Origin of the sequence: Myxococcus xanthus (assembly GCF_013116825.1) — a bacterium.
Classification (GTDB): domain Bacteria; phylum Myxococcota; class Myxococcia; order Myxococcales; family Myxococcaceae; genus Myxococcus; species Myxococcus xanthus_B.
The window spans coordinates 1-51213 of the sequence record NZ_JABFNS010000056.1 but is presented as its reverse complement, the minus strand read 5'-3'; the positions used below and the strand labels follow the sequence as shown (position 1 = coordinate 51213).

Genomic DNA, 51213 nt, shown 5'->3' with positions numbered 1-51213 from the left:
CACCGGTACCACGCGGGGGGGCGGCGCGGGTGGAGGTGGAGACGGCGGAGGCACGGCCCTGGCGAGCAGCGCGGTGGGCAGCGGCTCCGGCTCGGGCTGGGGCCAGAACTCCACTGCGCCCAGTGCCACGGCGAGCACGCCCGCACCCGTCAGAATCAAACGGTAACGAATCCGCATGGCCCCCTCCCCGCCCCGGCGCTCAGAAGCGCACCCGCCAGTCACCGTCCTGGCGCTCCACCCGTAGCAACCACGGTGCCGGACGCTCGCGCCCACCATGGGCCACCCGGGCCCGCACGAGGACGGCCTCGGCGTCGCGCCCGTCCACCGTCGATTCGACAATCCCCACCAGCGTGAGGCCATGCCCCCGCAGCTCCCGCACCGTCTCCACACACGGTCGCGCGCTTCCCCCCGTGACCAGCAGCGGCGCCAGGACCTCGCAGTCGCCCGCGGGCAGCGCCGAGAAGAAGTGGCGGACCACCGCCTCCGCGTCCCGCGTCTTCGACGCGTCGGAGGAGCACCCGAACGCGGCCAGCATCAGCCACCCCCACCACGTCACTGGCGCGGACCGTCGTGACATGGCTCAGTAGCAGTTGGGGGCGAACAGCTCGTCATCCACGGCGGCGGAGAATTGGTCATTGCACCAGCCGCTCACCAGGATGTGGCCATTGCGCACGCAGCTGTCGTGGTTGGTGGCGTCCACCGTGTACTGGGTGTCCCCGCCGCACGTGCTGCCGCAGCGCCCGAAGCAGTTGCCCACCACCTTCGGCCGGTACCAGTGGTTGGGCGAACCGCAGTGCCAGGTATCGCCGGCCAGAAAGAACTCGTCCCCGTTGCAGGAGTAGTGGTCGCCGAGCTGGGCCAGTTGCTGGTTGCCGGGCCAGTCGAAGCCGCCCCTGTCACAGTCATGCGTCGCGTGGGCGTACCAGTTGTAGCGCCCCTCGCAGCTGCCCGAGTTGCGCCCGTTGCACTGCGCATAGCTGCACAACATCGTGTAGCCGCGCCCCTTCTCGCCCATCACCGCGCGCCGCAGCTCCATGGTGTCCGGGTACTGGGACCACATGCTCACCGCGCGGCGCAGGTACATGGCCGCGGGGGGCGCCGCGTCTCCGGAGGGAAGCGCCGCATCGAGCTCGCGATAGAGGGCGGTGAGCAGCGCGCGGTCCGCGACGCCCATCTGCGCGTCCATGGCATTCGCCTCCGCGAAGCCATCCAGCGTGGAGACGCCGCGGGCCGGCTCCATCAACCCGGTGAGCGTCAACCCGCGCAGCCGGACCTCCAGCCGGTACACCCCTGGCTCCACCTCGCGAGAGGAGAACGTCACCGCCTCGTCCTCATGGACGAAGGTGCCCCGGGCGTCTGCTGACGTGGCGGAGAGCGACAGCCCCGCCTGCCGTGAGCGGAGCTCGTCGCCCGTCTTCGCGGCGCCGCCACAGGCACACGCCGCCAGCACCACAATCCACCACAGGTTCGTGCGCATCCTCGGATTCCTCCGGCCAGGAGCAGGCCCCAGTCCGCCGTCCCGCTCACGTCAGGGGAGCACGGCCCAGCGACTCGGAATGCTCGCACCGGACGGATTCATGGATAGCGCCCGGCGGTCTCAGACGTCTGTCCGCGCGAAGACAGGCAGCGGGCCGGCGGCGCGCGTCAGGCCGAAGTCTCCCTCGGGCAGGGACTCATGGCCGCCAATCACCAGCAGCCCGCCAGGAACCAGCCGCGCCACCAGCCGTGACAGGACCTCGCGTTGAAGCGGCGGCGCGAAGTAGGTGAAGGCGACGTTGCGGCACAGCACCAGATGGAAGGGCCCGTCGGGCATCTGGGAGCGCAAGTCCTGCTGGAGGAATTCCACCGACCGCCGGTACTCCGGCGCAAGGCATGGTTCGTCGCCGGGCCCCGGAAAGGCATGCTCCGCCCAGGCGCGCGGCAGCTCACGCAAGGCCCCGCGCGGATAACAGCCCCGCGCCGCCCGCGCGAGCAACCCCGCGTCCGCATCGGTGGCCACCAACGCCAGGCGCGCTCCCGGGAATCGGGGCTCGAGCCCCAATTGGAAGAGCACCGACAGCGTGTAGGGCTCCTCGCCGGAAGCACAGCCCGCGCTCCACGCCCGCAACGTGGCCTCGCCCCGGGAGCGCAGGGACTCCAGCCGCGCGGGGAGCAAGTCCTGGCGCAGCACCTCGAAGACGCACGCGTCCCGGTAGAAGCGGGAGATGGTGACGCGGCACAGCGCGTCGAGCACGTCCCACTCCGAGGGCTCCGCCTCCAGCCGGGCGCGGTAGGCCCCCGCGTCTGGCAGGCCCAGCGCCTTCAGCCTGCGGCCGATGCGCTTGCACACCTGCCCCCGGACGCGCCGGAAGCCCTCCCAGCGAAGGCGCAGGCGGGGCGCGGCCCACTGCAACAGCTCCACGCATTCACGGTCCGTCATCGGGTCGGCCTCCCCCTGGATGTCGGCACGGCCGCCGCGTCCGGGCAAGGGAAGGCCGCTTGCACCGGGCGGAGGCAGGCGGGATGTGGCATGACGCTCCGGCATTGTCCTTGGACCCCGGAGGAACCCACCCTTGAAGAGACTGAGCGCCCTCACCCTCTCCGCGGCATTGGCGTCAGCCGGCTGCACGCACACCCCCGCCGCGGCCCCTGAGCCCACCGCGCAGCAGGCCCCGGCCCCCGCCGCGCCCAAGCCCGTGCCGCCTCCCGAAGGCGCCAGCGTCCTCTCCGGCACCCTGGCCGACTTCACCGCCGCGTGTGACGCGGACCTCGAGCGCACCCGCGCGCAGGTGTCCGCCATCAAGGCGCTGGACGCGCGCAAGGACGGACAGGCCGTGCTCGCCGCCTATGACGAGGCCCTGGGCGCGCTGCTCGCCGCGGCCAACCGCTCCAGCCTCGCGCGCGAGGTGCACCCGGAGGCGGCCTTCCGCGACGCCGCGCGCGAGTGCGAGCAGCGGGTGGACTCCGCCAACGTGGCGCTGTCCCAGGACCGAGGCGTCTATGACGTGCTGGCCGCGGTGGACCTGTCCAGCGCGGACGCGGCGACCCGGTACTGGATGGACCGCGCGCTGCTCGACTTCCGCCGCGCCGGCGTGGACCGCGACGACGCCACCCGCGCCAAGGTGAAGTCGCTCAACGAGGAGCTGCTCAAGCTGGGGCAGCAGTTCAGCAAGAACATCGCCGAGGACGTCCGCAAGGCGACCTTCAAGCCCGCCGAGCTGGACGGCCTGCCGGAGGACTACCGCAAGGCGCACCCGCCGGGCGCGGACGGGCTGGTGGTCATCACCACCAACTACCCGGACTACTTCCCCTTCATGACGTACGCGAAGAACGCGAAGGCGCGCGAGAAGCTGTGGCGCACCTACCGCCAGCGCGCGTACCCGGCCAACCAGGACGTGCTGGCGCAGCTCATCGCCAAGCGCCACGAGCTGGCCACGCTGCTGGGCTACGCGAGCTGGGCCGCGTACACCACCGAGACGAAGATGACGCGCACGCAGCAGGCGGCCGCGGACTTCATCGACCGGCTGGGCGTGGCCACCGAGGCCCGCGCGAAGCAGGAGTACGCGCAGCTCCTGGCGCGCAAGCAGCAGGACGTCAAGGGCGCCAAGGTGCTGGAGCCCTGGGACCAGGACTTCTACGAGGACCGGCTGCGCGCGGAGCGCTTCAGCTTCGACTCGCAGGCGGTCCGGCCCTACTTCGAGTACGGCCGGGTGAAGGCGGGGGTGATGGACATCACCTCGCGCATCTGGGGCATCACCTACAAGCCGGTGAAGGACGCCCGGGTGTGGCAGCAGGAGGTGGAGACCTACGACGTGTTCGACGGCGACACGCTGCTGGGCCGCATCTACCTGGACATGCACCCGCGTGACGACAAGTACAAGCACGCGGCGCAGTTCGACCTCGTCGCGGGTCAGGCCGGCAAGCGCTACCCGGAGGCCTCGCTGGTGTGCAACTTCGCGCGCCCCGGCGAGCTGATGACACACGACGAGGTGGAGACCTTCTTCCACGAGTTCGGCCACCTGCTGCACGCCATCTTCGGCGGTCACCAGAAGTGGGCGGGCATCGCGGGCACCCGCGTGGAGTGGGACTTCGTGGAGACGCCGTCCATGCTGCTCCAGCAGTGGGCGGGCAACCCGGAGGTGCTGAAGGAGTTCGCGAAGCACCACGAGACGAACCAGCCCATCCCCGCGGAGATGGTGGAGAAGCTCCGCGCGTCGAAGGAGTTCGGCCAGGGCCTGTGGGCGCGGCGGCAGCTGTTCCTGTCCGCGGTGAGCCTGGACTACTACTCGCGAGAGCCGGGCTTCGACACGACCGAGGCCCTGGTTGCCCTGCAGACCCGGCTCAGCCCCTTCAAGCATGAGCACCGTGACGGCACGCACTTCGAGGTGGCCTTCGGGCACCTGGATGGCTACTCGGCGGCCTACTACACGTACCTCTGGTCCTCCGTCATCGCGAAGGACCTGGAGACCGAGTTCCAGAAGAAGGGCTTCCTCGACCGGGAGACGGCGATGAAGTACCGCCGCACCGTGCTGGAGCCCGGCGGCGCCAAGCCCGCCGCCGAGCTGGTGAAGGACTTCCTCGGGCGCGAGTACGGCTTCGACGCGTACCGCGCGTACCTCGACGCGAAGTAAGAAGCCCCGCGGCACCCACGCGAACGCAGCTTGCATGCCCCAGGCTGCGTTCGTCCGCGGTTCCCTCCCCGGGAACTGCGCTACCCACTCGCGCCCATCTCTTCCCAGCGCGCTTCCGGGTAGCCAACGCCGTCCTGCCCCCTGAAACAACGGAGAGGTCCACCAGGCTACGCGCCTGGGTGGAGAGCGCATTGCTACGGCTTCAGCTGTCCCGGCTTCGGATGGGGCAGTGTGGAGGGGGGTAGCCGACGTGACACCCATGCATCGACGAAGAGGGGGCTGGCTCTTCCTTGCGGGCGCAAGTCTCGCCCTGCTGGTGACCAGCTGCACGGATGACGGACCAGTGGCCCGGGTCAAACCCGACGAGGAGGTGCCAGGAGAACCTGGTCCACCGGGGCAGCCCCCGGTGGCAGGCGAGTGCGAGAGCGCGCCCCGGAATCCGAGGCGCGTCACGCTCCACCGTCTCAACCGCGCGGAATACAACGCCACCGTGAGGGACCTGCTGGGAGACACCACCCAGCCAGCCCAGGACTTCCCTATCGACGACCACGGCTACGGCTTCGACAACATCGCCGACGTGCTCTCGCTGTCGCCGCTGTTGATGGAGAAGTACTCCTCCGCGGCGGAGCGGCTGGTGAATGACGCGTGGACGCGCGGCGTCTTCAATTCCTGCGCGCTGGACCCGCTCAACCCCGCGCCGTGCGCGCACGAAATCCTCTCCAACTTCGCCCGCCGCGCCTGGCGTCGGCCGGTGCAGCAGGCAGAGGTCGACAAGCTGATGACCTTCGTCACCCTGGCGAGCCAGCACGCGGATCCACCCGAGGTGGGCGTGAAGCTGGCCCTGCGCTCGGTGCTCGTCTCTCCGCACTTCCTCTTCCGGGTGGAGAAGAACGCGCCGCCAGGGAGCACCGAACCGTACACGCTCGACAACTTCGAGCTGGCCAGCAGGCTCTCCTACTTCCTGTGGAGCAGCATGCCGGACGACGCGCTGTTCGCCGCCGCCGAAGCGGGGAAGCTGAGCGACCCCGCGGAGGTGGAGGCCCAGGTGCGGCGCATGCTCGCGGACCCGAAGGCACGCGCGCTGGTGGAGAACTTCGCCGGCCAGTGGCTCTTCACCCGCGCGCTGGGCACCGCCGTGCCGGACGGCACGCTCTATGGCGCGTTCAACGAGGAGCTGCGCGCCGCCATGCGCACGGAGACGGAGCTCTTCTTCGCGGAGTTCATCTCCAGCGACCTCAAGCTGAAGGACCTCATCGACGCGCCGTTCACCTACGTGAACGACTCACTGGCCGCCCACTACGGCCTGCCATTGCCCGGCAGCCCCACGCACAAGCGCGTGGACCTCACGGGCCACCCGGAGCGCAGCGGCATCTTCGGCAAGGGCTCGCTGCTCACCGTCACGTCCAACCCGGACCGCACCTCACCGGTGCAGCGCGGCGTCTGGGTGTTGGAGCAGCTGCTGTGCTCGGCGCCGCCGCCGCCGCCGCCGAACGTGGAGAACCTGCCGCCGCCCATCACGCCGGACATGACGATGAAGGAGCGCATGGCGCTCCACCGCAGCGCACCGGCGTGCCAGGGCTGCCACCGGCTGATGGACCCGCTGGGGCTGGCGATGGAGAACTTCGACCCCATTGGCCGCTGGCGTCTCCAGGAGGTGAGCGGCGCGCCCGTGGACGCCACGGGTGACCTGCCCGACGGCGCCATCCTCAACGGGGTGCGGGACATGCAGACCTACCTGAAGGAGGACCCGAAGCTGACCAACTGCATCACCGAGCACATGCTCACCTATGCCACGGGCCGTGGCCTGGACGAGGCCGACCACTGCGCGGTGAAGGATGTCGCCAAAAAGGCCGAGGCCCGCGGTGGACGGCTCGTCGACTACATCCTCAGCATCGTCTCGAGCAGCCACTTCACGCAGCGTGGCGCGGAGGAGGAGCAGACGCCATGAGCAAGAAATTCAGACTCTCGCGACGGACCGTCTTGCGGGGAACGGGGGCGCTGATGGCGCTGCCCCTGTTGGAGCAGATGCTTCCCAGCAAGGCACATGGCGCGCCGGGCACCGTGCCCCGCAGATTGGCCGTCTTCTACACGCCCAACGGCATCCACATGCAGAAGTGGACGCCCACGATAGAGGGCCCCGCGTGGGAGCTGACGCCCACGCTGGAGCCCCTGGCCGCGGTGAAGAACGACCTGCTGGTCGTCACCGGCCTGGCGAACAGGCCTGCCTTCCCGGATGGTGACGGGCACCATGCCGCCGCCACCGGCGCGTTCCTGTCCTGCGCCAAGGTGTACAAGACGGAGGGCACCAATATCCGCGTGGGCATCTCCATGGACCAGGTCATCGCCAACCACATGACGGCGACGCGGGCCACCCGCTATGGGTCCATGGAGCTGGGCATCGACGCGGGCCGCGGCATCGGCAACTGCGACTCCGGCTACGCGTGCCCGTATGCCAACAACATCGCGTGGGCGGGGCCTCGGACACCGGTGGCCAAGGAGACCAACGCGCAGGCCGCGTTCAACCGGCTCTTCGCGGGCGGCATCCCCGGAGAGACGCAGGCGCAGATCGAGAAGCGGCGCGCTTACGGCAAGAGCATCATCGACGTCGTGCGCGATGACGCCACCGCGCTGAAGGGCCGGCTGGGCACCTCGGACCTGCAGAAGCTGGAGGAGTACTTCACCAGCGTGCGGGAGTTGGAGAAGCGGGTGGAGGACGTGTCCGTCCCATCCATGACCTGCGCCACGGGAGCCGCTCCCATCGTGTCCGAGGACCCGACGGAGAAGACCAAGGCGATGATGGACCTCATCATCCTCGCCTTCCAGTGTGACCTCACCCGGGTGGCCACCTTCATGCTGGCCAACGCGCGCGCCAACAAGGTCTACCCCTTCCTGGGGCTCAGCGGCGCACACCACACGTACTCGCACCACCAGAAGTCGCAGTCCAACTACAACGCGCTCGCCACCATCGACAAATGGGAGGTGACGCTCCTCCAGTACCTGCTGGAGCGCATGAAGTCGGTCATCGAGGCCAACGGCCTGTCGATGCTCGACAACTCGATGGTCTACTTCTCCAGCGAAATCGGCGACGGGGACTCTCACAACCACGTCAACCTGCCCATCATCCTGGCGGGCAGGGGCGGCGGCGCGCTCACGCCGGGCCGGCACATCGTCTACCAGGAGGACCCGCTGGCCAACCTGTACATCTACCTGATGCAGGCCATGGGCGTGCCCAACATCACCACCTTCGGTGACGACGGGACAGGCCCGCTGCCGGGCCTTGTGTAGCCCCGGCAGTCCCGTGCGCGGCGGAGCATGTGAGCGGGCGGCCCACCGCACGCAATGCCCCGCCGCGCACGCTTCACATGCATGAGCGGGCGTCCTGGCGCATCATCCCCCTCATGCCTTCCTTCCCCCGCGCATCCCGCTGGTCCGCCTTGCTCCTGCTGCCGCCGCTGCTCGGCTGCGGGAGCGGAGGCACCCAACAGGGGCGGCGACAGAACGCCACCTCCCGGCAGGCCGTGGCGACCCGGCAGCCCGCCGCGTCCGCGAAGCCGAAGGAGCCACGCGCGGCCCTCCCCGATGCGAAGGACTTCTCCGGGGACATGGTGGCCGCGCACAACCTGGCGCGCTCCCGGGCCCAGCCCGCCCCCAAACCCGCGCTGCCGCCGCTGGCCTGGTCCACCCAGGCCGAGCGCAAGGCCGCGTCCTGGGCGAAGGCCTGCAAGTTCGAGCACAACCCGGACCGGGGCGACTTCGGGGAGAACCTCGCCGCCGCCACGCCCGGCGCGTGGACCACGTCCCAGGTGGTGAAGAGCTGGGCGGACGAAGCCGCGGACTACGACTACCGGCGCAACACCTGCCAGAAGGGCAAGGTGTGCGGGCACTACACGCAGGTGGTGTGGCGCAAGACGACAGCCGTCGGCTGCGCCACGGTGATGTGCAACAAGAACTCACCGTTCGGCGCGAAGTTCCCTACCTGGCAGCTCTGGGTGTGCAACTACGCGCCGCCGGGCAACTGGGTGGGTCAGCGGCCCTACTGACCGCGCCCCACGGGGCCGGTGTGTCCCGGGTGCCGGACACTCACGCGGCGGGAGGTGACGGCCCTCCGCCTGGCGGCGGATAATCCCCCCATGCTCCGCCCCACGCCCCGCCATCTTCGACCGCTTGGCCTGCTCATCCCCCTGCTCCTCACCGGCTGTGGCTCCGACACACCCGGAGAGGAGGACGGCGACACCGAGCCGCTGGTCATGACGCAGTTCGACCGCGACATGCTGGCCGCGCACAACGCCGCGCGGAGGAACGTGTCGCCCGCGGCATCTCCCGCGCTGGAGGACCTGACGTGGGACGAGCAGGCGACGCGCACGGCGAAGGCCTACGCCGCGAAGTGCCAGTTCTCGCACAACCCGAACCGCGGCAACCTGGGGGAGAACCTCACTGCGGCATCGTCCAGCGCCATGGGCGCCCAGGGTGTGGTGCAGGGCTGGGTGGACGAGGCCGCCCACTACGACCACGCCGCCAACACCTGCGCGAGCGGCAAGGTCTGCGGCCACTACACCCAGGTGGTGTGGCGCAACACGCGGGCCCTGGGCTGCGCCGTCCAGGAGTGCACGACGAACTCGCCCTTCGGTTCCCAGTTCCCCAATTGGACGCTCTGGGTATGCAACTACGCGCCGCCGGGCAACTACGTGGGCCAGCGCCCCTACTGACGCAGGTGCTGGTCCAGGAAGGCCGCCACCTGCTGCCAGGCCCCCGCGGCGGCCTGCGCGTCATAGCGCTCACTCGACGGGTTGGCGAAGGCGTGCTCCGCTTCGAACTCCAGGATGTAGTGCCGCACGCCCGCATCATCCAAGGCCTGCCGGAAGGCCTGCACCGTCTCCAGGGGGATGGACGGGTCCTTCGTGCCGAAGATGCCCAGCACCGGCGCGCGGATGGCGGCGAGCTCCCGCGCCTCCGTCACCGGGTTGCCGTAGTAGAGGACCGCCGCGTCCAGCTCTGGCATGGCCATGGCCGCGTGCAGGGACCAGCCGCCCCCGAAGCACCAGCCGATGGTGCCCGTACGCGGCGCCTGCACCCGCGCGTCCTGCCGCAGGAAGGCGTGCGCGGCCGTCAGCGTCTCCTGTGCGCGCGCCGGGTCCACGGCCTTCAGCAGCGCCAGCGCCTCATCCCGCGTGGTGGCCACCTTGCCGCCGCCATACAGGTCCACCGCCAGCGCGGCGTAGCCCTCCGCGGCCAGCCGGTCCGTCCAGTGGCGGATGTGGTCATTGAGCCCCCACCACTCATGGATGACGATGACGGCGGGCAGCGGCCCCTGCGCGCCCTGGGGCAGGCTCAGGTAAGCCTTCGTGCCGGCCACCTCCACCTCCTGGCCCTTGAGCGCCGGCGGCGCGTCCTCGCGCAGCGTGTGCAGCGCCTTGAACTCCGACTCGGAGACAGCGCCCGTGGCGGACGGCTCGCGGAGCACTTCCCGGGCACGGCCCTGGACGCAGGCGCTCAGCAGCAGCGCTCCCATCATCAACAGCAGGCCCTGGCGCATGATGTGTCGACCTCCGTGGGTTGGCCCGTCCCCGATGCGGAGACGCTGGAGACAGGTGGACTACCCCGAGGTAACCCCCCTCCGCCACCCCGGTGCCCGCGAACGCGAAGAGGGCTGGGAGGGAAGAATCCCCCGCCAGCCCCCTGGGCGTCCTGCGTGAAGACGGTGACTACTTCTTCTCGGCCGCGGAGGGCTTGCCCGCCGGCGGCGTGCCGCCCATGGCCGGCATCTCCGGCGGCTTGACGATCTCCAGCAGCTCCACCTCGAACACCAGGGCGGCGCCACCCGGGATGTTCGGCGGCGCGCCGCGGTCACCGTAGGCGATGTCGGACGGGCACACGAGCTTGGCCTTGCCGCCCACTTTCATCTTCTGCACGCCCTCGGTCCAGCACTTGATGACGCCCTGGAGCGGGAACTGCGTGGGCTCGCCACGCTTGTGCGAGCTGTCGAACTCGGTGCCGTCCGGCAGCGTGCCGCGGTAGTGCACCTTCACGATGTCCGACGCCTGGGGCGACGCGCCCGTACCGGCGGTCAGCTCCTTGTAGATGAGGCCGGACTCCGTCTTCTGGGCGCCCTCTTCCTTCGAGGCCGTCTCCAGGAACGCCTTCGCCTTCTCCTTCTCAGCCTCCGCCTTGCGGGTGCTGCGCGCGCGCGCCAGCTCCTGCAGCTTCGGGCCGTACGTCTCCAGCTCCACCGCGGGCTTCTCGCCCTTCACCTGCGCGGTGATGCCCGCCTTGACGTATTCCAGCTCCTCGGGAGTCATGTCGAACACGCTCACGCTGCGGCCAATGGACAGGCCGAGCGCGTACAGCGTCTTCTGGTCCTCCGTCTGCGGATTCGCGCTCGCGCCGGGCGCCGTCGCCGTCGCCGCCGGCGTCGAATCCGTCTTGCCCTGCTGCTGGCAGCCCGCCAGCACCAGCATTCCCGCGACCAGCCACGTCTTCTGCATGTCGTTGCCCTTCCTTGCTTTTTGGAGCGGCAGTGAGACATCGCCGCAGTCAGTTCTGAGGGGCGACTTACTACAGAAATGGCCTGACTTCCGGTTCGACGGCACCCCAGAAGCGTCCCCGTTCCTGAGCGACACCCCGCCCGCCCCCAGGGCGACCTCATGTCCTTTCCAGCAGGTGGGGCTTTTCATTACCCGCTTCACCCGACGTCAGCCGCGCCCGCCTCCAGGTAGCCCAGCAGCGGCGCCAGCACGGGCGCGACGCGCTTGTAGGCCGCGGTGTCGGCGGGCACGGTGCGCAGCACGCGGGCCAGCCGCTGCCGCCGGCCGGGCGCTTCCACTTCCGAGGCCACCGGGGCCACGTAGGTGTGGATGGTGAAGAGGATGGCGCGCGTGCGGGGCAGCCGGGTGAGCGTCTGACGCTCCAGGCGGAGGAAGCAGCGCTCGCCCGCATTGTCCGGGGTGATGCCGTCGAACAAGTGCCGCCACTCCGGCAGCGTGCGCGGCTCCAGGTCCAGCCGCTCCGTGACGCTGATGGCCCAGTTGCAGCGCGTGACGGGGCGCCCGGGCTTCAGGCCCTCCATCAACTTCAGCGTGGAGGGCCCCAGCTTCGCGTTGAACTGGGGCACCGGCTCGTGGACGGCCAACAGCGACCGGCCCATTTTGTCCCCCAAGCACCACCCGGAAGGGAAACACAACTGGCCCGCCACCAGCGGGAAACCCTCATGCGTGCCGTCCAGCAGCAGCAGGTCCTCCTGAACCTGCCGGCCAAACCAGTCCAGCGGCGCCAGCGGCAGGCTCGCCGCGTCCCCCGGCGTGAAGTCCGTCCGCGTGTCCAGCAGGCGGTTGCGCCAGCACCAGCGCGTGCCCTCCACCTCCAGCGAGAAGTGCTCCGGCGATTGACGCGCCATGGCAGGCAGCAGCACCGTCAACGTCTCCCATTGGATTTCCTCTGTGCCGGGCCCTCCCTGGAAGCGCTCGGCGTGCCCCGCCGTCAGCAGCGCCGCCTTCAATGCCACTTCGTCCGCATAGCGCGGCGCGTCTACTTCAATGAGTGTCTCTTCGGGCCTCAGCGCACGCACGCCCAGCGACATTGAAAAGACATCCTGCTCGAAGGGGAAGTAAGGCAGCACCGCGTCGACCTCTCATGAAGGATTGGAGCAATTTATCAATCGCGTTGCAGAACGCATCGCGTCACGGAAGCGCGGCTGTTTTTCGCTGTCTCACCCTTGAGGTTGTTCATCTTCACGGGGAGGATTCGCACTCCGGCCCGCGCCCTGGAGCGTCGTGCTCAGAAGCCAGAAGGCGCAGCACCTCCACAGGAGATACCTGATGCATCCTCTGCCGCTGTCGCGCGCGCCCCGTGCCGCGCTTCTTGCCCTCGTGGGCCTGATTGTCCTTCCCGCCTGCTCGGATGACGGCGATGACCGTCCGGATGCGGGCCAGCCGGACTCTGGCATGCCCGCGGACGCAGGCAGTGACGCGGGCAGTGACGCCGGCAGTGACGCGGGCACCCCGGACGCCGGCGGCCCCATGGCCTGGCCGCAGGAATTCTCCTGCGAAGACAAGGCGCAGACCGAGCTGACGTTCAAGCCGGGCCAGGAGCAGGACCTCCAGGACGCGGTGAACGCGCTGGCTGATTGCACCACCATCAACCTGGGCGCGGGCACCTTCCAGTTCGACAACGCCATCACCATCCGCGCCAACGGCATCACCGTCAAGGGCGCGGGCAAGGGCGCCCAGGGCGAGGCCACCGGCGGCGAGGCCAGCACCGTGCTGGACTTCACCCACGCGGCGGCGAACACCAACGGCTTCGACGTGGTGAGCAAGCTCTTCACGGTGAGCGACCTGGCCGTCTGGAACGCGAAGAAGGATGGCCTGCGCATCGAGTCCTCCGTCAACGTGAACATCCAGCGCGTCCGCACCGAGTGGGCCCAGGAGAACCTGGAGAGCAACGGCAAGTACGGCATCTACCCCGTGAAGTCGACGTACGTCCTCGTCGAGGACTGTGAGGCGTACAACGCCGCCGACGCGGGTATCTACGTCGGTCAGACGCAGCACACCATCGTCCGGCGGAACGTGGCGAAGAAGAACGTGGCGGGCATCGAAATCGAGAACACGAAGTACGCCCACGTCGCGCACAACATCGCCGAGGACAACACCACGGGCCTGGTCGTGTTCGACCTGCCGGGCAACCCCATCCGGGGCACGGACATCTACATCGTCGACAACACCATCACCGGGAACAACCGCCCCAACTTCGCCTCCGTGGAGGCCAGCAGCAGCACCGTGTCCCAGGTCCCCGCCGGCACCGGCACCTTCATCCTGGCGTCGCGCCGGGTGGAGATGGAGCGCAACACGTGGGGCAACAACAACACGGTGGACATCGCCATCCTCAGCGGTCTGGCCATCGAGCCCGACCCCGTCAAGTGGGCGGCCGGCTTCTTCAACTACCCCAGCCAGGACATCTCCATCCACGACAACACCTTCACCGGTGGCAGCGGCCGAATGGTGGACAACGGCACGCCGGACCCGGAGCGCCGTCCGCTGGGCGCGCTGGTGGGCGCCGTCTACCAGTACGGCGCCGCGGCCCACGGCGTGACGGGCGTGGAGCACGTGCTGTGGGACGGCGTCGACCCGGCGCCTCGCAATGAGGACCTGGCCAACCCCATCAACATCTGCTTCACCCGCAACACGCTGCCGGAGGACACGCAGGCCTCGGTGGTGGACTTCGACCTGCAGGCCGTCGGTGGCCACCTCTCTGCGGGCCCCACCCCCGCAAACGCGGCCGCCGCCTGGGGAGAGACGCGCCGCTACGTCCAGGGCGCCGAGCCCTACAACTGTTCGGGCTTCACCCCGGCCCTGACCATCCGCTGAGACATCGTGAAGAACGGACGCATGTACAGGCCGTTCATCCCAGGACTGGGCCTCGCCGCGGTGCTGGTGACCGCGGCGCTGGCCTCGTGCTCGGGTGACGAGGACGGCGTGACGCCGACCCCGGACGGCGGAGGCGGCTCCATCGTCGACTCCGGGCTTCCGCCCGAGGACAGCGGCACCCCGGATGCGGGCTCGGGTGACGCGGGCGACGACGCCGGCACCCCAGAGGACGCGGGGACGAACGAGGACGCGGGGACACCAGACGCGGGAGTTGCGTTTCCGCCCAATACCCTGTCGGGCTTCGGCCTCTTCACCGGGACCCCCGCGACAGGTGGGCTCCAGCCGGTGGAGGGGAACATCCCCTATGCGCTGACCACGCCGCTCTTCTCCGACTACTCGGTGAAGTCGCGCACGCTGTACATCCCGCCGGACGCACAGGCCGGGTACTCGGCCAACGACGTGCTGGACCTGCCGGTGGGCACCATCATCACCAAGACGTTCTCCTTCCCCGCGGACCTCCGCGTCCCGGAAGAGAACGTGCGCGCCATCGAGACGCGCGTGCTGGTGCACAGGCCCGGGGGCTGGGAGGCCTTTCCCTACTTCTGGAACGACGCCCAGACGGAGGCCACGCTGGCCAACGGCGGCCGCGTCGTCCGCGGCGTGCGCTTCATTGGCGAGGACGGCGTGGAGCGGACGCTGGACTACCTGGTGCCCAGCAAGAACCAGTGCCTGAAGTGCCACCATCTCCAGGACGCACAAGAGAACCAGGTGCTGCTGCCCATTGGTGTGAAGGCCCGCTACCTCAACCAGGACCACGACTATGGCGACGGGCCCATCAACCAGCTTCAGCACCTGGCCAACCTCGGCCGACTGACGGGGCTGCCTCCCATCGACCAGATTCCCCGCGCGCCGAACGCGTTCAACGAGGAGGACGGCACGCTGGAGCGGCGCGCGCGCGCCTACCTGGACATCAACTGCGCGCATTGCCACAACCCCAAGGGGACGGCGGGCACCACCAGCCGGCTGTTCCTCAACGTGGACAACACGGAGGCGTTCACGTTGGGCGTGTGCAAGCGGCCGGGCTCCGCGGGCGGTGGCGTGGGCGGTGAGTTCGACATCGTCCCCGGCAGCCATTCGGTGTCCATCCTCTGGTACCGCATGCACACCGAGGAGTCGGGGAAGATGATGCCGGAGCTGGGCCGCGTGCTTCGCCACGACCAGGGCTCACGACTCATCGCCGACTGGATTGACGCCATGCCGGCGCAGTCCTGCAAGTAGGTCCTGGGTCAGACGAGCGGCCCCTCCGTGCCCGGTGCGCGGAGGGGCTTCTCGTTTCCAATGCGTGACGGCCGCGCCGCGTGACAGGGCGCGCGCGTGCCGCATAATCGCGGGGACATGTCCCTGCCCATGCTGCTCCGGGCCGCGGGGGTCGCCGCCGCGCTCGTCCTGCTCTCCGCCTGCCGCATCGAGTCCGCCGCGCCCGCGGCCGGGCCCACGCTGGCGCGCGAGGGCACGCCCTCCGGAGACGTCTGGGTCTACACGTCCATGTACCGGCACGTCCTGGACGCGCTGGAGCCGCTGCTGAAGGCGCGGCTCCCGGACGTCCGGGTGCATTGGTATCAGGCGGGCAGTGAGAAGGTGGCCAGCCGGCTGGAGGCGGAGCGCGCCGCCGGGGCCATCCGCGCGGACCTGCTGGCCACGTCGGACCCGTTCCTCTACGAGCGGTTGGCCCGTGAAGGCGCCCTGCTCCGCTACGCCTCGCCCAACGTGCTCCGGGTGCCCCGCGCCCTGGTGGACCTGGACGCGCGCTACGCGGCCCTGCGCCTGTCCACCATGGTCCTGGTGCACCGGCAGGACGGGCCACCGCCGCCCACCTCCTTCGCGGCGCTCGCGGCAGGGCCGTGGACGGGACGCGTGGCGATTGGAGACCCGCTGACGTCGGGCACCGCCTTCACCTGGGCCGTGTTCTGCGACGCGAAGTACGGCGAGTCCTTCTTCTCCGGGCTGCGCCAGCGAGGCGCCATCGTCGCGGGAGGCAACGCGGCGGTGCTCCAGAAGGTGGAGAGCGGCGAGGCGGATGCGGGCGTGCTGCTCCTGGAGAACGCGCTCGCGGCCCAGGCCCGCGGCAGTCCCATCCAGGTGGTGTGGCCCACCGATGGAGCCGTCGTCATCCCCGGCCCCGCGGCCCTCTTCGCGACGACGCCCAACCCCGTCGCGGCGAAGGCGGTGGTGGACGTGCTGCTGTCGCCCGAAGGCCAGCGCATCATCATGGAGAAGGGAGACATGCACGCGGTGGACCCCAGGGTCGCGGGTCCTCGGGGAGAGGCCGGTGTCTCGGCGTTGCTGGAGCGCGCGCGCCCATGGACGCCCGAGTTGCTCGAGCGCGGGCTCACACAGGGCGGCGCCGTGAAGGAGCGCTTCCGCCAGGCCTTCTCACAATGAGCGCGGCGGCGCCCAAATCCCAGTGGCTGGGGCTCGGCCTGTGGTTGGTGCCGGTGCTCTGCTTCTCCGTGCTTCCGGTGGCCGCGCTGCTCTGGCGGGGCCTGGGCCACTCCGGGACGGGCGGCCTGGAGTGGCTGCTCGCCGAAGGTGGCGCGCTGGGGAACACGCTGCGCATCGCCACGGGCGCGGCGGTGCTGGCCTTCGCCCTGGGAGCGCCGCTGGCGCTGGTGCTGCAACGCACCGACCTGCCCCTGCGCGGGGCCTTCACCGTGCTGTTCACCCTGCCCTCCGCCGTGCCCGCGTTCATCTGGGGCATGGGCTGGCTGTCGCTCGCGAGCCCTCGCGCGGGGTACCTCAACCGACTGCTCGGCGATGACACCTTCGACATCTACGGCCCCGCGGGCATCGCCTTCGTGGAGGGCGTGTCGGGCCTCCCGCTGGTGCTGCTGGCGGGCGCGGCGGCCCTGCGGCGCGTGGACCCGGCGGTGGAGGAAGCCGCGCGCGTCTGCGGCGCTTCGACGCTCCGGGCGCTGCTGACGACGACGCTGCCGCTGGCGCTACCCTCCCTGCTGTCGGGCGCGGTGATGGTGTTCCTCATGGCGGCCTCGTCCTTCGGCGTGCCGTACCTGCTGGGCGTGTCGGCCTCACCGCCCACGCGGGTGCTCACCACGCGCATCTATGAACTGGTGCTGATGGGCGGTGACCAGGGCCTGGCGCGCGCCGCGCAACTGGCGACGCCGCTGCTGCTGCTCGCCCCCATGGCGATGCTGGTGACCTGGGCGCTGGGCCGGGCCGGCCGCGTCCGCCTCAGCGCGGGCAAGGGCCTGTCGTCCCGTCCCTTCCCGCTGGGGCGCGCACGCGGGCTCATCCTGGGCGCGGTGAGCATGACGGCCGCGGTGCTGGTGCTGCTCCCGCTGGGGGCCATCCTCCTCACGTCGCTCCAGCGCAGCTTCGGCGCGGCGCTGACCTGGGAGACGTTGACGCTGACGCACTGGGCGGGTGTGCTGCTGGAGCCGCGCACGCTGCACGCCACGGGGCGCAGCGTCCTGCTGGCGGCGGGCGCGGGTGTCCTGGTGTGTGGGCTGGGGCTCGCGGCGGCGGTGCTGCGACGCGGGCTGCGCCGCCTGGGCGCGGGCGTGGAGGCGCTGGCGGTATGGCCCTACGCGGTGCCGGGGACGGTGCTGGCCCTGGCGCTGCTGCTCGCGTTCTCCCGGGACTTGCGCTTCATCCTCCTGGACCGCGTCGCCTTCGTGCTCGCGCTGGCACACACGCCTTGGCTGCTGCTCATCGCCTATGTGGCGAAGTACCTCGCGCTGGGCGCGCGCAACAGCGAAGAGGCGCTCGCGCAACTGGACGCCTCGCTCACCGAGGCCGCGCGAGTCAGTGGTGCCGGCCCCTGGCGCGCGTTCGTGGATGCGCCCCTGCCCTTGCTGCGGCCGGCGCTCACCGCGGCCTTCGTCCTGGCGTTCCTCGCATGCGCGACGGAAATCACGATGTCCGTCCTGCTCGTGCCCGCGGGGACCGAGGTGCTCGGGACGCTGCTGTTCGAACTCCAGAGCTACGCGGACCCCGCCGCCGCCGCGGTGCTGGCCTGTGCCTTCATCGCGCTGGTGGTGGTGGGGCAGGCCCTGCTCGCGCTGCTGACCCGGCGGCCCGTGGACACGCGGTGATGGCGGAGGTGTCCGACATCGCCAGGGAGCCGGCGGCTTCCTGGCGGTGCCTTCAGGACCTGCTCGCCATCACATGCACGCGCAGTACATGCCCCGGATGCAGTGCCCGTATCCCTCGCCACAGAAGTGGTCACAGTCCGAGTTGCGCTCACAGATGGCCTGGGTGAACTCAGGCGCGTTGGCCTCGGCCGTGGACGGCATGAACGCCATTCCGAAACCCGCCGCCAGTCCCACACCCAGCGCCATCAGCATCGCAATTCCATTCTTCTTCATCGCGTGACTCCTTTCGGGGAGCCCTCAGCCTAACTCCAGACTCAGACATGAGGCAGCCAATCCACACGCCGCGTGCTTCCGCGATGCAACAGCAGACTTCCTGACACACAGCGACATGGTGTGTCGGACACGGCCTCGAAGCACCGTCGCGTCAAAGCCGAGCGACTCACGGCAAACGGCGGCGGCCAGGGTAGACTCCGTCACCGCCGCATGAGCGACTTCCGACGCGCCACCCGTGACGACAACACCGCGCTGCTCGACCTGTTCGGCGCGGTGCCCATGCAGGGAGACCTGGTCCTCTCCGCGCAGCGAGCGCCCGACTACTTCGGCCTCTACACCATGCAGCGCGGAGAGACGGAGGTCTGGGTCCACGGCGAGCACGGCCGACTGGACGGCATGGGCGCCGTGCACGTACGCGACGGCTGGCTGGAGGGCCGTCCGTGCCGGGTGGGCTACCTGGGAGACCTGCGCACCCGCTTCTCCGCGCGCCGGAACCGCGGCCTCGCGCGCTTCTACGGGCCCATGATCGAGGAGAGCGCCCAGCGCCTGGGCGTGGACACCTTCCTCACGGCCGTCATGGCCTCCAATGCCCCCGCGCTCCATGCGCTCGTGCGGCGGCGGCCCGGGCGCGTGAGCCAGCCGCACTACACCCTGCTCCGTCGCTTCTCCGCCGTGTCCATCCAGTTCCTGCTCCGCCGCCGTCCCCCACGAAGCGCTGTGACGGTGCGCCGCGCCACGCCCGCGGACGTCCCCGCTGTCTCGGCGTTGCTGGACGCCGACCACCGCGCGCGGCCCTTCGGCTACCGCTTCGACACGGGTGAGCTGGAGCACCGCCTCGCCCACTGGCCCAGGCTGCGAATCGAAGACACCTATCTGGCCTTCGACGCGACCGGCGCGCTGGTGGGCTGCACCACCGCCTGGAACCCGGAGGCCGTGAAGCGCTACCGCGTCCATGCCTACCGTGGAGGCATGCGCTGGGTGCGGTGGGGCTGGGACACGTTGGCCACCGCGCTCCGCGCTCCGCGCCTGCCCGCGCCGGGAAGTGACTTCCGCTACTTCTATCTCTGCAACACCAGCGTGCGCGGAGAAGACCCGGCCATCCTCCGCGCGCTCGTGGAGCGGGTGTACGCGGACTTTCACGGCCAGGGCTTTCACTTCTTCACCCTGTATCAGGACGAACTGGACCCGCTGGCGCCCGCGCTGAAGGGCTTCCTCCAGCGGCGCCTCGGCTTCCACCTCTACGCCGTGACGCCCGCCTCACGTCCCCGGGACACCTTCCCCGCCGGGCGGACCGGCTTCGAAATCTGCCTGCCCTGACGCACTCACTCCGCGTGGAGCGTGAAGCGCCAGGGGACCTGCTCCAGGCCGGAGGCGCCGGCGAGAAACAGCGTATGGAGGCCGCTCCGGTTCGCCACGAACCGTCCGTCCCGCAGATTCGCCAGGAGACCGCCAGGCGCGATGAGCGTCACGCGGAGCGTGCCGGCGTCCAGGCCCAGCCGGTACGCGCGCCCCCCCTCCAGCCAGACGGAGAACACGTCCGTGTCGACGGCTGACTGGACCACGCCGGACATCGAAGCCGGCAGCTCCAGGACCTGCGCATCCTCGCTGGAGTCCGCATGGTCATCGAAGGCCACCTCCTCCAGCATCAGGGAGAAGCCCTCCACGCCATTCAGGGGTTGGAACATCAAGGTGACCTGCTGGGCGTCTCTCGCGCTGAAGAGATGGCGTCCGCCCTCCAACCCCAGGATTCCCACGGCGCCTCGCGGGTTCAGGGACAGGTCGGCGAACGGCGCATAGGACGCAAGATAGATGGCACGTGCCTGGGTGTAGAAGGCGATGGCATCCGTGTCCTGAGGTGAGTCGAAGCGGCCCGTGATGGTGGTTCCCGGGGAGATGAATGTCGCCGTCTCTGGAGAGTCGCCGTGGTCATCCGTTCCCGCGTCCACCAGCGTCAGCACGAAGGAATGCGCCCAGGGAGTCCCTCCTAGGACGCGGAGGGAGTAGGTGCCCCAGCGAGTCATGCGGACCCGCAACTGGTCGGTCGTCGTGAGCGCCACGTTCGCGCCATCTTCGTCCACCACCTGCGCCGACCACCGCCCGGCCCCTTCCGTCCGCAGCGTGTAGACATGCCCGGGCTCCCCCGTGAAGGAGAAGACATCCACGTCATCACGCGACTGAAGGGTGACCGCCACCGGGACACCCGGCGTCACGGGCGTGGCGGTCTCCAGTGTGTCGCCATGCTCATCGGGCCCCAGGTCCTCGAAGCGGCAGGCGGCATCCACCGGGAAGGTGCCATGGTCGGCAGCCAGCATCAGGAGCCAGTCTCGCTCGGACGTCGCCTGCAGGCTCACCGTGAGCGGCTCCCCTGACGTCCCCTGCACCGCATCCATCAGCAAGCCGGTCGCGGACTGCAGCGTCAACTGAAGGAACGGGTTGGGAGCCTGCTCACAGATGAAGCGGTAGCCATGCCCCACCCGCGAGCGGAAGGTGAACACATCCGCGTCAAAGGGCGAGGAGAGCCGCACGGGGAACGACGTGCCGGAGCCGGCCTCCAGGACGGTGGCCTCCTCCAACGTATCGCCATGGTCGTCCACGCCCAGCGACTCCAGCTCATACGTGTAGCGCCCGTACGAGTCCCTGCTGGAGACCTCGAAGTACCAGGTGCCCTCGGAGAGCGTGGGGAACCACGACACCCTCGCCCCCTCGACAACGGAAGGCATGTCGTGGGCGTTCCCAGCCACATCCAGCAACCGCACCCGGCACTCCACCAGCAGCAGCCGCGTGCACGAGAAGCGATACAGGCCGCTCGCCTCCACGGTGACGGCGAACAAGTCCCTGTCCAGCATCGCCGCCCGCCGGCCCTCGTCGATACGGCCCTCCTGGGGCGACATGGGGAGCGTCAGCACGGTCGCGCTGTCGGGCGAGCCCCCATGGTCATCCGGCTGCGTGAAGGCGGCGACCGAGCACGTCAGCCCCGCGGCCCGCTCCCACGCTCCGCAGCGGCACATGGGCTGCCCCGCGTTGGAGAAGCAGGTGCCCGCGGTGCACCGCAGCCCCGCGCAGGCCACCTCATCCCCGGGCACCTCCACGGAGTGGCACGAAGCCAGCCCCAGGACGAGGAGCAGGACCACCGGAAGCAGCCCCGGGGACCGGGCGGAACGCCGTGCATGGGCCATGACGTTCCGCCCTCCCATTCAGACCACCCGGTGCTTCCAGGTTCCGCGCCGGAACAGGATGACGGCCACCAGCGCCATCACCGAGAACGCCACCGAGATGGACAGGAATGCCCCCGGCGGCCCCAAGCCCAGGGGGCCGGAGAGCACCCACGCCAGGGGCAGCTCCAACAGCCAGAAGCAACAGATGTTGAGCACGGTGGGCGTGGTGGTGTCCCCCGCTCCGTTGAAAGCCTGCGTCAGCACCAGGCCGAAAGCATAGAACAGAAAGCTGGCGCTCAGGATGCGCAGGGCGAGCACCGCTTCCTTCATCACCGCGGCGTCGTTCGTGAAGATGCCCACCACCGGATTGGCCGCGAGGACGAACAGCAGCCCCAGCGAGCCCAGGAAGACGGCGTTGATGCGCCCCGCCGTCCACACCGCCTGCTCGCCCCGCTCCGGCTTTCCCGCGCCCAGGCTCTGTCCCACCATGGTGGCCGCCGCGTTGCTTAGCCCCCACGAGGGCAGCAGCGCGAACAGCACGATTCGCAACGCGATGGTGTAACCCGCCACCGCCGCGCTGCCGAACGTGGCCACGATGCGGGCCAGCACCACCCAGCTCGTCGTGCCCACCAACGCCTGGGCCGTGCCCGCGCCCGACATCCGCAGCATGGCCAGCATCGTCCCCGGCTCCAGGCGCAGGTGCTCACGCCGCAGCCGCAGCCGGCCGGAGCCCCGCGCCAACCGGTAGAGTTGGTACGCCACGCCGCAGGAGCGCCCGAAGGTGGTGGCCACCGCGGCGCCCATGACGCCCAGCTCCGGGAAGGGCCCCACGCCGAAGATGAGGAGCGGCGCCAGCACGATGTTGATGGCGTTGGCCAGCCACAGCACGCGCATGGCGATGGCCGCGTCCCCCGCGCCGCGGAAGATGGCGTTGATGAGGAACAGCAGCAGGACGCTGCCCATGCCACCCAACATCACCTGCGTGTAGCGGATGCCGTGCTCCAGCACCCACGGCGAGCCGCCCATCATCGCCATCAACGGCCGCGCGAAGTAGACGCCCGCCACCGACACCGGAATGGACAACACGACGCCCAGCCCCACCGCCTGCACCGCCGTGCGCGCGGCCCGCTCCGGGTCTCCTTCACCGATGCGGCGGGACACCAGCGCCGTGGCGCCGATGCTCAGCCCCGCGGACGCCGCGTAGATGATGGTGAGCAGCGACTCCGTCAGTCCCACCGCCGCCACCGCGTCCGCCCCCAACCGGCCGACGAAGAAGACGTCGACGACGGCGAAGACGGACTCCATCATCATCTCCAGCACCATCGGAACGGCGAGCAGGAAGATGGCGCTGCGCACCGGAAGCCGGGTGAGGTCCCTCTCGGTTCCGTGAATGGCTTCCTTCACCGAAGCCCAGAACCCCTGAGGTCCCTCTTCGGGCGGACCCCCTGCTTCCGCCGGCACGGGCTCGAACCGGACCGGGGATGACTCAGACATGCTTGCCTCCGTTCGCGCCGTTCTGTCAGGAAGGCGGAAAGAGGTCCAGGGACGCCACGCCCCCTGACACCTGACGCCTCTCTCCTCCAGCCACCCCTGCGCGGCGAGCGGGCAACCGCTCCCAGGGCAAGGCCCGGCCCTGGGAGCGTCGGACGCTGGACAACCTACCTGCGCCGTCGGGCCGTCGGGCCGACGCGCGCGTGGGTGTAGGGTGCCGCGTCAATGGTCATCAGCCTGCCGCACGAAAGTGCGCTCGCGGTGCCTGTTGGAGGGGCCGCGCACTTCAGCCTCTCCAGCAGCGCGCGGGTGCTGGGAACTCTCCACCTGGGTCCGGGAGCCAACATCGCGCAAGGCGCGGTGGTGCGCTCGCACGAAGGCGCCGTGCGGTTGGGCGCCGGCTCGGCCGTGCTGGAGAACGGTGTCATCATCGGACTGCCGCAGCAACCCGTCGCGGTGGGAGAGCGCACCTTCCTGGACCACCGCAGCATCGTACTCGGCGCGGAGGTCGGCGCGCTCTGCGATGTGGGGGGCGGCTCCATCCTCATGCCCGGCGCGCGCATCGGCACGCGCTGCCTGCTGGCGGAAGGAACGCTCATTCCAGCGGGCACCGTGGTGCCGGACGACTCCGTCGTCGTGGGCCGCCCCGGCCGCATTCTCCGTCGAACCAGCGCGGATGACCTGGAACGGCTCCGGAAGCGCCGCGGCGGAAGCCTCGACCTGCCGGGCCAGCCACTCACCGCTTTCTCCGCGAGAGATCGCGCAGAGGACGCTCCCATGGGACAGCTCTATACGTTTCGCGACAAGCACCCACTGGTGCACCCCACCGCCACCCTCTTCTCCTCGGCCGAGGTGACAGGGGACGTCATCATCGGCCCGGGCTGCATCATTGGCCCCGGGGTCAAAATCCTCGGGGATGGCAATGGTCCCGTGCGCATCGGCGCGGGCGTGCAGGTGCTGGCCAACACCGTGCTGCACCGGCTGTCGGACCACACGCTGACGCTGGAGGACGGCGTCATCATCGGTCCGGGCTGCACGGTGCATGGCAGCTACGTGGGCGCGAACACCGTGGTGGAGCCGGGCGCCATCCTCTGCGACGGAACGCGGCTGGGACGCGGCAGCTTCGTGGGCGCGGGCAGCCTGGTGAAGCAGGGCAGCGCCTTCGCGGATGGTGCGCACATCGAAGGCTTCCCGGCGACGCAGACGGGGACGTTGGCGTCCCTGCCGCCGGTGCCCCGCTGGGCGCTGCGGCCGGAAGACCTGCCAGGGCTGCGGCGCATCGGCTAGGGCGCGCGCCGGCTCACCGCTGCTTGTCCGCGTGATTGAAGGCGGAGAGCAGCGTGCCCATGGCATGGAACGCCAGTCCCATGCCCCAGCCGATGGCGGGGTACTGCACCCACCAGTTCGGCCCCGAAAACAGGTCGATGAGGGTGAGCCCTCCCATGACGATGGTGTAGCTCGTCGCGTGTGACGCAAGGCCCATATAGGCCCTGCGCAGGCGGCGCTGCGCCTTGTCGCGTCCCGCGCGCGCGGAGATGACGCTCTCCACGGCGGCTTCGCTCACGCCCATCTCCCGGGCCATGGCGAGCAGGTCCTCCCGGGTGAGCGAGCGCTCCACGTCCTTGCCCGCCAACGCGCGAGCCGTGGCCTCGCGGATGATGTCCGCGGCCTCGCTCTGGGAAAAACCCGGAGGTGCACCGCGCTGCCGTGTGTCCGCCATGAGACTGGGACGCTAGCGCGGCGTATCCACCACGAAAAGAGAAGGAATCCCCCCACGCCCGTTCTCGCTGGCGGCTCACCTGTTTTCACACAGTGCGAAGGGGGAACTCATGCTTCGTGGCATTCGCAGGTCCATGTTCTGTGCGTTCGGCCTCATGGCCGCGGCGTGTGGTGGTGACGATTCACGCGCCCTGGAAGAGCCACCCGTCCAGGTCATCCCTGAAGCGTGGCTGGGCGAGGCCGCGGGCGCCGAGCGCCCACACCTGGAGGCCCTGGGCGATGTCCGCATGCTGAAGGACGTGGACGCGGAGGCGTTGTTCCGCGAAGCCTCGGCGCTCAAGCCCGAGGGAAGCACGCGCGCCGCGGCGGAGGCACCGGCCCCGTCGTCCACGGCGCTCTCCTTCATTGGCATCGACGTGAAGAACAACAAGGCCTACCGCCTGCGCACCGACGCGGCCAACCTGGGCCGCGTGGCGGAGGAGCTGGCGCGGCGCGGACTCAACGGCGCCTCGCGCGGCACGCTGGATGACGCCGCGCGGCTGGGGCCGGTGAACAGCGATGAGGCCCTGACCTCCGGGACGGTCTCCGGCCAGACGTGGAGCAACGGCGTGGACACGCGCATCCGCATGGGCCTCGCGGATGGCTATGCCACGAACTCGTGGCCCTATCGGACCATCGGCCACCTGAGCGCCGGATGTTCGGGTGCGCTCGTGGGGCGCCGCGTCGTCGTCACCGCCGCGCACTGCGTCGTCAGCGCGTACAGCGGGTGGAACCCCATCTTCAACACCTTCACCGCCCGCCGCGACGGCGCCACCGCGCCGTGGGGTGTCCAGGACGCCATCTGGTACTGGGTGCCGGAGGGCTACATCAACGGCTCCTGCAACAGCGTCGCCAGTTGCAACCGCTACGACGTCGCCATCATGGTGCTCGAGGACGACTTCCCGAACGGGCACCCGGGCTGGATGGGGCACTGGAACGCGTCCACGGACACGCTCAAGACGTGGTCCAGTTTCATGCGCGGCTACCCCGGCTGCGGCCACGTGGCGGCCCCCGCGAGCTGCACGGCCCGTACGCTGTACGGCGACACCCAGCAGTGCAAGACGGGCAACGCCTACAGCCTGGACGCGGACGGCTGGCACCAGGAAATCGAAATCGGCTGCGACGGCAGCCCGGGCCAGAGCGGCTCGCCCATCTACTCGTATGACGCGCCCGTCTCGGGGCCGGTCGTCGTGGGCCAGTACAACCAGTACTACTGCGACGCCACGGGCTGCGCGGGCAACGCCTTTCCGAACAGGATGGGGCACCTGACGCCCTCGTGGAACAACTCCATCAGCTACTTCAAGTCGCTCTATCCGTAGGTGACGCTCCGGGACGCGCGTCCGTGGCAGGGGTGCGCGTCCCGCGGCCGTGCGGAGAACCCGAGTCAAGCGCGCCAGCCCGCCAGTGACGGCTTCCGTGCGCTCCACTGCCCCCGGGGGTCGTTCCGCGTCGAAAGGCCCCGACAGAATAATGAGGCGCCCACGCACCTGGTGAGGACGATGCCTCCATCCGACGCCGCAGCACTCGGGAGCAGCCACCGGCAGCCCGCCAGTGAAACACCCGTCGGGTATCCCCTGGAGCATGACCACACGGTCCAGTTCTATGAGGACGAGGCCTTCGTCATCGACATCGTCGAGGCCTACATCACGGGAGGGCTCGAACGAGGAGACCCGCTCATCATCATCGCCCAGGCAAACCACCGGCAGCAGCTCGTCGCGCGGCTGGTGGCCGCGGGCGTGGACACCTCGACGGCCATCGCGAGCGGGCAGCTCGCCCTGCTCGATGCCCGTGAGACCCTGGCGCGCTTCATGGTGGGGGGACGCCCGGACTGGGAGCGCTTCCGCGAAGTCATCGGCGCCGTGATTGAGCACAGCCTCGCGGCCTCGCGCCCCGGCGCCAAGGTCCGCGCCTACGGCGAGATGGTGGACGTCCTCTGCCTGGATGGGATGCCGGACGTGGCGGTGGAGCTGGAGGCGCTGTGGAATGACCTCAGCGTGCTGTACCGCCTGTCCCTCCTGTGCACTTACGCCATCGGCCACTTCGGCCAGGCGGCGCATGCGCGGCCCTTCCTCGCTGTCTGCAAGGCGCACGCACACGTCATTCCCACCGAGCGCTACACACGGCTCGCGGATACGGAAGGACGGCTGCGAGAGATCAGCCTCCTCCAGCAGCGCGCCCAGGCGCTGGAGGCGGAAGTCCAGCAGCGGCAGCAGGCGGAGCAGGCCCTCCGCGAGGCCCTCCATTGCCGGGATGAATTCCTGGCCCTGGCCGGTCACGAGCTGAAGACGCCCCTGACCGCGCTCCAGCTCCAACTCCAATCACTCCCCTCCGCGGCGGCGCGGAAGGATGGTGGCGGACGCCTGTTGGAGCGGCTGGACAAGGCCATCCGCCATACCGAGCGGCTCGCAACACACATCGACGGGTTGCTCGACGTGTCCCGCATCGGAGAGGGCCAGGTGCCCTTGATGATGGAGCCGCTCGACCTGTCGCGGCTCGTCCGGGAGACGGTTGCCCGCGCCATGACACCGGCGGCCGAGGCGGACTGCCCCATCCAGTTGATGGCGGAGGTCCCCATCGAAGGCGTGTGGGACCCGCTGCGGATTCAGCAGGTGGTGGGCAACCTCCTGGTCAATGCCTTCAAGTACGGCAAGGGCCGCCCCATCGAGGTGCGGGTGGACGGCGCACCGGACCACGCGCGCATCCTCGTGAGAGACCACGGCATCGGCATTGCCCCCGAGCGCCAGGAGCGCATCTTCCACCGCTTCGAACGCGCCGTTCCCTCGAGCGCCTTTGGAGGGCTGGGCCTGGGGCTCTACGCGGCCCGCCAGGTCGTGGTGGCGCACGGCGGCACCCTCCGCGTGGAGAGCGAGCCGGGCCAGGGCGCCACCTTCATCGTGGAACTGCCCTACCGTCCGCAGTAGCGCGGCGGCGGGCTCAAATCCAGAAGGCCATGTCGCGCTCGGCGTCCTCGGGCCCCGAGCCCTGGCCGCCCTCCCGCAGCCAGCGGCGATACGCCTCGATGTCGGCGTGGTGCAGGTCCGCCTCCGTGCCGGAGTAGACGCCTCCACCCGGGCCGTCCAGCAGGGCCTCGCGCTGGATGTCCATGATGACCACGTCCTGCTGGATGACCTGCCGCGTGTACCACCGCACCAGCGGCATCATGGCGCGTCCCACCAGCGCACCGGGGACATCCACCGGCAACCGATAGCTGATGGCCGTGTAGACGAGGCTGTCCGTGGGCCCGATGGGCGTGCACTGCGAGTTGATGACGAAGCCGTGCTCGCCCCACAGGTAGTCCACGCGCGTGACATTGGGGACGTAGAACTTGTCCGTGTGGAGCAGCGGCAGTCCGCGCGGATTGAAGAGCCGGCCCAGGCCCGTGACGGTGTCCTGTGCCTGCTTGTACGTCACCAACACGCTGCCCGCCGTGCGCCGCACCGTCGCCGGCACGCGCTTGCTGGCGGGCCTGCGGAACCAGCCCGGATGCACGAAGAGCGTGTGCGGGACGTCCATGAAGTTCTCGACGAGGTTCGTCACCCCGTTCGGGAAGCGCGTCACCATGAAGTAGACGGTCCACCCCTCCTGGTCCCAGTAGGGCACGCGGAACGGCGCGGACCGGGCGGGCTCGGCGCCGCCCATGTAGACGAAGACGAGCCCGTCCTGCTCCAGCGTGGGAAAGCGCGTCAGGCGTCCCAGCGCGCAGGGCGCGGTCGCCAGTCCCTCCCGCGCGCAGGCATCGGCGTCGAGCAACTCGCTTCGCTGCGAGGGCCCCAACGAGGGCACCTCCACCACGGCGCCCGACGCGTCGTAGACCCAGCCGTGATACGGGCAGCCGATGCGGCCATCGAAGACCGCGCCCCGGGACAGCCGCGCGTTGCGGTGCAGACACCGGTCCCGGAGAGCGGTGGGCTGCCCATGTACGTCACGGAAGAGGACCACCCCCGTGCCGAAGAGGGTCCGCGCCAGGGGCTCGCCTGGCTTCAGCTCCGTGGAGAGACACGCGACGTACCAGAAGTCCTTCAGCGCGCCACAGCGCGTGAGGTCGGCTTCGGCCTCCAGGTCCACGTTGGGGGCGGGCGAGGTGTCACGCGAATGCAGGCGCAGTGGCGGTCTCATGTGGCGGCTCCGGAGAAATGGTCCGACCAGCCCGTCAGGCGGTGCAGGTCCACGGGCTTGATGTCGCCCGCGCGCTGGCCCAGCGCGACGCAGCGAGCCTCGTAGCGGCGAGCCCCGTCCACCACGCGCACGGCACGCACCGGACCGAGCTGTCCCAGGGCTCGCGCGTAGCGGTAGTGGTGTCCCTCGCAGAGGGCGTGCTCCACGGCCTCCGCGGCGGCTGCGAGCCGTGAGGCGGGGGCGTCCGTCTCCAGGAACAAGACGTAGGACGGCGCGGGAGTCCACTCGGGCGCCAGCATGGAGAAGCCGGGGCGCGCGCCGCCAAAGAAGTCCGGAAGCACGGCATCCAGCACGGCCCCCACGCGCGTGCTGGCGAGCTTCTCGCCCACCAGGTCACAAACGGCGTCCGCTCGGCCGACGAAGCGAAGGCAGGGCGTCGCGTGCTGGAAGCCCTCCACGCGGACCCGGTCGCCCAGACGGTAGCGCAGCAGACCGCCCGAGGTGGACAACAGCACCGTGTACGTGCGGCCCTGCTCCAGCTCGTGTGCGAGGCGCGGTCGCGCGGTGGGCTGCTCGCTGTCGATGAACTCGAAGAAGTGGCTGCGCACCGCGAGCACGGGAGCGGGCGCATCGAAGAGGGGCACGGTGACGACGCCCTCCGTGGCCAGCAGCCCCTTGCCCTGCACCTCCACGCCCGGAAAGCGACGGCATGCGGCGGGGAGCGCGTGGGCTGCCTGTGCGTCCGTCCACATGCTGAGGAGCGACAATCGAGGCCACAGCGCGCGGGCGCTCCAGCCACCTCGCAGCACCTCACGCAGCAGCGAAGCCCGCTCCGGGCGCGGAGAGAAGCGCATCCGGGCCAGCACCGCTTGCATCGCGGCTTCATCGCGCGCGGCGCCAGACACAGGCGGCCTGCAGCGCCCTCGCGTCAGGTCATCAGCCAGTCGCTCCCCGTGCCGCTCCAGCGCGTCCATGAGGAGCGTGAGGAAGCTGGGGTTCCACACGCTGATGAGAGACAGGTCCTCGCGGGCGACGAGATGCCAGAGCGTCACGTAGCGGCAGGACTCCACATCTGGCAATGCCCCCACCTCACCGGGCACCGCGAAGATGCGGGACAGCAAGGGGCGCAGCACGCGCGAGAAGTAGGCGCTGTCCTCCGCGCTGCCCACGGGAATGCCGCCCGCCGTGCGGGCCTGCTTTCGCGCCAGCGGGGAGATGGACCAGTAGCTGGCGCCCTCGCGCAACGCGGGACGGCGGTGGAGCAGCTCGAAGAGCATGGGGGCCAGGGCACGCTGGAACTCGGACAGGAGGCTGCGCGTCATGGGCACCCGCTTGCTGGCGCCCGAGGAGCCGCCCGAGAGCTCGAAGCGCAGCACCGGCTCACGCGTGAGCACCCGGGCCTCGCCCGCGGCGATGCGCTCCACGTCCGGAGCCAGCGCGTCCGGTGTCACCCACGGCACGGCGGCCTGGAAGTCACGGGCGTCGCGGATGCGGTGGAAGCCAGGAATGCGCTCCGCCTGCACGCTGCCCACGGCCGAACGAAGCACCCGCTGCAGACACACCGCCTGCGCGGCTTCGGGATGATGCAAGGCCCGGTAGAAGCGCAGCGCGGAGGGAGCGAGCACGGCCCGCAGGCCGCTCAGCGGCAAGGAGGGAACACTCACGACGGCCTCAGGTCCCCACGCGGACACCGGCGTTCCGCAGCCCTCGCCGGGCCCAGCCGCGAAGCTGTCCGGACACGCTCCGCCCCAGCGCCAGGAAGAGGTCCCACCAGCGAATCTCCACCAGGCACACCAGCTCCTCGCCCTCGCCATGACGCGGATTGCGCTCGGCGAAGAAGGCGATGTCGGGGTGCAGCGCCGCCGCGCGGTCGATGGGCGCGACGCCATCCCGCACGCGATAGTGCGCCCCCTGGAAGCGCAGCGTGCCCCGCGACGCGTCGTACTGCGCGCCGAACCAGCGGGTGGCCAGCGCTTGCAGGAAGTCGGCGCGGCCGGGTGGCGGCGTCCAGTCCCGCCGAGGCATCGTCCTGGGGAAGTAGTTCACCGCGAGCAGGTACGTCTTGAAGCCGGCGCTCAACAGCAGCCAGTGCACCGGCCGCAAGGGATGCCGGAGCTTGCGCGACAACACGAAGCGCCCGAAGCACACCTGCAACACCTTGTGGCCCCACCAGTCGGGGTGGATGACCGTGTCGCCCGAATACACCACCTCCACCCGCTGCCCGTCAGCGAGCTCCTCGGCGACGCGCAGCGTGCTGAAGCCCACCAACTCCCCACCTCTCCGCGCGTGGAGGAGGATGACGTATTGCTTGGCGTCCAGGTCCTCGGCGAAGCGCTCCGGCGACACGCCCGAGTAGCAGAGCTGCATCAGCGCCAGCATCTGCCCACGCTGCGCCTCCGTGAGCGCATCACGCCGCACCGTCGAACCCTTGAGCGGCGACATCATGGCCGGGCACGCCCCTGCAACACCTCCGCGTCAGGAGGCTGCCGAAGCTCATGCGTGCGGTCCGGCGACAGCGACACCTCCTGCACGTCGCCCCCGTACCAGTGCACCCGCGCCGTCACGAGCCCCGAGTACCGGCCCAGCCCGAAGTGCAGCCGCGCGTCCGCCGCCGCGGAGAAGCCGCCCATCAACCCGACTTCCTGCACCTGCTCCACGCGCTTGCCCGCCTCCTCGTAGGAGACGACCACCCGGGTGCCCACCGCGCTCCGGTGCGTGCGCCCACCGTGGCCCACCAACGCGAGGCCCACGAAGTGCGCACCCTGGCGCCCCTCCGAGCGCAGCGTGTTGCGATACAGCGACACCGGCCCATGCTGATTGGTGATGAGCGCGTCCAGGTCGCCATCTCCATCCAGGTCCGAGAGCAGCACACCTCGCGAGTTGTCCGGGTCGTCCAACCCGAGCTCGCGCGCCAGGTCCACGAAGTGTCCAGGCTTCGCGTCACCCAGGTTGAGGTACGCGCGGCGCGCTTCATTCGGATAGATGGTGCGGCCCCGGATGTCGCCCCACTTGTCCGCGTACGTGTGGACCTCCGGGCCGGACTGCATCAGCTTGTGATTCACGTACCAGTAGTCCTTGCGCTGGCCCTCGGGGATGCGCCACCGCGCCGCGTCCAGGCGGTCATCCACCATGCCATTGGCCTGCACCAGGTCTGGCCAGCCGTCGTTGTCCAGGTCTCCCGCCGCCGCGCCCCAGCCGAAGCGCCGCTCGTTGAGCGCGCCGCGGAAGGTGGCCTCGTCCCGGAACTCCGGCGTGAAGGCGTCCTTCCCGGGGCCCACCATCCACAGCAGGCTGCCCTCCGCCTGGAGCGAGTGGTGGACGTTGGAGACGTACAGGTCCAACCAGCCGTTGCGATCGAAGTCCGCCACGGAGGCATTCATGCCCTTGTACGTGTCCTTTCCAATCTCGCCGAAGAGCCGGCCCGCCACGCGGCGGAAGTGCTTGCCGCCCTCGTTGAGATAGACGTCGTCCGGCCCGAAGTCGTTGGCCACGTACAGGTCCGTCCACCCGTCACGGTTGAAGTCCACCGTGCTCACCGCCAGCGACCAGTGCGTCTCCGGCATGCCCATCGCGGCGATGTCCACCTTCTCGAAGGTGCCGTCTCCCTTGCCGCGATAGAGCGCGTTGAGCCCACCGTTGGCCGCGTTGTGCCAGCCGTCATGCATGAAGCGGAACATGCGGCGGTCGTCTGCGTGCTCGGGATCTGGCAGTCGGAAGAGGTTGAGCGGCACTGGCGGCTCGTAGTCCGGCAGGTGCGTGGTCATCACGTTGAGCACGAAGAGGTCCAGGTGCCCGTCCCGGTCATAGTCCAGGAAGGTGAGGCCCAGGCTCACCGCGTGGTCCGTCACGCCCGCGGCCTCCGTCACGTCCTCGAAGCCCGCCGTGCCCGTCTCGCGCAGCGTGTTGCGCAGCAGCCGGACAGGCCCGAAGGCCACCGCCACCGCGAGGTCCAGGTCGCCGTCTCCGTCCCAGTCCACGAAGGTGCCGCCGCCCGGCAGGCCCTCTTCCTTGTAGCGGGTGGCGAAGCGCTCCAGCGAGGGCACCGGAACCCGTTCGAAGCGGAGGTCGCCGAGGTTGCGATAGAGGATTGCGTGGTCCTCGGGCCGCGCCAGCGGGTGCGTGAGGAACAGGTCCGGCCGGCCATCCCCGTCATAGTCCCCCACCGCGACGGAGTCTCCCACCGCCACCAGCCACTTCGCGACGTGCCCCAGCCGTGGGTCCAGCTCCTCGAGCGTGTTGCCCATGGTGGAGTCGAGCCCCGCGGCCCGCGCCTCCACGCGCTCCATGCGGAAGTCCAGCGGCGAGGTCCGGACGCCGGGCGTGGCGGCCAGGGTGTAGCCACCCACCATGAGACCTCCCAGCCCGCCCACCACCGCCGCGCGCTTCAGCCAGCCGGAGGACACCAACGTGCGCAGCGACTCGCGCCACCCGCGCTGCCAGGCGGCTCGCGCGTGGAGGAAGAGGAAGCGGATCGTGGCGCACGTGAGGGCCGCATAGAAGAACGTGTAGACGCTCTCCTTGAAGTGCAGCACCAGGTCCACCAGCGTCACCGCCAGCGCCAGCAGTATCTGCCCGCGCCGCGTGCCCGGAGACGTGGCCGGGTCGGTGAGCATGTAGAAGACGAAGATGAAGAACGACGGCGCGCCCAGCGTCCCGAGGAAGAGGACCTCCGGCGGCAGGTGGTGCCGGAGCACATAGGCGCGCAGCGCCGTCTGGAGCGCGTAGAAGAAGAGGAAGCTGACCACCAGCCACCCGCGCCCCACCCGGAAGAAGAAGAGCACCAGCGCCGCCATGAGGATGAAGGCGGAGAGGGCCACCTCGCCGTTCGCCCACTGGTAGGCGGGCGCGGCGGTGATGAGCTCGCGCGTGAAGAGCAGCGACATGGCCACGCCGAACATGGACGGATTGAAGACGTGGCGCCCCTGGAAGGTGAGCACGTACTTCGAGCCGATGGCGATCCACACCGGAAGGAGGAGCAGCCAGCTCGAATGCGAGTAGTTGAGCAGCAGCGCCAGCGAACAGCAGGAGATGTACGCGCTCAGGGGGACGACCTTCTGCCGCTTCAGCCCCCAACCCAGCGCGACGTCCAGCACGCTGCCCGTCACCACGATGGCGGCCATCTGCCACGGGCTGCGGTTGAAGCCGAAGAAGGTGAAGCCGAGCACGCCGTAGAGCGTCAGCAGGAAGGCGAAGGGCAGGCGCGGGTCGTTCCAGCGAGGCCAGACCCAACCCCAGCGCTCGACGCGCGGCGCCGTGTGCAGCGGGACGTACACCTGTGCAGCCGGGCTCACCCCGGGACCAACGCTCATGGAAGCCCGCCTCCCGCCGAAGCGCGTCGCCGCGCGCGTGCGGAGCGTGCCCCGTGGAGCGCGCCCTGTCCAATCAGGTCAGGGGCTTGCAAGCGCCCCTCCTGTCCATGCATCCATGCCATGCCCGGGGCATTGCAAACTCCGGGCACAGGTCCTTCAGCACGCGCGCTTTCCGATGCCCTCTCCGCACACCCGAGCCCTCCTCGCCATCCTGGCCGCTGCCTGCATCGTGGCGGCGGCCGGGTTCCGTCACGCGCAGAATGTGAAGGGCTCACGCGGCGGACGCATCTCCGGACCCAAGCTGGCGTGGCTCTTCTACGCGGTGTTCCTGTGGTTCCTCGCGTGCCCGCTGGTGGCGCTGGACGTGGCGGTGCCGGCGGAGGCGCGAGGCGTGCTGGGCGCGTTCGCCGCCTTCATGTGGCTGCGTGGCGTGGCGGAGCTGTACCTGCTCTACGGCGCGAAGCGCTGGCGGCCTCCGTATGGCGTGGCCCATGACGTGGCATGCATCGCGCTGATGCTCGGCGGCCTGTTCTGGGGCCGTGCGCGGTGGCTGGGTGTGCTCGGCCCCGAAGACCTGTGGGCCCTGGCCTTCCTGGGCCTGGTGCTCGTGAGCCTGTTCGTCGAGGTCGCCTACGCGGCCCTGTTCTTCCACGCCGTGGAGGGCCGTACCACGGGCGAGGACGGCATCTGGTTCGCGGACGAAGAGCAGGCACGGTTCCGCCGCATCAACCGGCTGACCCTGGCGCTCAACGTGCCCCTGTACGCGGGACTGGCCGGCCTGCTGGCGGTGGGGACGTGGTAGACGGCGCACTTGCTAGAGCATCAGGTGCTTCCAGGAATCGGCCCTGTAACGCAGACGCGGTAGCTCCAGCGCGGTGGAGGGAATGAAGAGGTAGTCCTCTTGCGGCTTCAGTCCAGCTCGGACCGCAAGGCGGACCAGCGCAAGGCCTTCAATGGACACATAGGCCTCGGTCGCGAGCACCTCTTCCGCTTCGGTCTCCCTCTCAGCCAGCCTCCGGTAGCGGACTTCGCGCTCCTCCATCATCTGCGTCAGCGCGGCGTCGAACGCGTCTCCATCCGCAGCAAGCAGTGCCTGACACACCAGGAGCCTCGCGTCTGTCGTCCCCTCCAGGCACTTCTCGTAGCGAGAGAGAAGCACCTGGCCATCCTGCGCGGCTCTCTCCAAGAAGAAGTGGTCCATCAGGAAGCGCACGAAGAGGAAGTCCTCCTCGTACTCACGATCCTTGTCGGGACTCGCGGGAGAAAACCGGCTGAGTTCCCGTGCGGCTTCATCGTCACCACACGCCACGGCGTCAAAGAAGGGCGCCGCCCGGCTGGTCAACTTCTTCGTTTCTTCCGAGGCCCGGGAGAAGAACACGAAGGCACGGGCGCTCGCGTGAAGGCATTCGTGCAGGCGCGCAGACGTACCAGAAAGCAGGAGTGAACCAATGCCAGCCACGCGAAAGTTCTGACAAAATCGCAAGGCCTCCTTCAGACCTCCTTTTCCAGCCGCAAATGCCGGAAGCAACTCTTCATTGTCGCCAAGAGCATTGCCAATAAAAACGGGCAGGAACTTCGAAGCCAAAGGAGCGTCCTTTCGAGGGGAAGGCTCAAGCCTTCACAGCCGAGACTGCAATCTCCCGCAGTACCAGGTTTGTGAAGCCACGCTCCTTGAACGCACGAACCAACGGCTCGCTCACGATGTAGCGCTGCAGGTCTTGCTTCAGGCGGAACAGTCCCGGTGCCCCAATCAACTTCTGCGGATCCAGCACCAGCTTCCGGATCGCAACGACGGCACCGCTGCGGTGGTACTTGATATCACTGGCAGCCGCATCCACGGCATCGATGCTCCCCAGCGGATTGATGAAGAAGTAATCCTGGCTGCGGACACGCTCGCGGTGGTCCAGCAGGGTGAACGGCAGGTACTCGATGGCCGCACCCACACAGTGCGCTGAGACAGCCTCCTTCACTGCCGCAGAAGCAATGAGATAGTTGAAGTTATTACCCAGCAGAGAAGACAGTTCGATTCCGGCATGCTCCTCGCTTGGCTTGACCTTCACATCAGAGGGATAGTCCGTCCCAATGGGTTCGCCTGCCGCCAGGCAGTAACCATCCAGCCCCAGCACCTCGGGCTCTTGGTCCAGAAAGAGCAACTCCGAGTTATTGATGTCTCCCAGCGTCTCAATCTCGAAGTATCTCATGACATCCCACTCAGCAACGTATCAAGCGTTCCAGCGTAGCCCGGACTTTCCGTCTCGCGCTCTGTCTTGCTCATTCGAGCTGTGATCTGCGCGTAAAGCTCCTCGGAAAGCGCCTCAATCTGCTCCTTGGCCAATTCATGCTGAAGCTTCGTATGCTCTTTCATCTTGCGAACATACTTTCGCAATTCCCCCTCATACGTCCGCATGATCCCATCAAGCCGCTTGGCAACGTGTTCGCTATACGAACGATGATCTCGATACGTAAACGTAATCAGATGGCGCGGCAGATTCAGGGCTCCCGCCACCTTCCGGTCCATGGGAAGAATCACCATGTTATTCTTATGATTCAAGTTATACCCAGCCCGCGCCAGTCCCCGCCGGACAATCAACGTGCAGTTCGGGAATTTCTTCTCCAACTTATTGATTGCGTTCCTGAGCTGACTATTGGTGACGACGTGATGACCATTATGGATATAGGGCTTCCTGTAGTCCCACTTGAAGTTCCTATTGATCGGCGACTCAGCTACGTCCCAATCCCCCTGCTGAGGTGCCTTCAGTAGAAGCTGATACCCTTCAGGGAAGACCGGATACAGCGTTCCGCTCTTGCTGACATAGTCTTTTCTTGCGTCGGTACGAACGTGCCGCTTATTCGCAAGCTTCTTATACGCAGGCCAGTTGTAGAGATGGGAGTCCTCAAGCGCGTGCTTGAATGCCTGCCACCGGTGTGAGCACGTATAGGGCTCCCAAGCAGCCTCGTGCCTATTCAAACAACGACCACCCTCTGTCGTGCCCTTGGTACTGACGTGAATTCTATTGGCAACATCCTCTTCATGTTGCTTGGCAGAAGCATCCGTCACAAATCACCTCTCCAGTCTCTTGAAGAATGCAGAACCCACGTGCCCGCGTTCCGAGCTTGAAGCCACCAGCACTTTGTCGGAACGGGCATACCCACGAGCAAGCGCCCTGATCGCCACACACACGTTGACGGCACCGCTCGCCGCACCTGTATCTCCGACAGACGTAGCCGGAAGCATCAATTGCACATCATCCCTTAAATAATCTCGAAGCCTGACCCTCGCATACCCCCACTCACTGGAACGCCAATTCTCTCCATTGAGATCCAACACGAGGCTCCCGCCAAATGCCCCCCCGGCAATATCGCCGGCAAGAGACTCGGCCAGGCACCCAGCCAGCACATCACCCGGATTGCGCCCGCCTTGGCCAGGGTCCGCATGTTCCTCTCGAACTGCGGCACTCGAGACACCAACCTGCATCGGTGGCTGGCGCCTCCGTGCACTCAGTGTTGACTCAAGCAGGAAACAAGCCCCCGCCTCCCCTGGCATCAGACCACAAGGATTCGTCAACGTCTTCAAGCGCCGGTGGCCCGCAAGCCATTCAAGCGTCAACGGCTCACAGTAGGAGTCGACCGCGACGACGATCAACCGCTCGAGCCCGTGGCTCTCCATCCAATGTTTTGCTTGGTGGATTGCGTGGAGAGCGCCTGCATGCCCGAGGCAAAGTACCTCGGCGTTCCGTTCCTCAATTGGCAACTGCAGCGCTTCCAGAAGCGGCTCCAGATACGCGAGCCGCACGGGCTCCGTCGAAGGAGACGCATCTTCTGCATCACCCATGAACCTATCATCATTGTGATAGGGCGTGATGACCAACAGCCCCGTCAGACGCCAGAATGAAGCATGAGTGGCATCTGGGAGCGCTCCTTGGCAAATCAGGTCAGCAATACATCCGCGTGAGAGTCGCAGCCACCGACCAATGAGCGTGAATCCCTCGGTCAGCGCCCGAATGGGGTGCCCCGTAATGGGCCCCGTCTCTTGAGAAGCTTCGTCAAGGGCTTCGAAATAGGGCAACGGCTGAGGCCTTGCAAGTCCCGCTCGAATCGCCGCACAGGACGTCACGACATCCCGCCCGACGGGCGAAACCATCCCCAGGCCTGTGACGACAACCTCCACTGAGACCTCTCTGTTCCGGCGGCCCACGGCCAACGATCTTCAGTGATATCGCTGCTTTCGACCTCAATTCTCCCAACGTTCTCGACCACTGGCAAGCGAACACGCCCATGCCAAGCCCCTGGCCAACGAAGCGACACGGAGGGCACACGCAAGCTCCTGTGCGCAGCATCTTCTCTGGCTGGTAGACTGCAGCAACCGCGATGGGCCCATAGGCCCCGTCGGCCGGAGCACCGCATGGCACACCCCAACGTCGAGAACGAGACCCCCTTTGCCTTCGACATGATGGGACTCTCCGACGAAGACGGGCGACCGGCCCTACTTCTCGTTGTGAAGGCCACGTTCGTCCTGGGTGATGCGGGCTTGAAGCTCGCGGACATGCAGACCCCGGTGCAGTGGAGTGCCAAACCGTGGGGCCGCCCTGGAGAGTCCAGCGACAAGTACGAGCCCGAGAGCGCGCTCAGCAAGGTGGCCACGGACGTGGCGCTCATCGGGCATGCGTATCCGCCGCAAAAAGGAGCCACCGAGTCGCTTGTCGCCCTCCAGGTAGGCCCGTTGAAGAAGGCCGTGCGTGTCATCGGGGAACGAACGTGGTTCAAGAGCATGGGGCGCGTAACCGCCACGAAGCCACTTCCGTTCGACAAGTTGCCCCTCACGTGGGAGCGCGCATTTGGTGGCTGGGACCGGACGGATGCGGGAAAGCCCTCCTTCGAGCCACGCAACCCGGTAGGGGTGGGCTTTCGCTCCAGTCCGCGCCATTTCGAAGAGGGGCTGAAGCTCCCCAATCTGGAGGACCCTGCGACGGCCCCCTTGCGCGAGTTCGGCCAGAGGGTGGTCCCTGCAGGCTTCGGCTTCACCTCCCCTCACTGGCAACCCCGCGCGAAGTACGGGGGCACCTACGACGAAGCATGGAACAGAACACGCAAGCCCTTGGTCCCCAAGGACTTCGACCGGCGGTTCTTCAATGCGGCGGCGCCGGGTCTCACGGCCCCCGGATACCTGCGGGGCGATGAACCAGTGATCATCGCTGGGGCTTCGCCAAGAGGCCGGCTCTCATTCTCTCTTCCCGGACAAGCAACTCCAGTCGTGACCCTGGAGCTCCAAAGGGGGGAGACCTCGAAGCCCCCCATGAACCTGGACACCGTCATCCTCGACGCGGACGCGGACCAGGTGCTGCTCATCTGGAGAGGCCATGCCGTACTAGACGATGGCCTCCATGACGTACGCAGTCTGACACTCACTGCGGAAGGCACCTCCCTACGTAAGGTGCCATGATTGGCTGAGCATAGGCACGTGTGCCCTGCGCCTGCGGCTCCGCTCGCGCCACGAGGCCTCCGCAGGGTAAACTCTTCGCAGGAGGCGTCTGCCATGCCCGTCAATACCGGTGTGAACAAGATGTCCGTGGTAACCAAGGACAGCGGTGGCGTCACCGTCGCCTTCCCCGACGTGTGCAAGACGCCCAGCCCGGCGGGCCCCGTCCCCATCCCCTACCCCAACGTGGCCCAGTCCTCCGACACCGACAAGGGCACGAAGAAGGTCTCCGTGGCTGGAAATCCGGTGTGCGTGAAGGACTCCAGCTTCAAGATGAGCACCGGCGACGAGGCCGGTACCGCAGGAGGCGGTGTGGTCTCCGGCAAGACGAAGGGCAAAGCGGAGTTCGTCAACTTCTCCTTCGACGTGAAGTTCGAGGGAAAGAACGTGGCGCGCGCCTTCGACCTCATGCTCCACAACGACAAGAACACGCCCCCCTTCCCCGTCATGCAGGGTCCCGTCATCGCGATGGGCGGAAACGAAGGCAAGCCCAAGTGCCTCGTTTGCGAAAAAGAGGTCTGAACCTCCGCATCCTTACTCCTCGCCGGATCCCGTCAGCGGAGGGGCGCCTCCGTGGAGAGCAATCAGCACCATGGCCAAACATACGGGGCGCCTGCTGCATTGGAACATCTACGAAACGCACCTCGACGAAGCTGCGTTCCGTTGGACTCAATGGGAACAGGCACTCGATGCACCCGACTTCACCCTCGCAGACGTGGCGGAGTTGGAAGAGCAGTTCACAGCCCATGTGGATGGGTTGGTCCTCGGACGTGAGCCAGTAGCTCGCCGGCTTCTGGAGCCCGCTCTGGAGTCGGATGAGCCTGAACGCATCGCGACAGCCGCCTTGGCGCTCCTCCGGAGCGAGGAACCTTTCGGCCCCGCCTCTGTTCTGGCGGCGCTCCCGTCAGCCCCAATTCCAGCCCTTCTGCCTCTTCAACGCGCTCTTGAGCTTGCGCCCTCATCCGCCAGTCTTGCGGGCCTCCCGTCACTGCTGAAGCAGGAGGGTGTCAGCCCCGAGTTGCTGCCCCTTGTCCTTGAGGTCCTGGGCTCGCAAGGGCTTGCGACCGCAGAGGTTTGCCTGCCATTCGTCGCGCACTCAAATCCACAGGTTGCTGCCGCAGGGCTGCGTGCCGCCAGCCACAGCAGACTGCCAATTGCCCCCTCGGTGGTTCAACGTGCGTTGGACGCGGATACGCACCTGCTGCGAGATGCCGCCATTGTTGCGGGGTTGCAAGGCGGGCACAGAGGTGCGTGGGCGGCCTGTCAGGCCGCGGCCGAGCCAGGTGGGTCCGGAGGCCGACTGCCCCTGCTCTTGCTCGCCATGAATGGCGACGACCGAGATCTGAAGCTCCTTCTGGCACGGCTCTCTGGAGAGAAGTCCCGGCCCGACGCATTGTGGGCACTGGGCTTCTCGGGCCGAGTCGCTGCAGCCGACGCTTGCGTGGAGCACATGCGCCACGAGCCCACCGCCGCGCTCGCAGGCGAGGCCTTCAGCGCCATCACCGGGCTTCCCATTGAGGCGGATTTCGCAGTGCCGAAGGAAGAGCCTGAGGAGGGACTCGCCCCATTGGAGGAAGAGGACCTGGACGCGAACCTCAATCTGAAGCCAGAGGACGCGCTGCCAATCCCCAATTCCGAGAAGGTGATGGCTTGGTGGCACGACATCCGCCCGAGGCTGGACGCGAAGCAGCGCTACCTCGCAGGAACCCCTTTCACACCTCAAGCCCTGCTCGACGGGCTCGTGAACATGCCCATGCGGCGACGGCATGCCCTTGCCCTGGAACTCGCACTTCGGAGCCGAGGGGCAATCCAGGTCCCCACCCGTCGATGGGTGGCAACACAGGTTCTCACCTGGACAGAAGCACGCACAGCACCCACTTCCCTGTATAGCCGCCCATTCGCCGAAGGCCTCCGCGGCTGAACGACGCACCGCCAGGGCGCCCCGGTCGAAACGAGATACTTCAACCGGACAGGATCACAAAAGCGCTACGGGAAACACGAGACATGCATTCATTTTTCCTGCTTTCCACCATGGTCGATCCACAGTTCTGCGTCATACACGAGGAGCCCGGGTCCATCCGTGACACGAGTTGGCGCATCAGTCGTGGCTTGCGCACGGACAACCATTTTCCTCCCGATGTGACTTTCCAGATGGATGGCGAGCATAAAGGACGATCTACGCCGGATTTCATTGCCAACACCGTTCAACTAGCCATGGTCTCGAGTAGGCTCAAAGAACTCCTGGAGGCAGATTCGGGCGCGGACATCGAGTTCCTTCCAATCTCCATCACCTCGCCGCAAGGACGTGCAACGAAGGGAAGCTTCTTCATTGCCAACGTACTCGACCATCATGACTGCATTGACATGAGCCGCAGCGAGGTGGAGCAACTGGGTCTGGAGCCCGACCTTCTATCTGGTTTATTCAGGCTTCATCTTCTTCAGGAGCAGATTCCTCCACAGGCAAAGCTTTTCCGTCTCAAGACCATGCCATCCGCCATCATCATCCGCGACGACTTGCAAACAGCATTCAACGCTGCGGGCATCACGGGGATGAAGTACATTGGAATGGGTGAACGCTGTCGGATTTACTGAGTCCCCCCAATTTGGGCAGACCTCAAGAGCCTGGAGTCTCTCTCAACGCCATCGAGTTCTTTCGAACTGCGGGGCAAGAACGCCCTCGGAGCCATCAAGGAACTCTGGGGCTGTCGTCCGCGTGGCGTGCTGAGGGGCAATCAAGGACTTCAGGTGTCAGGGCGATGAATTCGCGCCCAGCCGCTCCACCAGCAGCGCCAGACTCCGGCCCACGATGGCGCGCCGGATCTGACCTCGGTCCCCAGTGAAGACGTGCCGCTCCACCGTGGCCTTTCCACCCCGCTGGAGCACCGCGAGGTAGGCCAGGCCCACGGGCTTCTGCGGCGTGCCGCCTCCGGGACCCGCGATGCCTGTCTCCACCAGCACCCAGTCCGCCGTGGAGCGCGCCAAAGCCCCCTGGACCATGGACTCCACGGCCTCGGCGCTGACGGAGCCATGCGCTTGCAGCAACGCCAGCGGCACGCCGAGCTGCTCCACCTTGGACTCATACGAGTAGGGAATGAAGCCACGCTCGACCACCGCGGAGGCGCCGGGCACCTCCGTCAGCGTCGCGCCCAGCAGTCCTCCCGTGCAGGCCTCCACCAACGCCAGGCGAACGCCCGCCGCACGACACCGCTCCAGCGCCTGCCGCGCCAAGGCCTCCAGGGATGCTTCCGTCATGCGCCCCACTCCATCCCATCCGCGGCGGACCTGCACGCCCAAGAACGGTCACGCCGTGCGTTCCCGGCCGTGTCCTCGCTCGGGGCGCCGCGTCCGAGGCCATCGTAGCAGCCAGACGTGGGGCCCAGTCGGCGCACCGGGGCAGGGACACCGTCCACGGTCGCGCAGTCCGTTGACCGACATCCCCTGGCCGCACTCCGGGTGCCCTCGGCGGCGGATTCCTTGACCCATCCGCGCCCGTGCGCAACAGAGTGCCGCCCGTGTCCTGGCGAGCGTGGAAGGTTGGAGTCCTGGCCCTGATGGCCGCATTCCTGGCGGCCTGTGCGTCCAGGCCGGTGGCCCCTGCCCCTGTGCCAGTCCCAGCAGAACCGGTCGTCACGGGCCCGGTCGCCGAGGCCGAGGCCTATCTGCGCGCCTGGGCCGCGGGGGATGTCGCCTCCATGCGGCGCGCCGTCGTCAACCCGCCCGCGTACTTCGAGGTGATGCACCAGCAGTTCCGCGACGGGCTGCGCATCATCTCCTCCCAGTTCGAGCTCGGACCGTTCCAGCGCCATGGCGACGCCAGGGTGGCCACCTACCGTGCCGTGCACCTGCTGCGTGGGCTCGGGGAATGGGAGCTGGAAGGAGCGCTGCGCTTCGTCCGCCACCAAGGCCAGTGGCGCGTCCAGTGGACTCCCGCGACGCTGCACCCCGAGGCCCGCGAGGGTGACCTCTTCTCCCGCACCCGCACGGCCCCGCAGCGGGCCGATATCCTCGACGCGCAGGGGACACCGCTCACACTGCAAGGCGAGGTCATCACCATCGGCGTCGACCCCACCCGCGCCCGGAACCGCGCGGACGTGGCGGCGGCGCTCCAGGCACATACCGGCGTGAGCACCGCACAGTTCGACGCGGCGCTGAGCGCGGCGGGCACGGCGACGAGCCGCTTCGTGCCCATCATCGACCTCCCCCCCACGCGCTACCAACAGGTGCGCCCGGCGCTGGCCCCCGTGCCCGGCATCTTCTTCCGCCGCAAGAGCGCCCGTACTCCGGAGGACGGCTTCGCCGCGCACACCCTGGGCCGCGTTGGCGAGGTGACGGCCGAGCTGCTGCCCCAGATGGGCCCCACCTATCTGCCTGGAGACCTCGTGGGCCTGTCCGGCCTGGAGCGGGCATACGAGGTCCAGCTCGCGGGCAGCCCCTCCGGTGACGTCCTGCTCATGCGTCCCTCGGGCAAGACGCAGGTCCTCTTCCACTTCGAGGGTGAGCCGGGAGCGCCCCTGTCCACCACGCTGCGCCGCGAGGTCCAGGCCGCCGCGGAGGCCGCGCTCGACGGTGTGGCCCACCCCGCGGCCCTCGTCGCCGTGGACAGCGCCACGGGGGCCATCCTCGCCGTGGCCAGCCGGCCGCTCTCGCAGCCGCTGCACCGTGCCCTCACCGGCCGCTACCCGCCCGGGTCCACGTTCAAGGTCGTCACCACGGAGGCGCTGCTCGCCCGAGGCATGCGGGTGGACTCCCCTGTCGCGTGCCCGCCGATGACGATGGTGCGCACCAAGCCCTTCCGGAACTTTGAAGGCGAGTCCCTGGGTGACACCACGCTGCGACAGGTGTTCGCCCACTCGTGCAACACCGCGTTCGTGACGCTCGCGACGGGGCTCGGCGGTGATGCGCTGAGTGCCGCGGCTCGCCGGTTCGGCTTCGATGTGCCCTACTTCCCCGGGCTGACTTCCGCCGGTGCATCGTTCCCAGCGCCCGCGGATGCCATCGAACTGGCGGCCGCCGCCATCGGTCAGGGGCGGGTGCTCGCGACGCCCATGCACATGGCCTCGGTCGCCGCGGCGGCGGAGTCTGGCGAGTGGCGCGCGCCCTACCTCGTGGAAGGACTGGACGGCGGACCGAGCAGCCCGCTCTCGGACGGCGTCCGGGCGCCGCTGTCCGCGCTGATGCGCGCCGTTGTGATGGAAGGCTCCGGGAAGGCCGGCCGGCAGGTGCCCGGGCTCGGCGGCAAGACAGGCACCGCCGAGTTCGGCACCGTGGCGCCGCTGCCCACGCACGCGTGGTTCATCGGGTTTCGAAAGGGCGTGGGATTCGCCGTCCTGGTGGAAGGCGGCGGCGTGGGCGGGCGCGTCGCCGCGCCCATCGCCGCGAAGTTCGCTGGTGCGCTGTAACGCGCCCGAGCGCTCTTTCACACACAGGCTCCGCAACGGTGCAGCACCACGCAAGGCCACAGCGCGCGGCGCTCCTCCCGCCGCGCGCCGCCAGCACTCAGGCTCCGCGACGACGCAGCGCCACGGCCAGGCCCGCGAACGCCAACACCACCCACAGCGCCACCGCGCCCGGCCCCGTCGCGTTGCAGCCGCCACCGCCCACGTCCGCGCCGCTATCCGACGAAGTGCCCGCGTCGGGCGTCTGCGGCCCCGCGTCCGGTTGCTGCGTGCCCGCGTCCAGCGTGCCCGTGCCCGCGTCCGGCGGCTTCGTCAGCGTGCTCTCATCGAAGTACGCGCCACACGCCGGGTCGCTCACGCCGGCCGCGCGGTGGTCCAGCGCCAGTGCATAGGCACCCGCGCCGAAGCCCGCCATGGGCGTGTTGTACTTATACGTGCCGTTCAGCTCGTCATACGTCTCCGCTACGGCCAGGTAGTTCTTCAGCGACTGGTCCGTCACCCACTTCAGCACGCGGTCAGCACGCGCCACATCGCCGCCCATGCGCTTGGCCATCGCGCCGCGCAGGCTGACGATGACCCACTCCGCGCTGTCGTACTCGCCGCCCCAAGGGCTCAAGTCCACGCCATCCGGGTGGTCATACCGGTCATCGTTGCGCTGCCAGCCCGCACCCGCCGGTGAGGACAGGCGCAGGTCCAGTCCATGATAGGTCGCCTGGGCAATCTTCCCCGCCGGGTCGAACAGCTCGAAGGCGAACGCGTCGAACACCGCCGCGTCCCAGTAGCCCCTGCCCTTCCTCAGCTCCTCCAGGTTCGAGGCCAGCGCGAAGTTCCTGTCCGTCAGCTGCTCCGCCGTCGCCCGGCGCAAGGACTCGCCCGCCTGCCGGTAGCGCTGCGCCCGCTCCGTGTCGCCCACCCGCTGCGCCAACTCCGCCGCGTCACACAGGCCGCGCGCCGCCGTGAGGCTGGTGTACGTCCACGACCGCTGCCGCCCTTTCCAGTGCGTTTCCCAGATGGACGAGTCCGGACGGATGAGCCCCGTCACCGGGTTGATGAGCGCCACCAGCGCGTCCCCCACCTTCGTGGACACCGTGGGCCAGGTCTGGTCCACCAACGTGGTGTCGCCCGTCGTCCGCTCGTAGTGCCGCAGCGCCCACAGGAAGAGACCGAAGCCGTCGAACTCGATGTTCGGCCCCGCCTCGTTGAAGTCCGTCTCCTCCACGCCGAAGCCGTGGTAGCGCGTGAGGGTGATGATGTACGGCGGCATCGAATACGGCTCCAGCTCACGCCAGTGCTGGAAGCGGCCACTGTCCGCGTTGAGGTAGTAGGACAGCGCGTCGCGGGCTTCGCTCTGCATGCCCAACGTGGCCATGGCCGCCACCGCGTAGGCCCCGTCCCGAATCCAGGCGTACGTCCACTGCCCGGGCGGCAGGCTCGCCAGCACCGCGCCGTAGCCCGAGTGGCGAACCACGCCTGGCAGCGACGCAGGCGTTCCGCCGGGCGCCTTGAAGCGCGTGCGGCGCGGCTCGCCATCCCGCGACAGGAACTCGCGCAGGTACACGTCGCGCGAACGCACCTGCGCCATGTGCAGCACCACCGCCGAGTGCCGCAGCAGGGACTCCTCGTCCGCCGACATGCCCGCCGGAACCTTCACCGTGTCCGTCTGGAATGCCGCCCACCGCGCCACTTCCGCGTCCACCAGCGCCTGGGCGCCGGACGCGCCCGCGTACTCCGCCAGCCACTGCCGCGCCGTGGCCCCGGCCGCGGGGTCACCGTGGTGCGCGAAGGCCACGCCCACCCACCGCTCCGCGCCCGCAGGGATGTCCCCCAGGTTGAACTGGTACGCCGTCGCCCAGCCCGTGCCCGCCGAGGGCTGCGCCGTGAAGTCCTGCAGGTCCAGCCCGCCGCCCCCATTCACCACCGAGTAGGCGTTCTGCGAGCCCGTCGTCGTGGACAGCCACGCCGACTTCCGGGCCACGGTGCCCAGCGGCCTTGCCACCAACACCCCCGCGAAGCCCTTCTCCATGAAGTCGTTGCCGCTCAGCTCCACCGTCTCGCCATTCTCATCCAGGTCCGCCATCACGCCCGGACGGCCGAAGCCCAGGTGGAAGTTGTGGAGCGAGAAGGCACTCACGCCCGTGACGGCCGACGTGCCGGTGTTGCGCACGCGCAGCGCCATGATGAAGGACGCGTGCGGCAGGCCCTGCGGCGCGAAGACGAACGTCGTCGCCTCCAGCGTTCCCACCCGCTGCACCAGCGCGCCCAGCCCCGTACCGCCCGTCTTCTCCGGCGCCCACGCCGCGTAGCCGCTGGCGTCCCGGTCCGCCTCCTGCGTGCTGAGCCAGCGCTGCGTCCCCCCGGAGCGCAGCCCGAAGAACGCGTCGAAGAGCAGGTCGCGAGCGTGAATCACCTTCGGCTGGCCATTCTCGAAGACGTCATTGCCCGCCGCGTCGATGACGGGCTCCTCGGTGGCGAACAGGTGCTCGCGGAAGTGCGTCACCTTGCGCTGCTCCACATCCAACATCACCGCGCCATGCCCGTTGGACGACGGCAGGCGCAGGAAGGAGCGCTGGACGGGGACCTCCGCGCGGGCGCCAGCGCCCACGGCGCACAGCAGCGCGAGGAGCAGCACGGGCGGCTGGCCAGGTCGGCGATACAGGCGGGGGGTGGGAATCATCCGGCGGATTCTGGGACCCTTCCCGTCTCAGGCCAACGGTCTTGCTGACCTTCCCGGAAATGGCTGTTTCAACTAGAGGTTCAGCCGGGACTCTGGCGCCTCCGCGCAACCACCTGTCGCCACCCGCTCCCCAAGAAATGGGACTCATCACGTACTGACTGGTGACGCGGCACCGGACGACCCACCGCCGCAGGGGACCTCATGACTTCGCTCGCCCGGCCCGCGAGGCTGACCTGGCAGAACCGCGGCACCTTCCTTCGCGTCCTGCTGACGCAGGTGCTCTACGTCGCCCCGCTCTTCTGGTTCATGGAGCTGGCGCAGAACGTGGCCTGGCGGTGGATGAATGGGGACTGGGGCTGGGTGTTCCCCAAGTCGCCGTACCACTGGTTCTCCTTCGGGAGCCTCATCCTGTGGGCCGGCTGCGTGGCGCTCCTGTGGAGCCTGCACTTCTTCTGGTTCTACCCACGCCGCGTGAAGCTCTGGCCGCGGCTGGCCATTGGCGCCGGGGTGTGCTGGGTGGGCGAATGGGTGGGCGGCTACGTCGCGGCCAATGTCTTCAACCATCCGCTCCAGGTGTGGCCCGGCTCACCGCTCGTCTACGTCCACTACAGCGCCCTGTTCTTCTGGGTGAGCAACTGCATCGTCTACCACCTGCTCACCAACGACGTGGTGGACCTCACGCCCGAATACGACGCGCCTCCGACGGCGACGCGCCGCGCCCAGGTGGCGTGAGGCTCACGCGCCCTGAGGCAGCTTCAAGCGCGCGCGGCAACCCTTGCCCTCGGGGCGGTTCTCCAGGCGTAGGCTGCCCCCGTGGGCCTCCGCGATTTGCCGGCTGAGCGCCAGGCCGATGCCGCTGCCCTGGGGCTTGGTGGTGAAGAAGGGCACGAAGAGGTTGCCCGTGTCCGTCATGCCGGGGCCCTCGTCCTCCACCCAGACCTCCACCGCGCCCGGCGACAACACGGCCCACGACACCCAGACGTCTCCTGTGGCTTCCGGCGTGGACAGCACCGCGTCCACCGCGTTGCGCACCAGGTTGATGAGCAACTGCTCCAACTGGTCCACGTCGCCCCGCAGCACCAACCCGGGGCCCGCGCGCACGCCCACCTTCCGGCGCTTCTCCAGCGCGGCCACCCGGCGCACCCACGCGTCCACCTCCACGGCGCCTGGCGTCGGCGGCGGCAACCGCGCGAGGCTGGCGTAGGCGGACATGAAGCGCGCCAGGGATTGCGAGCGACGGGCGACGATGCCCAGTCCGCTCTTCGCGTCCTCTTCCCAGTCGGACGGACGCGGCGCCATGAGCAACGTGTCGCGCAGCGCCTCCGCGATGGAGCCGATGGGCGCCAGCGAGTTGTTGATTTCGTGGCTCAACACCCGCACCAGCCGTTGCCAGGCCTCGCGCTCCTGCTCACGCAAGGCCAGCCGCAGGTCCGCGAGCACCACCAACTGGTGCGGCAGGCCGCCCTGCCGGAAGGAGCCTCGCCGCAGCTCGTAGGGGCCGCCCTCCTCCGCGAAGGAGCGCGTCAGCCTGCGAGGCACGTCGCCCTCCAGCAGGTCCGTCAGGCCCAGGGCTCCGGCGCCCTTGCCCACCAACTGCGAGCGTGACGCGCCCAGCAGCCGCTCGCCCGCGCGGTTCACCAGCCGCAGCGTGCCCGCCACGTCGAAGGCCAGCACGCCGACGTCAATCTCCTCCATCACCTGTTCCAGGAGCGCGCCCGCCTCCAGCACGCCCAGCCGCTGCTCACGCAGGGTGTCCCCCAGCGCGTTCACCTCCAGCAGCACCTCGCCCAGCGCGTCCCCCGCCCGCGCGCCCCGGCCGCGCACGGAGTAGTCCCCTTCACGCAGCGCGGCCAGCAGGTTGGCCACCGCGTGCAGCGGCCGCATCACCCGTTCGCGCACCAGCAGGCCCACGCCCAGGAAGGTGCCCACCACCAGGGAGGTCAGCGTCCACTGCACCTTGGAAGAGAAGTCCCCCAACCACACCAGCACGAGCGCGGCCACCGAGCCCGGCAGGCCCGCGAGCCACGCGAGCCCGAGCACCTGCAGGTCATGCGGCGGTGGCCGGCGCTCCTCGCTCACCGAGCGCCCTTGATGCCGTAGTACTGGAGCCGCCGGTACAGCGCGCTGCGCGACAGCCCCAGCCCCTTCGCCGCCTCGCTCACGTTGCCTTCGTGCCGCGCCAGCGCCCGCTCGATGAGGTAGCGCTCCACCTCCTCCAGCGTCATCTCCTCCAGCCGCGTCATGCCCTCGCGGCCGGCCCGCTTGAGCAGCAGGTCCTCCTGCGTCACCTCGTCCCCCGACGCCATCAGCATCGCGCGCTCCACCGCGTGCTCCAGCTCGCGCACGTTGCCCGGCCACGCATAGGCCAGCAGGGCCTCCAGCGCCTCCGAGGACAGCCGGACGTTGGGCCTGCCGTAGCGCCGGCCCTGTTCGGCCAGGAAGTGCGCGGCCAGCAGCGGGATGTCCTCGCGACGCTCGCGCAGGGGCGGCAGCTGCACCTCCACCGTGTTGAGGCGGTACAGCAAGTCTTCCCGGAAGCGGCCCTCCGCCACAGCCCGCGACAGGTCCACGTTGGTGGCGCTCACCACGCGCACGTCCACCCGCCGCGTCTTCGACGAGCCCACCGGGTGCAGCTCGCCCGTCTGGAGCACGCGCAGCAGCTTGGCCTGCTGCGACAGCGGCATGTTGCCAATCTCGTCCAGGAAGAGCGTGCCGCCGTCCGCCAGCTCGAAGCAGCCGATGCGGTCCGACTTCGCGTCCGTGAAGGCGCCCTTCACGTGGCCGAACAGCTCGCTCTCGAAGACGCCCTCGGACAGGCCGCCGGAGTTGACCGCGACGAAGGCCCGCTCCGAGCGCGTGGAGCCCCCATGAATCAGCCGCGCCACCACCTCCTTGCCCGTGCCGTGCTCGCCCGTCACCAGCACGTTGGCGCCAGACGGCGCCACCCGCTCGATGAGCCGCCGCACCGGCTGCATGGACCGCGACTCGGATACCATGGCGAGCTGATTGCCCTGGCCCCGGCGCAGGTGCTGGTTCTCCTCCTCCAGCCGGCGGCTGCGCTTCAGCGCCCGGCGCAGCTCCAGCTGGGTGCGCAGCGTGGCCAGCAGGCGCGTGTTGTCCCAGGGCTTCTGCACATAGTCGCGAGCACCGGCGCGCATGGCCTCCACCGCGCCCTCCACGCTGCCCCACGCCGTCATCACCACCACCGGCAGGGACGCATCCTGCGCGCGGATGCGGCCAAGCAGGTCGATGCCCTCCTGCCCGGAGGTGGTGTCGCGCGCGTAGTTCAGGTCCATCAGGACCAGGTCCACATCCTCGGCCTCCAGCGTGGCGAGCGCACCCGCGGGCGACTGCGAGGTGACGACGGTGAGCCCGTCCCGCTTGAGGAGCAGCCGGAGCGCCTCCAGGACGTCCGCCTGGTCGTCGGCGACGAGGACACACGGAGGCCGCTCGGCGGCGCTGGGGGGATTCGGGAGGGAGCTGTCTT

The 51213-nt window shown here is 68.8% G+C and carries 41 protein-coding genes; 20 read left to right on the top strand and 21 right to left on the bottom strand.

The window, feature by feature from the left end; translation table 11 throughout:
• Window positions 1-199: 199 nt before the first annotated feature.
• The 3 genes from HNV26_RS18185 to HNV26_RS18175 form a co-directional block, all read right to left on the bottom strand.
• Window positions 200-577, bottom strand: a complete 378-nt coding sequence (locus tag HNV26_RS18185) for a hypothetical protein (protein ID WP_171440033.1) — start codon at window positions 575-577, stop codon at window positions 200-202.
• A gap of 3 nt (window positions 578-580) precedes the next feature.
• Window positions 581-1477, bottom strand: coding sequence for a hypothetical protein (locus HNV26_RS18180; protein ID WP_171440034.1), 897 nt, complete (start codon window positions 1475-1477; stop codon window positions 581-583).
• Window positions 1478-1597: 120 nt separating this feature from the next.
• Window positions 1598-2419, bottom strand: coding sequence for a CheR family methyltransferase (locus tag HNV26_RS18175; RefSeq protein WP_171440035.1), 822 nt, complete (start codon window positions 2417-2419; stop codon window positions 1598-1600).
• Between the two features lie 133 nt (window positions 2420-2552).
• Here HNV26_RS18175 and HNV26_RS18170 point away from each other — a divergent pair, with 133 nt between their 5' ends.
• The 5 genes from HNV26_RS18170 (at window position 2553) to HNV26_RS18150 (ending at window position 9316) form a co-directional block, all read left to right on the top strand.
• Entirely contained in the window at window positions 2553-4610 is a 2058-nt protein-coding gene (locus tag HNV26_RS18170; protein ID WP_216612467.1) for a M3 family metallopeptidase, read from the top strand.
• 259 nt (window positions 4611-4869) lie between these two features.
• A complete protein-coding gene (locus HNV26_RS18165; protein ID WP_171440036.1) occupies window positions 4870-6558 on the top strand; it encodes a DUF1592 domain-containing protein in 1689 nt (562 codons plus the stop codon).
• On the top strand, window positions 6555-7895 hold the full coding sequence (locus HNV26_RS18160; RefSeq protein WP_171440037.1) for a DUF1552 domain-containing protein: 1341 nt from the start codon (window positions 6555-6557) through the stop codon (window positions 7893-7895). The genes HNV26_RS18165 and HNV26_RS18160 overlap by 4 nt, the downstream gene beginning before the upstream one ends.
• A 77-nt stretch (window positions 7896-7972) precedes the next feature.
• A complete protein-coding gene (locus HNV26_RS18155; RefSeq protein WP_171452839.1) occupies window positions 7973-8650 on the top strand; it encodes a CAP domain-containing protein in 678 nt (225 codons plus the stop codon).
• A 90-nt stretch (window positions 8651-8740) separates the two neighbouring features.
• Window positions 8741-9316 (top strand): CAP domain-containing protein, encoded by a 576-nt coding sequence (locus HNV26_RS18150; RefSeq protein ID WP_090493679.1) that lies wholly within the window; start codon window positions 8741-8743, stop codon window positions 9314-9316.
• On the opposite strand, the gene HNV26_RS18145 is transcribed toward HNV26_RS18150, so the two are convergent.
• The 3 genes from HNV26_RS18145 to HNV26_RS18135 all read right to left on the bottom strand — a co-directional run bounded on the left by HNV26_RS18145 (window position 9310) and on the right by HNV26_RS18135 (window position 12222).
• Window positions 9310-10143 (bottom strand): dienelactone hydrolase family protein, encoded by an 834-nt coding sequence (locus tag HNV26_RS18145; RefSeq protein ID WP_171443754.1) that lies wholly within the window; start codon window positions 10141-10143, stop codon window positions 9310-9312. The two genes, HNV26_RS18150 and HNV26_RS18145, sit on opposite strands and share 7 nt — an antisense overlap.
• A 169-nt stretch (window positions 10144-10312) precedes the next feature.
• Window positions 10313-11092, bottom strand: a complete 780-nt coding sequence (locus HNV26_RS18140; RefSeq protein WP_171443755.1) for an FKBP-type peptidyl-prolyl cis-trans isomerase — start codon at window positions 11090-11092, stop codon at window positions 10313-10315.
• 197 nt (window positions 11093-11289) lie between these two features.
• Window positions 11290-12222, bottom strand: a complete 933-nt coding sequence (locus tag HNV26_RS18135; protein WP_171443756.1) for a heme-dependent oxidative N-demethylase family protein — start codon at window positions 12220-12222, stop codon at window positions 11290-11292.
• Between the two features lie 199 nt (window positions 12223-12421).
• Here HNV26_RS18135 and HNV26_RS18130 point away from each other — a divergent pair, with 199 nt between their 5' ends.
• From HNV26_RS18130 to HNV26_RS18115, 4 genes are all read left to right on the top strand, one after another.
• Window positions 12422-13966 carry a parallel beta-helix domain-containing protein gene (locus HNV26_RS18130; protein ID WP_171443757.1) on the top strand — a complete coding sequence of 515 codons (1545 nt, stop codon included), beginning with the start codon at window positions 12422-12424 and terminating at the stop codon, window positions 13964-13966.
• 21 nt (window positions 13967-13987) lie between these two features.
• Complete coding sequence (locus HNV26_RS18125) at window positions 13988-15244, top strand: SO2930 family diheme c-type cytochrome (protein ID WP_216612466.1); 1257 nt, start codon at window positions 13988-13990, stop codon at window positions 15242-15244.
• A gap of 117 nt (window positions 15245-15361) precedes the next feature.
• Window positions 15362-16408, top strand: coding sequence for an ABC transporter substrate-binding protein (locus HNV26_RS18120; RefSeq protein ID WP_171443759.1), 1047 nt, complete (start codon window positions 15362-15364; stop codon window positions 16406-16408).
• Complete coding sequence (locus HNV26_RS18115; RefSeq protein ID WP_171443760.1) at window positions 16405-18078, top strand: ABC transporter permease; 1674 nt, start codon at window positions 16405-16407, stop codon at window positions 18076-18078. Before HNV26_RS18120 ends, HNV26_RS18115 begins: the two co-directional genes overlap by 4 nt.
• A gap of 69 nt (window positions 18079-18147) precedes the next feature.
• Here the strand turns inward: HNV26_RS18115 and HNV26_RS18110 are convergent, their stop codons facing one another.
• Entirely contained in the window at window positions 18148-18351 is a 204-nt protein-coding gene (locus HNV26_RS18110; protein ID WP_171443761.1) for a hypothetical protein, read from the bottom strand.
• A gap of 210 nt (window positions 18352-18561) precedes the next feature.
• Between HNV26_RS18110 and HNV26_RS18105 the strand changes: the two genes are divergently transcribed.
• Window positions 18562-19668 (top strand): hypothetical protein, encoded by a 1107-nt coding sequence (locus HNV26_RS18105; protein ID WP_171443762.1) that lies wholly within the window; start codon window positions 18562-18564, stop codon window positions 19666-19668.
• A 5-nt stretch (window positions 19669-19673) separates the two neighbouring features.
• Here the strand turns inward: HNV26_RS18105 and HNV26_RS18100 are convergent, their stop codons facing one another.
• Window positions 19674-21527, bottom strand: coding sequence for a hypothetical protein (locus HNV26_RS18100; RefSeq protein WP_253816736.1), 1854 nt, complete (start codon window positions 21525-21527; stop codon window positions 19674-19676).
• 18 nt (window positions 21528-21545) lie between these two features.
• Entirely contained in the window at window positions 21546-23000 is a 1455-nt protein-coding gene (locus tag HNV26_RS18095) for an MATE family efflux transporter (RefSeq protein WP_171443764.1), read from the bottom strand.
• Window positions 23001-23222: 222 nt separating this feature from the next.
• Between HNV26_RS18095 and HNV26_RS18090 the strand changes: the two genes are divergently transcribed.
• A complete protein-coding gene (locus tag HNV26_RS18090; RefSeq protein ID WP_171443765.1) occupies window positions 23223-24284 on the top strand; it encodes a gamma carbonic anhydrase family protein in 1062 nt (353 codons plus the stop codon).
• Between the two features lie 13 nt (window positions 24285-24297).
• On the opposite strand, the gene HNV26_RS18085 is transcribed toward HNV26_RS18090, so the two are convergent.
• On the bottom strand, window positions 24298-24717 hold the full coding sequence (locus tag HNV26_RS18085; RefSeq protein WP_171443766.1) for a 2TM domain-containing protein: 420 nt from the start codon (window positions 24715-24717) through the stop codon (window positions 24298-24300).
• Between the two features lie 109 nt (window positions 24718-24826).
• Between HNV26_RS18085 and HNV26_RS18080 the strand changes: the two genes are divergently transcribed.
• Together HNV26_RS18080 and HNV26_RS18075 are read left to right on the top strand one after the other, a co-directional pair.
• The gene (locus tag HNV26_RS18080) at window positions 24827-26074 is read left to right on the top strand and encodes a trypsin-like serine peptidase (RefSeq protein WP_171443767.1); all 1248 of its coding nucleotides are present in this window, start codon (window positions 24827-24829) and stop codon (window positions 26072-26074) included.
• A gap of 180 nt (window positions 26075-26254) precedes the next feature.
• A complete protein-coding gene (locus tag HNV26_RS18075; RefSeq protein ID WP_216612465.1) occupies window positions 26255-27676 on the top strand; it encodes an ATP-binding protein in 1422 nt (473 codons plus the stop codon).
• Window positions 27677-27689: 13 nt separating this feature from the next.
• Here HNV26_RS18075 and HNV26_RS18070 read toward each other — a convergent pair whose 3' ends face one another.
• Genes HNV26_RS18070 through HNV26_RS18055 form a run of 4 tightly spaced genes read right to left on the bottom strand, consistent with a single transcriptional unit; the run spans window position 27690 to window position 34180 of the window.
• Window positions 27690-28871 carry an aromatic ring-hydroxylating dioxygenase subunit alpha gene (locus HNV26_RS18070; protein WP_171443769.1) on the bottom strand — a complete coding sequence of 394 codons (1182 nt, stop codon included), beginning with the start codon at window positions 28869-28871 and terminating at the stop codon, window positions 27690-27692.
• Window positions 28868-30535, bottom strand: a complete 1668-nt coding sequence (locus HNV26_RS18065) for a GH3 auxin-responsive promoter family protein (protein ID WP_171443770.1) — start codon at window positions 30533-30535, stop codon at window positions 28868-28870. Before HNV26_RS18065 ends, HNV26_RS18070 begins: the two co-directional genes overlap by 4 nt.
• A 7-nt stretch (window positions 30536-30542) precedes the next feature.
• Complete coding sequence (locus tag HNV26_RS18060; protein ID WP_171443771.1) at window positions 30543-31316, bottom strand: hypothetical protein; 774 nt, start codon at window positions 31314-31316, stop codon at window positions 30543-30545.
• The gene (locus HNV26_RS18055; protein ID WP_171443772.1) at window positions 31313-34180 is read right to left on the bottom strand and encodes an FG-GAP-like repeat-containing protein; all 2868 of its coding nucleotides are present in this window, start codon (window positions 34178-34180) and stop codon (window positions 31313-31315) included. The genes HNV26_RS18060 and HNV26_RS18055 overlap by 4 nt, the downstream gene beginning before the upstream one ends.
• Window positions 34181-34355: 175 nt before the next feature.
• Between HNV26_RS18055 and HNV26_RS18050 the strand changes: the two genes are divergently transcribed.
• Window positions 34356-34982 (top strand): hypothetical protein, encoded by a 627-nt coding sequence (locus HNV26_RS18050; protein ID WP_171443773.1) that lies wholly within the window; start codon window positions 34356-34358, stop codon window positions 34980-34982.
• Window positions 34983-34994: 12 nt separating this feature from the next.
• Here the strand turns inward: HNV26_RS18050 and HNV26_RS18045 are convergent, their stop codons facing one another.
• The 3 genes from HNV26_RS18045 to HNV26_RS18035 are packed head-to-tail and all read right to left on the bottom strand — an operon-like array spanning window position 34995 to window position 37238.
• Window positions 34995-35765 (bottom strand): Imm49 family immunity protein, encoded by a 771-nt coding sequence (locus tag HNV26_RS18045; RefSeq protein ID WP_171443774.1) that lies wholly within the window; start codon window positions 35763-35765, stop codon window positions 34995-34997.
• Window positions 35766-35790: 25 nt separating this feature from the next.
• Complete coding sequence (locus HNV26_RS18040; protein ID WP_171443775.1) at window positions 35791-36381, bottom strand: imm11 family protein; 591 nt, start codon at window positions 36379-36381, stop codon at window positions 35791-35793.
• Entirely contained in the window at window positions 36378-37238 is an 861-nt protein-coding gene (locus HNV26_RS18035) for an AHH domain-containing protein (RefSeq protein WP_171452838.1), read from the bottom strand. Before HNV26_RS18035 ends, HNV26_RS18040 begins: the two co-directional genes overlap by 4 nt.
• A 1344-nt stretch (window positions 37239-38582) precedes the next feature.
• Here HNV26_RS18035 and HNV26_RS18030 point away from each other — a divergent pair.
• The 4 genes from HNV26_RS18030 (at window position 38583) to HNV26_RS18015 (ending at window position 42248) form a co-directional block, all read left to right on the top strand.
• Window positions 38583-39620 carry a DUF2169 family type VI secretion system accessory protein gene (locus HNV26_RS18030; protein WP_171443777.1) on the top strand — a complete coding sequence of 346 codons (1038 nt, stop codon included), beginning with the start codon at window positions 38583-38585 and terminating at the stop codon, window positions 39618-39620.
• A gap of 93 nt (window positions 39621-39713) precedes the next feature.
• Window positions 39714-40178, top strand: coding sequence for a DUF4150 domain-containing protein (locus tag HNV26_RS18025; RefSeq protein ID WP_171452837.1), 465 nt, complete (start codon window positions 39714-39716; stop codon window positions 40176-40178).
• 70 nt (window positions 40179-40248) lie between these two features.
• Window positions 40249-41577 carry a TIGR02270 family protein gene (locus tag HNV26_RS18020; RefSeq protein WP_171445233.1) on the top strand — a complete coding sequence of 443 codons (1329 nt, stop codon included), beginning with the start codon at window positions 40249-40251 and terminating at the stop codon, window positions 41575-41577.
• A gap of 83 nt (window positions 41578-41660) precedes the next feature.
• Window positions 41661-42248, top strand: a complete 588-nt coding sequence (locus tag HNV26_RS18015) for an imm11 family protein (RefSeq protein WP_171445234.1) — start codon at window positions 41661-41663, stop codon at window positions 42246-42248.
• Window positions 42249-42404: 156 nt separating this feature from the next.
• Here the strand turns inward: HNV26_RS18015 and HNV26_RS18010 are convergent, their stop codons facing one another.
• Entirely contained in the window at window positions 42405-42908 is a 504-nt protein-coding gene (locus tag HNV26_RS18010) for a CinA family protein (protein WP_171445235.1), read from the bottom strand.
• 299 nt (window positions 42909-43207) lie between these two features.
• Between HNV26_RS18010 and HNV26_RS18005 the strand changes: the two genes are divergently transcribed.
• Window positions 43208-45055 carry a penicillin-binding transpeptidase domain-containing protein gene (locus HNV26_RS18005; protein ID WP_216612464.1) on the top strand — a complete coding sequence of 616 codons (1848 nt, stop codon included), beginning with the start codon at window positions 43208-43210 and terminating at the stop codon, window positions 45053-45055.
• Window positions 45056-45152: 97 nt separating this feature from the next.
• Here HNV26_RS18005 and HNV26_RS18000 read toward each other — a convergent pair whose 3' ends face one another.
• Window positions 45153-47726 carry a glycoside hydrolase family 15 protein gene (locus HNV26_RS18000; RefSeq protein ID WP_171445237.1) on the bottom strand — a complete coding sequence of 858 codons (2574 nt, stop codon included), beginning with the start codon at window positions 47724-47726 and terminating at the stop codon, window positions 45153-45155.
• Between the two features lie 201 nt (window positions 47727-47927).
• Between HNV26_RS18000 and HNV26_RS17995 the strand changes: the two genes are divergently transcribed.
• A complete protein-coding gene (locus HNV26_RS17995) occupies window positions 47928-48458 on the top strand; it encodes a hypothetical protein (protein WP_171445238.1) in 531 nt (176 codons plus the stop codon).
• Between the two features lie 3 nt (window positions 48459-48461).
• On the opposite strand, the gene HNV26_RS17990 is transcribed toward HNV26_RS17995, so the two are convergent.
• Window positions 48462-49805: a sensor histidine kinase gene (locus HNV26_RS17990; protein WP_171445239.1), complete on the bottom strand. Its 1344-nt coding sequence runs from the start codon at window positions 49803-49805 to the stop codon at window positions 48462-48464.
• A partial coding sequence (locus HNV26_RS17985; protein ID WP_216612463.1) for a sigma-54-dependent transcriptional regulator occupies window positions 49802-51213 on the bottom strand: 1412 nt, incomplete at its 5' end. The genes HNV26_RS17985 and HNV26_RS17990, both read right to left, overlap by 4 nt.

What these genes read in the sequence shown, in the direction of transcription:
- HNV26_RS18175 (WP_171440035.1), bottom strand. Translation starts at nt 2,419, where the DNA reads ATGACGGACCGTGAATGCGTGGAGCTGTTGCAGTGGGCCGCGCCCCGC.
- HNV26_RS18160 (WP_171440037.1), top strand. Translation starts at nt 6,555, where the DNA reads ATGAGCAAGAAATTCAGACTCTCGCGACGGACCGTCTTGCGGGGAACG.
- HNV26_RS18000 (WP_171445237.1), bottom strand. Translation starts at nt 47,726, where the DNA reads ATGATTCCCACCCCCCGCCTGTATCGCCGACCTGGCCAGCCGCCCGTG.
- HNV26_RS18010 (WP_171445235.1), bottom strand. Translation starts at nt 42,908, where the DNA reads ATGACGGAAGCATCCCTGGAGGCCTTGGCGCGGCAGGCGCTGGAGCGG.
- HNV26_RS18180 (WP_171440034.1), bottom strand. Translation starts at nt 1,477, where the DNA reads ATGCGCACGAACCTGTGGTGGATTGTGGTGCTGGCGGCGTGTGCCTGT.
- HNV26_RS18060 (WP_171443771.1), bottom strand. Translation starts at nt 31,316, where the DNA reads ATGATGTCGCCGCTCAAGGGTTCGACGGTGCGGCGTGATGCGCTCACG.
- HNV26_RS18070 (WP_171443769.1), bottom strand. Translation starts at nt 28,871, where the DNA reads ATGAGACCGCCACTGCGCCTGCATTCGCGTGACACCTCGCCCGCCCCC.
- HNV26_RS18185 (WP_171440033.1), bottom strand. Translation starts at nt 577, where the DNA reads ATGTCACGACGGTCCGCGCCAGTGACGTGGTGGGGGTGGCTGATGCTG.
- HNV26_RS18150 (WP_090493679.1), top strand. Translation starts at nt 8,741, where the DNA reads ATGCTCCGCCCCACGCCCCGCCATCTTCGACCGCTTGGCCTGCTCATC.
- HNV26_RS18055 (WP_171443772.1), bottom strand. Translation starts at nt 34,180, where the DNA reads ATGAGCGTTGGTCCCGGGGTGAGCCCGGCTGCACAGGTGTACGTCCCG.
- HNV26_RS18075 (WP_216612465.1), top strand. Translation starts at nt 26,255, where the DNA reads ATGCCTCCATCCGACGCCGCAGCACTCGGGAGCAGCCACCGGCAGCCC.
- HNV26_RS18110 (WP_171443761.1), bottom strand. Translation starts at nt 18,351, where the DNA reads ATGAAGAAGAATGGAATTGCGATGCTGATGGCGCTGGGTGTGGGACTG.
- HNV26_RS18095 (WP_171443764.1), bottom strand. Translation starts at nt 23,000, where the DNA reads ATGTCTGAGTCATCCCCGGTCCGGTTCGAGCCCGTGCCGGCGGAAGCA.
- HNV26_RS18100 (WP_253816736.1), bottom strand. Translation starts at nt 21,527, where the DNA reads ATGGCCCATGCACGGCGTTCCGCCCGGTCCCCGGGGCTGCTTCCGGTG.
- HNV26_RS18120 (WP_171443759.1), top strand. Translation starts at nt 15,362, where the DNA reads ATGTCCCTGCCCATGCTGCTCCGGGCCGCGGGGGTCGCCGCCGCGCTC.
- HNV26_RS18085 (WP_171443766.1), bottom strand. Translation starts at nt 24,717, where the DNA reads ATGGCGGACACACGGCAGCGCGGTGCACCTCCGGGTTTTTCCCAGAGC.
- HNV26_RS18030 (WP_171443777.1), top strand. Translation starts at nt 38,583, where the DNA reads ATGGCACACCCCAACGTCGAGAACGAGACCCCCTTTGCCTTCGACATG.
- HNV26_RS18090 (WP_171443765.1), top strand. Translation starts at nt 23,223, where the DNA reads ATGGTCATCAGCCTGCCGCACGAAAGTGCGCTCGCGGTGCCTGTTGGA.
- HNV26_RS18025 (WP_171452837.1), top strand. Translation starts at nt 39,714, where the DNA reads ATGCCCGTCAATACCGGTGTGAACAAGATGTCCGTGGTAACCAAGGAC.
- HNV26_RS18050 (WP_171443773.1), top strand. Translation starts at nt 34,356, where the DNA reads ATGCCCTCTCCGCACACCCGAGCCCTCCTCGCCATCCTGGCCGCTGCC.
- HNV26_RS18155 (WP_171452839.1), top strand. Translation starts at nt 7,973, where the DNA reads ATGCATGAGCGGGCGTCCTGGCGCATCATCCCCCTCATGCCTTCCTTC.
- HNV26_RS18015 (WP_171445234.1), top strand. Translation starts at nt 41,661, where the DNA reads ATGCATTCATTTTTCCTGCTTTCCACCATGGTCGATCCACAGTTCTGC.
- HNV26_RS18165 (WP_171440036.1), top strand. Translation starts at nt 4,870, where the DNA reads ATGCATCGACGAAGAGGGGGCTGGCTCTTCCTTGCGGGCGCAAGTCTC.
- HNV26_RS18125 (WP_216612466.1), top strand. Translation starts at nt 13,988, where the DNA reads ATGTACAGGCCGTTCATCCCAGGACTGGGCCTCGCCGCGGTGCTGGTG.
- HNV26_RS18080 (WP_171443767.1), top strand. Translation starts at nt 24,827, where the DNA reads ATGCTTCGTGGCATTCGCAGGTCCATGTTCTGTGCGTTCGGCCTCATG.
- HNV26_RS18105 (WP_171443762.1), top strand. Translation starts at nt 18,562, where the DNA reads ATGAGCGACTTCCGACGCGCCACCCGTGACGACAACACCGCGCTGCTC.
- HNV26_RS18140 (WP_171443755.1), bottom strand. Translation starts at nt 11,092, where the DNA reads ATGCAGAAGACGTGGCTGGTCGCGGGAATGCTGGTGCTGGCGGGCTGC.
- HNV26_RS18115 (WP_171443760.1), top strand. Translation starts at nt 16,405, where the DNA reads ATGAGCGCGGCGGCGCCCAAATCCCAGTGGCTGGGGCTCGGCCTGTGG.
- HNV26_RS18005 (WP_216612464.1), top strand. Translation starts at nt 43,208, where the DNA reads ATGGCCGCATTCCTGGCGGCCTGTGCGTCCAGGCCGGTGGCCCCTGCC.
- HNV26_RS18040 (WP_171443775.1), bottom strand. Translation starts at nt 36,381, where the DNA reads ATGAGATACTTCGAGATTGAGACGCTGGGAGACATCAATAACTCGGAG.
- HNV26_RS17995 (WP_171445238.1), top strand. Translation starts at nt 47,928, where the DNA reads ATGACTTCGCTCGCCCGGCCCGCGAGGCTGACCTGGCAGAACCGCGGC.
- HNV26_RS18130 (WP_171443757.1), top strand. Translation starts at nt 12,422, where the DNA reads ATGCATCCTCTGCCGCTGTCGCGCGCGCCCCGTGCCGCGCTTCTTGCC.
- HNV26_RS18145 (WP_171443754.1), bottom strand. Translation starts at nt 10,143, where the DNA reads ATGCGCCAGGGCCTGCTGTTGATGATGGGAGCGCTGCTGCTGAGCGCC.
- HNV26_RS18020 (WP_171445233.1), top strand. Translation starts at nt 40,249, where the DNA reads ATGGCCAAACATACGGGGCGCCTGCTGCATTGGAACATCTACGAAACG.